A 57671-nucleotide genomic window follows, 5' to 3' on the forward strand; every position below is an offset into this window, starting at 1 on the left:
ACACGGAAGGGCACTGGTGGTCCGACCGCGTCGACCAGCCCAACGAGATCCTCCAGCGCGAGCGCCTGGGCGGCATCGCGCTGCGCCGCAACCAGACCTGGCCCGGCAACACGGTCAGCTGGCGCTTCGACCAGCCCGAGGCCGCAACCCAGGTCGCGATCCTCGTTCCCAACCCAAGGCCCGACGCCTTCCGCGTCATCGCCTACAACACCACCAGCCAGCCCCAGCGCGCGACCATGACCGGGTGGACCGTGACCGGCGGCACCTGGACGATGAAGGCCGCCACCAGCAGCGACGGCGGCACCACCCTCACCCCCATCGACACGCGCCAGCTCACCCTGGAGCGCAGCGCCTCGACGGAAGTGACCTTTGCCCCCGGCACCACCACCGTGCTCGACTTCACCCTCAGCCAGGCGAGCAGCCCGGTCGAGCAGCGCTCCGACCTGGGCATCGGTATCGACGACGTCACCGTGCAGGGCCGCCGCGTATCGGTGACGGTCCACAGCCTCGGTTCGCAACCTGTGGTCGGCGGCGCGGTGACGCTGGTGGACGCCACCGGCCGTGAAGTTGCCCACGCGGCGGTACCGGCACTCGCCGCCCCCACCGACCTGAGCCCCAAGACCGCGACCGTGCGCCTGAGCATCCCCGGCGGGGTCGATCCCGCCACCCTTTCGGTCCGCGTCGCGCTCCCGGGCGACGCGCCGGAGGTGACGCGCCAGAACAACCAGGTCCCCCTCGCCGAGCTCGTTCGGCGATGAAGGCGACGCGGCGCGCTGTCCTGGCTGGCCTCGGCATCCTCGCCACCCCGGCGTTCGCGCTGGGGGGCCGCAACGACCTGCGCGCCGCGCTGGATGCGGCCGAGAAGGACGGCGACCCCGCGCACCTCGCGAGCTTCGATGCCAGGGCGCTCCCGCCGGGCCAGCGCCTCGACCTGCTCACCGCCCGCGCGGGGCTCGCGATCGACGCGAAACTCGCCACTGCCACCGGCGCCGAGCGCTACACCCTCCTCCTCCAGCAACGCAGCGGCACCAACGTCACCCCCGCCCGCACCCGCCGTCGCCTGACGCTCGAGCTCGACCGCCTCACCGCCCGCGCCGACCGCTTGTTCCGCGGCCTCGGCCGCACCCAGGGGTCGGTCGGCGAACGCTACCGCGCCCTCTTCGCCGACCCGCAATGGCACTATCCCGACAGCGACGCCGGCCGTGACCAGGCCGTCGCCGACATGAACCGCGTGCTCGACGCCGCCCGCGCGCGCGTGCCCGCCTTGCTCGGCCCCGTCCCGCCCTTCTGCCTCGACGTCACCGCCCGCCGCCTCTCAGCGGCCGAGCTCGCCGCCGGCCGCGGCGGCTATCGCGAACTGCCGACCCCGCAGAAGCCCGGCGCCTATGTCGTCGACCTCAAGGACATCGCCCGCCGCCCCAGCTGGAGCCTGAGGGGCGCCGTCCACCACGAGCTGCTCCCCGGCCACATGACGCAGATGCCGATGGAGGTGCTTGCCGACCCGCACCCGCTGCGCCGGCGCTACGCCCCCTCCTATGCCGAAGCCTGGGGGATGTATGCCGAACAGCTCGCCGCCGCCGATGGCGTCTACAAGGGCGACCCGCTCGGCGAACTCGGCCACAGCCACTGGCTGCTGTTCCGCGTCACCCGCGGCCTCGCGGATCTGGGCATCCACCTCGACGGATGGAGCATCGACCAGGCCCGTGCACAACTGATCGCCTGGCAGGGCGAGCCCGGCTATTTCGCCCCGTTCGAGATCGACCTGCCCCGCATCGCCAAGGAACCCGCTACCCGGGCCTCGGAGGCCATGGCCTGGCTGGATCTCGCCGACACCGCCGCTCGCGTACCGGCGGCGCGGCGGGTGATGTTCCACCAGGCCATGCTCCGCCACGGCCGCATGCGCACCGAAGTGTATGGTGACTGGAAGCGCCTGGCCTGAACCACTCCGTGCCCCGGCGAAGGTCGGGGCCCAGTAGGGAAGGCCCCGGAAGAACGCGCACCTATCGCCTCGGCACCGCAACTGGACCCCGGCCTCCGCCAGGGTACAAGAAGAAGAGTCGCCCGCTTCTAGCCCTCACCGAGCTCCCGCGCCCGCCGGAACCCGGTTCCGTCCCCTACAACGCCCGGTACCGGAAGTCCCGGAACCGAGCCTCGCCCGCCCCGGCCGAATACAAGCCCGGCCGCAGCATCAGGAACCCGCCCCGCACATTATGGTGGTACCCAGAGACCTCCATTCCGCGGTCGAAGCGCTTCCACGTCCGCCCGTTATCGCCGCTCAGGTGGATGGCCACGATGTGCTCCTTGTTCGCCACCCGCATCCGCAGGCGCCGGCCATAGGGGTTCGCCGGCCGCCCGCGCTCGATGCCGTACTGGTGCGTCACGAACCGGGTCTCGTCGAAGCCCAGCCCGCAATAGAGCTTGTCGTCATAGAACAGCACCAGGCCCGCGGTCCCGCCGGCTGCGATCTCGATCGTGCATTCGAACTGATACGCCCGGTCCCCCGCGATCAGCATCAGCGGCGAGGAATCGCTCGGTGCCTTGCCGGTTGCCTTCAACACCAGCGTGCCATTCTCCACGCGCGCCCGAGCGGCCTCGTTCGGTCCGGGCTGAAAGAAGTTCCACTTCGCCCCCAGCTGCAGGGTCCGGAAGTCATCCGACAGCGGCTGCCCATGCGGCAGCGCCGCGCCGCCCCTGGGCTTGGCGATGGGCTGCGACAGGTCGCCGCCCTTCATCCGGAACCAGCCATCGGCGGTCCATTCGATCGGGTCCAGCAGCGCCTGCCGCCCCAGCGTCCAGAACCCGTTCTCGAACCCGTGGTACACCGACCACCAGCTCCCGTCCGGCGCCTCGACCAGGCTCGCATGGCCGCGCGACCACCAGCGTTCCGACACATCCTCGGTTCGCACCACTGGATTGGCCGGATCATTCTCCCATGGCCCGTGGAGTGAGCGTGATCGTGCCACGATCACCATGTGCCCGGTGGGCGGTCCCGCCGTCCCGCCCACCGCGGTGATCTGGTAATACCAGCCGCCGTGCCGCACGATCTTGGGCCCCTCGGGCGAGAAGCTCTCGACGTCCCACTCGTCCGGATAGCGCCAGGGGTCATAGACATGCTCGACCTTGCCTATGGTCGACAGCCCGTCGTCCGACAGCCGGATGCGGTCGCCGCCCGACAGGAACAGCCAGCGTGACCCATCCTCGGCCACCGCATGGCACGGGTCGATATGCTCGTGCAGCCCCAGCGACTTCGGGTCGGACCACGGCCCGTCGATATGATCGGCCCAGCTGACATAGATGTCGTTCGGCGTGGCCTTCACCGGGATGTAGAGGAAATACCGCCCCTTGTGCCTTTCCAGGCTCACCGCCCACACCGATCCGATGTTGCGGTTGAGCGCGGCCTTGCGCGGCTGCCAGTTCACCAGGTCGCGGCTGTGCCAGATCGTCAGCCCCGGATAGCTGTCGAAGCTGGAGAACGTCATGTAATAGTCCCCTCCATCCTTCAGGATGGCCGGATCGGGGTGGTCGCCGGCCAGCAGTGGGTTCAGGAACCGCCCGTCGCCCAGGTCCGCGATCCGCTGGTTGTCGAAGCCGCGCTTCCAGTCCCTCGCTGTGCCCGCCTTGCAAGCCTCAGGCGCCGCCGGCGTCCCCGCCGCCCGTGCGGGCGTTCCGCCCAGCATCGCCGCTGCACCCCCGGCAAACGCCGTCCCCAGCGCGTCGCGCCTGCTCAATCCCATCGCACTTCTCCAGCTTGGGGGTGCAGCAGCGGGCGGCGTGCGTGCGCCGCCCGCGCCTGCCTTCAGACTTCCTGCGCGCGCACCAGCTTGGGCGACAGCAGGTGGACGCACAGCAGCGCCAGGAAATAGGCCGAGCCCGCCACCGCGAACAGCGGCACATAGCTGCCGATGCTGTCGAGGACATAGCCTGCGTACTTGGCCATCAGCATGCCGCCGATTGCGCCCACAGTGCCGCCGATGCCGACGACCGAACCCACCGCCGCACGCGGGAACAGGTCGGACGGGAGGGTGTAGAGGTTGGCCGAGAACGCCTGGTGCGCCGCGGTCGCAACGCCGATCACCAGCACCGCCAGCCACAGGTTGTCGATCGACTGGGCAAAGAACACCGGCACCACCGCGCAGGCGCAGATGAACATCGTCATCTTGCGCGCGTAGTTGACGCTCTTGCCCGCGTTGATGAACCGCCCCGACAACCAGCCGCCCGCGACGCTGCCCAGATCGGACAGCAGATAGATGGCGACCAGCGGCGGCCCGAAGCTCAGCAGGTCCAGGTCATAGCGTTCGCCCAGATAGCCCGGCAGCCAGAACAGGAAGAACCACCAGATCGGGTCGATGAAGAACTTGCCCAGCGCATAGGCCCAGGTTTCGCGCACGCGGATCAGCCGCTTCCACGGGATCGCCGTCACCGGATCGGCGGGATCCTGCTCGATCCAGGCGCGCTCCTCGTTGGTTACCTTGGGATGCTCGCTGGGGCGTCGATACATCATCAGCCAGGCGACCAGCCACAGCAGGCTGACCAAGCCGGTGATGATGAACGCCGCACGCCAGCCATAGGTGACGGTGATGATCGGAACCACCAGCGGCGTGATGATCGCGCCGACGTTGGCGCCGGCGTTGAACACGCCGATCGCCAGTGCCCGTTCGCGCGCCGGGAACCACTCGGTGACCGCCTTGATGCTCGCGGGGAAATTGCCAGATTCGCCTAAACCCAGGCCGAAGCGTGCCATGGCGAACTGGGTGACGCTGTACGCGCCGCCATGGGCGATGTGTGCGATCTGCCAGATGACGAAGGCGATGGCATAGCCGAAGCGCGCGCCGATCACGTCCATGATCCGGCCGAAGCCGAGGTAGCCGATCGCATAGGCGAACTGGAAAAAGAAGATGACGTCGGCGAAGTCGGTCTCGCTCCAGCCGAGGTCCGCCGACAGCGTCGGCTTGAGCACGCCGATCATCTGCCGATCGACGTAGTTGATCACCGTCGCCGTAAACAGGAGCGCGACGATCCCCCAACGATAGCGACCCGCCCGCGCTACCGCGCCTGCAATCGGATCAGCCCGTCCGTTCTCCATGCTTCGTCTCCGACATACTCTCCTGCCGGGCGGCGGCCTCTATCGTGCCGCTCACCCGAAGTGTTCCAAACCGCGCCTCGACCCGCGCCCCGACCGCCACCTGGTGGACGCCGGTCACCGCGCCTGATGAGACCCATTGCCCCGGCTCCAGCGTCCGGCCGCGCGCAGCCAGACTCTCGACCAGGAACGCGACGGCGCCGAACGGGCCATCGAGCATGGTGCGCGCGCTCGCCTCACCGACGCAGGTGCCGTCGACGAAGGTCGCAACCTGCCAGTCCTCAAAGGCCCGGCTCGACCAGTCCGCCACCGGCGCGCCGATCAGCAATGCGTTATGATTGCCGAAGTCGCTGATCGTGACCAGCGGTCCGTCCGCATTAATCCCCGCATAGGGCGAACTCGCGATCTCGAACCCGACATGCACCGCGTCGACCAGCTCGACGACTTCCTCCAGTGAGATCCGCTGCGTACCCGGGCGTGGCGAACGGCCGATGCGCAGCAGATATTCGGCTTCCACCGCGGCAAAGCCGCCCGCGATCACCGGCAGCGCCACCGGATCGTCGCCGGCGTTCTGGATCTGGTCGGCAAAGATCGGCCCAGCGAGCCGCGGCACGCCCAACGTGTCGCTGTGGGGCGCCGGCACGCGGCCCACCTTCCACCCGGCGACGGCACCGCCACGCAAGGAGATCGCATGGTCCTGCACGCCATAGGCCGTGGTTAGCGAGGTCGGACGCGCGCCCGGATAGGTGGGAAGCGCCGCACCCACACGCCGAGCCTCCACAAAGGCCCGTGCGATCGCCTCTTCCCCGCTCATCGACAGAACATCCTCAGCATTTCGCAGGCATGGCTATTGGAAACCGGTGTCAGGAGCAAGGTAGTTTATGCGCTTGCGGCTCAAGGCGGACTCAGAATCTCTTCAGAGACAGCCGGCCGCGTTGCGTTCGGAAGCGCAGAGGCAGGCCAAGATAGCGTTACCAATTTCGTTGACCGCCTCCCGTCGATGTGCACAGTTTGATCCAAACAGAAAAACTGGGGAGGTGTCGCGTGGCTCGCACGTTGCTGATGGGACTTCTATTGCTGTCGTCGGTTGCGCCAATCAGCGTGGCCACCGCGCAGTCCGCGCCTTCGGAGCTCCGCTATCGGAATCCGCAGCTGCCCCCTGCCGAACGCGCCCGCGATCTCGTCTCCAGGATGAGCCTTGAGGAAAAGGCGCTCCAACTCGGCCACGACGCGCCTGCTTTGCCCCGACTGGGCATCCCCAAGTACAACTGGTGGAACGAGGGGCTGCATGGCGTGGCGCGCGCCGGCATCGCAACGGTGTTTCCGCAAGCCATCGGCATGGCGGCGACATGGGACGTCGATCGGATGCGGGATACCGCCGACGTGATCTCTACCGAGTTCCGCGCCAAATATCTCGAGCGGCGCCATCCCGATGGCGGGAGCGACTTCTATCGCGGGCTTACCGTGTGGTCCCCCAACCTCAACATCTTCCGTGATCCGCGCTGGGGACGCGGGCAGGAGACCTACGGCGAGGATCCCTATCTGACGGGCCAGATCGGCACCGCCTTCATCCGAGGCCTGCAGGGGGACGATCTGAAGTACTTCAAGACGATCGCTACCTCGAAGCATTTCGCGGTCCATTCCGGCCCGGAAAGCAACCGCCACCGCGAAGACGTGTACCCGAGCCTCCACGATCTGGAGGACACCTATCTGCCGGCGTTTCGCACCACGGTGACGGAGGGCAAGGTCGCTTCCATCATGTGCGTGTACAATGCGGTCTGGGGCGTGCCGGGCTGTGCCAACGCGGTGCTGCAGCAACAGTATCTGCGTCGCGACTGGGGCTTTCAGGGCTATGTGGTCTCCGACTGCGGGGCAGCGGCGAACATCTATCGCAAGGACGCGCTGCACTACACCAACACCGCTCCGGAAGGTGTCGCAGCCGGCTTCGAGAACGGCATGGACCTGATCTGCGGCGACTATCGCAACGGCATGACGACCGATCCGGAGAACATCGTCGCGGCCGTCAGGGCGGGGCATATGAGCGAGGCGACCGTGGATCGGTCGCTCCAGCGCCTGTTCGAGGCGCGCATCCGGCTCGGCCTGTTCGACCCGCAGCTGCCGTTCCCGGCCATCACGGCGAAGGACTACGACACGCCCGCGCATCGCGCCAAGTCGCGCGAGATGGCCGAGGCGTCGATGGTGCTGCTGAAGAACCAGGGCAACCTGCTGCCGTTCAAGAGCGCGCCGCGCACGATCGCCGTCATCGGGCCCAACGCCGACAGCTTCGATACGCTGGTGGGCAATTACTACGGCACGCCGTCCCGGCCGGTGACGGTGCTCGACGGCATCCGCGCGCGCTATCCCAACGCGCGGATCCTCCATGCGCAGGGCGTCGGCCTCATTGGGCCGGCAGAAGCGCCGGTGCCGGACACGGCTTTCCGGGGGCTCCGAGTCCAGCATTACGCCAACCGCGACTTGCAGGGGGCGCCGAACGCCACGGAAGCCGCGACCAACGCACGGGTGGAGTGGAGCGGCGACCGCGAAAGCTCCGCACGCTGGACGGGCACGCTGGTGGCCCCGGAAACCGGCGAGTATCGCTTCCGCTTCTCCAGCGAGAACGGCTACCGCGTCTGGATCGACAACAAGCTGGTCGTGGACGAGTGGGGCGTGGGCGACGCGCCCTCGATCCTCTCGGGATCCATCCGCCTGAAGCGGGGCAAGAGCTACGCCGTCCGTATCGAGGGTTTCCAGCGCGGCGCGCGCGGCCAGCAGCAGCTTCTCTGGAGCCTGCCGAGCGCCAATGGCGACGATGCGGTCGCAGCCGCAAGCCAAGCTGACGTCGTCATCTTCGCAGGCGGCCTTTCCGCCCGCATCGAGGGCGAGGAGATGAAGGTTCAGGCGAAAGGCTTCGCCGGCGGTGATCGCACCAGCCTCGACCTGCCCGAGCCCCAGCAAAAGCTGCTCGAACGGGTCCATGCCACCGGCAAGCCCGTCGTCCTGGTGCTGATGAACGGATCGGCGCTGAGCGTGAACTGGGCCGACAAGAACATCCCGGCAATCGTCGAGGCCTGGTATCCAGGTGGCGAGGGCGGCCATGCCCTCGCCGGCCTTCTCGCCGGAGACTATAGCCCGGCCGGACGCCTCCCGGTCACCTTCTACAAGTCCGCCGACGATCTGCCCGCGTTTGACGATTACGCGATGAAGGGGCGGACCTACCGCTATTTCGACGGGGAGGTTCTCTACCCCTTCGGCCACGGCCTTTCCTACACCGACTTCGCCTATCGGAATGCGCGCGTCAGCGACAAGACGATCCAGGCGGATGGCTCGGTGACGGTGTCGGTGGATGTCACCAACGCGGGCGGCATGGACGGCGACGAGGTCGTCCAACTGTACGTCGCGCATCCCGGCAAGGACGGCGCTGCCATCCGCACGTTGCAGGGCTTCGAAAGGGTGCACCTGAAGAAGGGCGAGACGCGCACGGTTCGCTTCGCGCTGAAGGACCGACAGCTCAGCTACGTGGACCCGCAGGGCCGCCGTCGCATTTCCACCGGCCAGGTCGACCTCTGGGTTGGTGGCGGCCAGCCGGCATCGTGGCCGGGGCACACCCCGGCGGCCGGAGCAGCCGCTTCATTCGCGATCTCTGGCGAGAAGCTGCTGCCGCGCTGAAACATTGCCAGTGGCTCCGATCACGCCGCTGCCGGTTCGGATCATCGGACGCGCCCCTGCCGCAGGGGTGCGTCCAAATGCCGCTGGCAAACAACTTCGCTCGGTCGCTATGGATGCGCCATGACCAAGGCCTCCCAGCCCACCATCAACGACGTCGCGCGTCTCGCCGGCGTTTCGAAGAAGACGGTCAGCCGCGTCATCAACAACAGCGACCTTCTGAACGAGGACACGCGCAAGCGCGTCGAGCAGGTGATCGCCGAGCTGGGTTATACGCCCAATCCGCAGGCGCGTGCGCTGGCGCTGCGCCGCAATTTCGTGATCGCGCTGATCCACGACAATCCCAATGCGCAGATGGTGCTGGGCGTGCAGCACGGACTTCTGGAGGTGCTGCGCGACACCGAATTCGAGCTGCTGGTCCACCCCGTCGATCGCGGTGACCCGGAGATGCTGGGTGAAATCCGCCGCTTCCTTGAACGCCAGCGCCCCTATGGCGTGATGCTGTTGCCGCCGATTTCCGAGAACGACCAGCTCGCCGGTCTCTGCGCGTCCATCGGCTGCCGCTATGTCCGCATGGGATCGGCCCCATTCGATGTGCCGGAGCGCATGGTCGCCTCCAACGACCGCGAAACGGTCCGCCACGCGATCGGCCATCTGATCGAGGCGGGTCACCGCCACATCTGCGTCATCGCGGGTCCCCGCGGCTTCCGCTCCGCGCTCGAACGCCAATCTGGCTACGAGGAAGCGATGAAGGCTGCCGGACTGCCGTTCGACCGCACCTGGATCGCACCCGGCGACTATACCTTCGATTCCGGCATGCGCGCGACTGAGCGGCTGCTCGACCTCTCGCCCCGCCCCACCGCGATCTTTTCCTCCAACGACGAGATGGCGGCGGGCGCCATCCATGTTGCCCGGCAGCGCGGGCTGGAGATTCCGGCCGACCTGTCGATCATCGGCTTCGACGACACCACCATCGCGTCGCACCTCTGGCCCCCGCTCACCACCGTGCGCTGGCCGATCGAGACCATGGCGCGGGCGGCCGCGCTCAAGCTCATCGGCAACAGTGTCGGTGACGAGGACGGCGAGCACGCGCTGTTCCTGTCGACGCTGATCCGGCGCGCCTCGGTCGCGGCACCGTCCACCTAAAGATATCTGACAAATTGGCTGGACAGTCTCCAGCCGCTTTTGCATCCTTCCGCCTACTGCCGGCGGGCCGCCCGCCTCCCTTTCTGCCCGAGGCCGTTCGATGACCAAGCTTTCGCTTCACCCTGATCGGCTGCTGCCGGCCGATCCGACCACCCGGTCGATCGCGCGGCGACTGTACGAGCGCATCGCGGGCCTTCCGATCCTCTCGCCCCATGGGCACACCGATCCGGCTTGGTTCGATCGCAACGAGCTGTTCGGCAATCCGGCCAGCCTCCTGATCATCCCGGACCATTATGTCTTTCGCATGCTCTACAGCCAGGGCGTGCCGCTGGAGGAACTGGGCGTACCCCGCGTCGACGGCGGGCCCACCGAGGCCAATCCGCGCGCGATCTGGCGCCGCTTCGCCAGCCACTATTACCTGTTCCGCGGCACCCCATCGCGCATGTGGCTCGACTGGGTGTTCGCCGAAATCTTCGGGCTCGACGAGGTGCTGTCCGCCGCCAACGCCGAAACCTATTACGACACCATCGACGCCGCGCTGAAGCAGGAGGCGTTCCGCCCCCGCGCGCTGTTCGAGCGCTTCAACATCGAGGCAATCGCCACCACCGAGGGTCCGCTGGACCCGCTCGACCACCATCGCGCGATCCGCGCGAGCGGATGGCAGGGCAAGGTCATCACAACCTATCGCCCCGACCCCGCGCTCGACCCCGAGTTCGAAGGCTTCCGGCAGAACGTCGAGCGATTGGGGGAACTGGCCCGCGAGGACGTGTCGAGCTGGAAGGGGTACCTGCGGGCGCACGAAAACCGCCGCGCCTATTTCCGCGAGGTCGGCGGCGCGACCGCGACCGACCACGGCCACCCCAGCGCCGCGACCGCGGACCTTTCCGAGGCAGAAGCCGAGCGCCTCTATGCCCGCGTCCGCTCCGGCAGCTGCACGGCCGCCGAGGCCGAGCTGTTCCGCGCCCAGATGCTCACCGAAATGGCCCGGATGAGCATCGACGACGGCATGACGCTCCAGATCCACCCCGGCGTCCACCGCAACCACAATGCGACCCTCATGGCGCAGTTCGGCCGCGACAAGGGCGCCGACATCCCGATGGCGACGGACTTCGTCGGCGCGCTCCATCCGCTGCTCAGCCGCTATGGCTCGGACCCGCGGCTCAACATCATCCTCTTCACCCTGGACGAGGACAGCTATGCGCGGGAGCTCGCGCCGCTCGCCGGCCACTATCCCTCGCTGCGCCTCGGCCCGCCCTGGTGGTTCAACGATAGCCCTGAGGGCATGCGCCGCTTCCGCGAGCGGGTGACCGAGACGGCCGGCTTCTACAACACGGTCGGCTTCAACGACGACACCCGCGCCTTCCTGTCGATCCCGGCGCGCCACGACGTCGCCCGGCGAATGGACTGCGCCTTCCTCGCACGCCTCGTCGCCGAGCATCGGTTGCCCGAGGACGAGGCGCACGAAGTCGCGCAGGCGCTGACCTATGACCTCGTCAAGCAGGCCTACAAGCTGTGAGCGCACGCCTTTCGAACGCGACCCTGGCAACGCTGCCCGCCGAAGTCGCCCGCCCGTCCTATGACCGCGCCGCGGTGAAGGCGGGCGTCGTCCACCTGGGCATCGGCGCCTTTCATCGCGCACATCAGGCCGCGGTATTCGACGCCGCGCTCACCGCAGGAGACCTGCGCTGGGGCATCATCGGCGTATCGCTGCGTTCTCCGGGCGTGCGCGACCAGCTGGTACCACAGGACGGGCTCTATACGCTGGTCGAGCGCGAGGGCGACGCCCGGCGCCTGCAGCTGATCGGGGCGGTCCAGACCGTGCTGGTGGCGCCCGAGCATCCGGCGGCGGTCGTCGCCGCGCTCGCCAGCCCCGACACGCATCTCGTCACGCTGACGATCACCGAGAAGGGCTACAAGCTCGACCCCGCCACCGGCGCGTTGATCGAGGCGGATGCGGATGTCGCCGCCGACCTCGCCAGCCTTGAAGCGCCTCGTACCGCCCCGGGCTTCTTGGTCGCGGCCCTCGCCCGCCGCCGCGCTGCGGGCCTTCCCCCCTTCACCGCGATTAGTTGCGACAACCTGCCGCACAATGGTGCGCGACTGCGCCAGGCGGTGCTGCGCATGGCCGCCGCGCACGACGCGGAGCTCGCCGCCTGGATCGAGGCGGAGGGCGCCTTCCCGCAGACCATGGTCGACAGGATCGTCCCCGCCACCACCGACGCCGATATCGCCGAACTCGCGCGGACCTTGGGCGTGGAGGACCAGGCGATGGTCAAGACCGAGCCCTTCTCCCAATGGGTGATCGAAGATCGCTTCGCGGGTCCGCGGCCGGACTTCGCGGCGCTTGGCGTCCAGCTCACCGACGACGTCGCGCCCTGGGAAGAGGCCAAGCTCCGACTGCTCAACGGGGCGCATTCAGGCATCGCCTATCTCGGCGGTCTCGCAGGCATCGACTTCGTGCACGAGGTAGTGGCGCTGCCCGAAGGCCGCCGCTTCGTCGAGCGGTTGTGGGAGGAGGCGGAGTCGACGCTGTCGCCGCCGCCCGGCCTCGACGTCGCAGCCTATCGGGCACAGCTGATGGCGCGCTTCGCCAACGCCGCGCTCCAGCACCGTACCCGGCAGATCGCGATGGACGGATCGCAAAAGCTGCCGCAGCGGCTGCTTGCAAGCATCGCCGCGTGTCGCGCGACGGATACCCGCTGCCCCGCCCTGAAGCTTGCCGTTGCCGCGTGGATGCGCTGGCAGGAGGGCATCGACGACCAGGGCAGAGCCTTTACCGTCGATGATCCACTCGCTGCGCGCACCGCCGCGGCATTGGAGGGCACCATCACGGCCGAGGAGAAGGTGGCAGCGCTGCTCGCGCTCGACGCGATCTTCCCCCCTGCTCTGGCCGAAGACGCCGCGCTGGCACAGCTTCTCGCGGCTTGGCTGCACCGCCTGGAGACGGAGGGCGCCCGCGCGACCCTCGCCCGGCTGTAGGATCAGCGGATCGCGGAAAAACGGTTTGCGCGATCCCGCAACTGGGCCGCCTCGGCGCGGGCTCGTTCGAGGGCATCGTTCTGCGTCGCCTCGAGCAAGTGCTCGATCACGCGGCCCAGGTGGCGGCGCATGGCTTGGCGCGCCCCGTCCGGATCGCCCGCGGCGATCGCATCGAGGATGGCCCGATGGTCCTCGATGCGCGGTTTCTCCCCTGCCCGCCGCGCGCGGTCGAGCACGGCCATGCAGAGGGGCGAGCGATGCCGCACGTCCCACAGCGTCTCGATCGTCAGCACCATCGCGTCGTTGGCGGTCGCCCGCGCGATCTGGCGATGGAACTCGCGATCGGCATATTCGTCCGGGCTGTCGATCGCGTTCTCGGCGATCATCCGCTCCAGAATGTCGCGCAACGCTGCCACGTCCGCCTCGTTTCGGGTGAGCGCAGCCAGCGCAGCGCACTCCCCCTCCACCAGCCGGCGCGCCTCGATCAGTTCGAACGCCCCGATGTCCAGATCGGACGGCTGCAGCAGTCCCGGCGCGTGGGCGGTCACATAGACGCCCGATCCACGCCGTGCCTCGACCAGTCCGAGGATCTCCATGCCGATCACCGCCTCCCGCACCGTCAGGCGGCTGACGCAGAAACGATCGACGAGTTCGCGTTCGGTGGGGAGCCGGTCGCCCGGTGCGAAGCGCCCGCTGACGATGTCGGCCTGAAGGGCGTCGATGATCGCTTGGTAGAGCTTGCGTCCGGCGGGTCGGGTCATGCTGGGTTCCTGCACCCCGTCAGCCTAGGCGGCACGACTGGCCCTGTCATCCATCGACTTAGACGGTCACACCCTGCTTCCACAGCGCGATTTCCCGCTCGCCGTTGCGCTCGGCGCGTGTCTCTGCACCGGAAGCCGTGGCGATCACCAGGTCGAGCAGCCGTTCGGTCACCGCCTCCGGTGCCTCCCCTTCCAGCAGCGGCCCCGCGTCGAAGTCGATCCATCCCGGCTTACGCTCGGCAAGCCCGGTGTTGGAGGCGATCTTGAGCGTCGGCGCCGGAAACCCCATCGGCGTCCCGCGCCCGGTGGTGAACAGGATCACGGTAGCGCCCGCGGCCGTCAGCGCCGTTGAGGATACCGCGTCGTTGCCCGGCGCTTCCAGCAGCACCAACCCCTTCTGCCGCACACGTTCGCCATAGCGCAGCACGTCGACCACGGGCGCTCGACCCGCCTTCTGCACCGCACCCAGGGACTTTTCGTCCAGCGTCGTGATGCCGCCCGCCTTGTTCCCCGGCGACGGGTTCTCATAGACGGGCTGACCATGGGCAATGAAATAGCCCTTGAAGTCCTCGACCAGCGTGCAGATCTCGCCGAACACCCCCTCGTCCTTGGCGCGCGCCATCAGGATACGCTCGGCGCCGAAGATCTCGGGGATTTCGGTCAGCACCGGGGTTCCTCCTGCGTTCGCCACCGCGTCTGCGACGCGCCCGACCAGCGGGTTGGCCGAAACACCCGAGAACCCGTCGGAGCCGCCGCACTTCAGCCCCAGCACCAGTTCCGACAGCGGCACCGGCTCGCGTCGGTCCTGCTCGGCCAACGCGACCAGTTCCTCGATCATCGCGAGGCCCGTCTCATATTCGTCGCTAACCATCTGGGTGGTGAAGGAGCGCAGGCGATTGCGGTCGATGCCGGGCGCGGAGGCGAGCAGCGCGTCCATCTGGTTGTTCTCGCACCCAAGGCCGATCAGCAGCACGCCGCCGGCATTGGGATGCTGCGCCAGGCTCGCCAGCATCGTCCGGGTATGATCGAGGTCGTCGCCCAGCTGGGAACAGCCGTAGGGGTGCGGAAAGGCGTGAATGCCGTCCACGCGACCCGCAAAGCGCCGCTCGGCGAGCTCGGCCAGCCGCCGCGCCGTCGCGCCCACGCAGCCGACCGTGCATAAGATCCAGATCTCGTTGCGCGTACCGACCGCCCCGTTCGCACGGCGGTAGCCATCGAAAGTGCGCGGTTCAGCAGGCACGGCCGACACCGGCGGAGCCGCGGCATAGACATACTGCTGCGCCTCCTCCAGCAGCGTGCGCACATTGTGGGTATGGACGTGCGCCCCGGCCGGGATGTCGATCGTCGCGCGTCCGATCGGCCAGCCGAACTTCACGACTTCGTCGCCGGTCGCAATCGGACGAACGGACAGCTTGTGGCCCTTCGCCACCGGGTCGCAGAGCGTCACGGTCGTATCGCCAACCGTCACCGTCTCCCCTGCCGACAGGTCGCGCAGGGCGGTGGCCACATCGTCGCGGGGATCGACCTGGAGCGCGGAACGGATCAGGTGCATCGGGAAGGTTCGCCTGTTGGAGACATTACTCAGATAACTTTAGCGGGCCTCGTCTGCAAGGCGTGCCATCGTGCCCATCTACTTGTCTGACCGCGGGCTGCGTACTAGCGTCGGATCCTCCCCAATCCGCCGTCTCGGCGGTGCCGTTTCTCCAGAGGTTCGACGCCCATGATGATGACGCAGACCATGCGGTGGTTCGGCCCCGCGGATCCGGTCGCGCTGGCCGACATCCGCCAGGCCGGGGCCAGCGAAGTCGTCACCGCATTGCATGAGGTGCCGAACGGTGCCGTCTGGTCGCGAGAGGCGATCGCCGCTCGCAAGGCGCAGATCGAGGAGGCGAAACTTGGCTGGACGGTGGTCGAGAGCCTGCCGGTGCATGAGGGGATCAAGACCCGCTCGGCCAGCTGGGACCAGTTGATCGACGCGTATCTCCAGAGCCTGCGCAACCTCGCCGCCTGCGGCATCACCGTCGTCACCTATAACTTCATGCCCCTGCTCGATTGGACGCGAACGGACCTTGCGTGGCCGCTACCGACCGGCGCCCGCGCGCTGCGCTTCGATCCGGTCATGGTCGCGGCCTATGACCTGCATATCCTGCGCCGCCCCGATGCCGCCGCGGACTATGATCCCGCGATACGCGATGCCGCAGACCGTGCCCATCACGCCATGGAGGAGGCGGCACGGCTCCGCCTGGAGCGGACCATCATCGCCGGCCTGCCGGGAAGCGAAGAGCATTTCACCTCTGCCGAATTCCTCCGCTGCATCGACACCTACGCGGATGTGGACGCCGGCCGGCTGCGCGCCAACCATTTGGCCTTTCTTGAGGCGGTCTGTCCGGAAGCGGACGCGCTCGGGATCAGGCTCGTCGTTCACCCGGACGACCCCCCCTTCCCCATCTTCGGCCTGCCGCGCGTGGTGAGCACCGAGGCGGACGTTTCGGACCTGTTCGCCCGGGTCCCCAACCCCTCCAACGGGCTCTGCTTCTGCACCGGCTCGTTCGGGGTGCGCGCCGACAACGACCTTCCGGGCATGGTCGAACGGCTGGGCAGTCGCATCGGCTTCCTGCATCTGCGATCCGTGCAGCGCGAGCCGGAGGGCGCCTTTCACGAGGCGGAGCACCTGGAAGGCGATGCCAACATGCCCGCCGTCGTCGCCGCGGTCCACGCGCTTCAGCATCGGGAGCGCCGATCAATCCCGATGCGTCCGGATCATGGGCACCAGATGCTGGACGACCTCAACAAGCACACGAACCCGGGATATTCGCTGCTGGGGCGGATGCGCGGGCTGGCCGAGTTGCGCGGCCTGGAGCGCGGCATTGCGCAGGCGGCACGTACCGTCGCCTGAGGCATTTACCGGGAAGTACGCTGGCCGCTCCAGGAGCGAGGAGTGAGACGGGCGCACAGGCCGGCAGCACCCGGCATCGGAGGGCTGTCATCAGCCTGACTTCGGGATGCAACGCGGATTTCGCCGAGCTTACACCGCCCTGACGCACGGCGCGGGCACAGGCACCCCAGGGTAATAGAACTTCGGGGGCTCTGCATGACTTCGAACACGACGGACATCGGCTATGACGATGGCGATATCGACACCAATCGTACCGCTTCGCGGCACCTGAACGATCTGGTCTCCGAGCGCTATTCGCGGAGGCAGACCCTGATGGGCGGGATTTCGGCCATGGCGACGGCCGTGTTCGGCAGCGCGGTGCTGGCCGGATGCAACGACGACGATGACGACACCGGCTCCACGCCCGGCTTCACCGTGTCCGCGACGTCTTCGGGTGAGGCCAAGGCCGGCCGCGTGGTGACGCTGACCGGCACGGTCTCGGGCGGCAGTGCCAGCAGCGTCGCCTGGGCGCAGACGAGCGGCACGTCGGTCACACTGGTCAATGCCACCTCCAACGTTGCGACCTTCATCGCGCCTGCGGTGGCGACACCGACCAACCTCACCTTCCGCTTCACCGGCGCGGGCGCCAATCTCGCGACCGCATCGGCGACGGTGACGGTCCTGGTGGGCGCGCCCGAACTGGGCTTCGCGGCAGTACCCAAGAGCCTCGCCGACGTCGTGGCCGTCCCGGCCGGCTACACCGTGTCGGTGCTGTACCGCCTGGGTGATCCGATCGCATCCTCCCTCGCGCCCTATGGCAACAACGGCACCGACGGCGACTTCGCCCGGCGCGCCGGCGACCACCATGACGGCATGAGCTACTTCGGGCTTCAGGCGAGCGGCAGCGCGCCCGATGCTGCGAACAGCACACGCGGGTTGCTGGTGCTGAACCATGAAAACATCACCCAGGCGTATCTCCACGCCAACGGGCCCACGTCGGTCGCCGGTGTGCGCCCCGAAGCCGAGGCGCTGAAGGAGATCGAGGCGCATGGCGTTTCGGTGATCGAGGTGACCCGCGGCAGCAACGGCGGGTGGAGCTATGCACAGGGGTCGGCCTTCAACCGCCGCATCACCCCCAATACGTTGATGGCGTTCCACGGCCCCGCACGCGGCGACGCCAGCCTGCGCACCGCCTATTCGGCGGACGGCACCGCCGGACGCGGCACGATCAACAACTGCGCCAACGGCTCCACGCCCTGGCACAGCTATCTCACCAATGAAGAGAATTGGGCCGGCTATTTCCGGCGCAACGCGGGCGATGCAGCGATCCGCGCGGCCGCCGGTCGAGCGGCGCAGAATGCATCGCTCGCCCGCTACGGTATCGCCGAGGGCCGCACCGGCAATTACGGTTGGACCACGGTCACGCCCGCTGCGGCGGACAGCACGATCTTCCGGCGCTGGAACGCGACCGCATCCGCAGGCCTGCCGGCGGACGGTACCGGCGACTTCCGCAACGAGCCGTTCCAGTTCGGTTGGGTCGTCGAGATCGATCCCTTCGACCCCGCCTCCACGCCGCGCAAGCGCACGGCGCTCGGCCGCATGAACCACGAGGGCTGCCAGATCGGCCGCACGGTGGCCGGCGTCCGTCCGGCCTTCTACATGGGCGACGACGCGCAGAACGAGTATATCTACAAGTTCGTGTCGCAGCAGCCCTGGGCAGCCGCAGACGCAAACCGCCCCGACCGTCTTGCGGTAGGCGACAAGTATCTCGACACCGGCACCCTGTACGTCGCCCGCTTCGACGCTAGCGGCGAAGGCCAGTGGCTGCCGCTCGTCTTCGGCCAGGGTCCCCTCACCCCCGCCAATGGCTTCACCAGCCAGGCCGATGTGCTCATCCATACCCGGCTCGCGGCCGATGCGCTGGGTGCGACGCCGATGGACCGGCCCGAGTGGACGGCGGTGAACCCGGTCACGGGCGAGATGTACTGCACGCTCACCAACAACAGCAATCGCGCCGTCACGCCGGCGAGCGGGAGCCAGCGCCGGGTCGATGCGGCCAATCCGCGCGCGTATCTGGACCCCCGCAGCGACGGCCGCTCGCCCACCCGCGGCAATGCCAACGGGCATGTCGTGCGGCTGCGCGAAGCGGGTGACACGTCGGAGGCAACCAGCTTCACCTGGGACATCTATGCCTTTGGTGCCGGGTCGGATCTCGACCCGGCCGGCATCAACCTGTCGGGGCTCGACGCGACCAACGACTTCTCGTCGCCCGACGGCCTTTGGTTCGGCCTGCCGAGCAATCCGTCGGGACAGGTCACGCCGCTGATGTGGATGCAGACCGACGACGGCGCATTCACGGACCAAACCAACTGCATGATGCTGGCGGCGATCCCCGGCATCGTCGGCGACGGCAAGGCGCAGACGGTGACCAGCACGCTGGACGGCCAGACGGCCACCGTCACGACGCGGGCGGGCCGGGCGCCCGGCGCGACCCTGCGCCGGTTCCTGGTAGGACCCAAGGAGTGCGAGATCACCGGCATCCACTCCACGCCGGATGGCCGCTCGCTGTTCGTCAACATCCAGCATCCTGGCGAGAACGGAAATCCTGCCAACATCACCAGCAACTGGCCCGCGAACCAGACGGCCGCGGCGCCGGGCCAGCGTCCGCGCTCGTCCACGATCGTGATCACGCGCGACGACGGCGGCGTCGTCGGCCTCTGATCGGGTGCGTCCTGTTCGGCCAGTGAGGCTGGACAGGACGCGCTCCCCCCGACCGGCGAGAGGAACGGCGCCTCCCAGGAGCAGGAACGGCTTTAATGCCCCCCTGCCCGCTCCTATCTACGCGCGGCAAAGGGGGCCTCATGCCAGAACCGATCCTCGCCGTGAGCGGCGTGTCCAAGACCTACAAGGGCGGCTTCACCGCACTCCACGACGTCGACCTCGCCATCAACAAGGGCGAGATTTTTGCGCTGCTGGGCCCGAACGGCGCCGGCAAGACCACGTTGATCAGCATCATCTGCGGCATCGTGACGCCGTCGACCGGGACGATCCGGGTTGCCGGTCACGACGCAATTAGCGACTACAAGGCCGCCCGGCGCCTGATCGGCCTCGTTCCCCAGGAGCTTTCGGTCGACATGTTCGAAACCGTGCTCGCCACCGTCACCTTCTCGCGGCGGCTGTTCGGGCGATCGGGCCACAGCGCCTACATCGAGCAGGTGCTGCGCGACCTGTCCTTGTGGGACAAGCGCAACGCCCGGATCATGGAGCTGTCCGGCGGCATGAAGCGCCGCGTCCTGATCGCAAAGGCGCTCGCCCATGAGCCGGAGGTGCTGTTCCTCGACGAACCCACCGCCGGCGTCGACGTGGCGCTTCGCCGCGACATGTGGAAGCTGGTCCACCGCCTGCGCGAGCGCGGCACGACGATCATTCTGACGACCCATTACATCGAGGAAGCCGAAGAGATGGCCGACCGCGTCGGCGTCATCAACAAGGGCAGGCTGCTGCTGGTCGACGAAAAGACCGCGCTGATGCAGAAGCTGGGCAAGCGCGAGTTCGACCTGACGCTGGTCGAGCCGCTCGACGCGGTGCCTGCCGGCCTGGAAGCGTGGCAGCTCAGCCTGGCGAACGACGGCACCACGTTGCGCTACGTATTCGATTCGACTCGGGAGGACACCGGCATCCCCTCGCTGCTACGCGCGCTTGCGGACCGGCATATCGCGTTCAAGGACCTGGAGACCTCCAAATCGAGCCTTGAGGACATCTTCGTCGATCTGGTGGGGGAACGGGCATGAACCTGCACGGAATCTGGGCGATCTATCGCTTCGAAATGGCCCGGTCGCTCCGCACCCTGTGGCAGAGCCTCGTCGGCCCGGTGCTGACCACCAGCCTCTACTTCATCGTCTTCGGCGGCGCGATCGGCAGCCGGATGCAGAGCGTGGAGGGCGTCGGCTATGGCAGCTTCATCGTGCCCGGCCTCATCATGCTCTCGCTGCTGACGCAGAGCGTGGGGAATGCGTCGATCGGCATCTATTTCCCAAAGTTCACCGGTACGATCTTCGAGCTCTTGTCCGCCCCCATCTCGGCTATGGAGATGGTGCTGGGCTATGTCGGCGCGGCCGCGACCAAGTCGATCGTGATCGGCGCCATCATCCTTGCCACCTCGGCCTTCTTCGTGCCGCTTACGGTGATGCATCCGGCGGCGATGATCGCCTTCCTGCTGCTCACGTCGGTCGCGTTCAGCCTGTTCGGCTTCATCCTCGGCATCTGGGCCAAGAGCTTCGAGCAGCTGAACTTCGTGCCCATGCTGCTGATCACGCCGCTCACCTTCCTGGGCGGCAGCTTTTATTCGATCGACATGCTGCCGCAGCCGTGGCGGACGATCAGCCTGTTCAACCCGGTCGTCTACCTGGTGAGCGGCTTTCGCTGGAGCTTCTTCGGCAAGGGCGACGTGGACATCGCCGTCAGCCTGGCTGTGACGCTGGGGTTCCTGGTGGCGTGCCTCGCCGTCGTCGCGTGGATCTTCAAGAGCGGCTGGCGGCTGAAGAACTGACTGCTCCAGTCGCGGCCCCTTCCCTGCTCTCTCACCCGGGTAAACGATCGCCGTATGGTGCGCGCTGAAGCTCGACGAGCGTAGGCGTTCACCAGGAGCTGCGGAGAAGATGAAGGGTCGTGACTTGCCGTCGGATCCGCCTTGGATGCCCCCGTGGCGAGCCATCAAAGGCGCACGAGACAGGGTTGATGGGCGCGCGAAAACGACGAGCCGTTCGGGGAAAACGGCTCGTACATCATCGGTCAATCGTCGGGTCGCAGCGCCCGACGCTCGGCGTACCGGATCACGAACGCTTCCCAGACGCGAAGCCATTCGGCTTCCGTCCTTAGCCTCTTGATATCGGGAAACCCCTTCCGGAAGGCTGCCGCCATGTCATCGACCGACCAGGGATGCCCCTTGCTGAGCCCGATGGCGCGGAACGCCTTTTCGCGGTCACCATAGGAGAGAGTCCCTTCGGGAAAGGCGACGCGTGGCTCCCCGTCCTTGGCGGGTGCAGCGCCCCTCCCTGCCCTTGCTGCAACCGATGATCTCGGAGCCCTTTCAGGAACCGCTGGGCTCACGAGACGAAGATGGGGGCCGACCAGCTTGCGCTCCATCGGAGCGGGAGACGGATGGAGGATGACCTTGCGACCGGAGAGGTCCACGTTCGCGTTCGGATAAACCGCCGAGACGAGCTGCATCGTCTCACGCACGGTTTGTCGGAAGCGCTTGCTATCGGCGTCGTTGCCGAGGTGCTTCGCCAGCTGATCCCATGAGATCACCTGCCCCTTGTCGGAGCTGATTCGAGGCAGGCGGTAGGCAAGATAGGTATAGAGATCGAGTGCGGTCGGCGTCCCCTTCAGCTCGCGGATCGCCACTTCGTTAAGAGGAACCGCGTGCTCGATGAGGTGACTGTAGAACACCTCCGACATCCGGATTTCGCGTGCGAAAGCACCATTCTTGTCCAGCGAACCTGCATATTCGTTGGAAATCTTCACATCACGAACCGCGAACGCATTGTCCTCCGCGCCCGTGCCGTCCCAGCGGATCTGCCACTCGCAGGCGAGCAGCCGATCCACCTGCTCCCGCATGAGGTTCGCCGTACCTCGTGGGCCGTAAGAGACGGTCTGGTATCCCAGGCGACGCATCCATTCGGTGAAGTTGCGTCCCAGATAGACGTCACGCGACCGCTTCATCACGGCCTGGGAAAGCAGGTAGATCAACGCGACCCGGGGATAGGCCCCATATGGCACGCCGAGGCTTCGCAGCACGGACTTGCCGTCCACGTTCTGCAGCACGGGCCGCGGGTTGATCGCAAGCGCGTACTTGCCGTCTTCCCGGACGATCGGCTGGGTATCGTCCTTGGGCCTCTTGGTCGGCAGCGACATCGCGCAAAGCGCCGAGTGCAGGAAGGCGGGCACTGGCTCTTCGTCATGGACCCGAAGGAACGCGTCCAACGTACCCTGCGTGCCGGATGCAGTCGCCACTTCGCGAACGCGCGCCGCTCCCCCGTCGAGCATTGCTAGCGCGTACTGATGCCCGATCGGCCTGTGCTCTTCCCCGCTCATCGTCTCTGCCCTTCCCCGAATCTCGCGGGCCTCGGATGAGTCGTGTTCAACAGCTTCGGACGCCGAAATCAAGATGGTTGGCAGTTTGCGAGCCGATCTCGCGGCAAAACCTGCAATTCCACCGATGATCTCGGTGCTAAACGGGTGGGACGGCCCTCCCCTGCCCCTTGCTCCGGAAAATCATCAAAGCCGATTCGCGTATCGGTTTTGATACAGGGTTTCTTATTATAGGTTGGCGCTCCGAGATCATCGGTGGAATCGCACCGAGATCATCGCCCCTTCGCACCGACATCATCGTCTAGCACCGAGATCATCGGTGCGCCCTGAGCTAGTGATCTCACCTCGCCGTTTGGCTTGACCGCCCTCTGCCAGCGGCCAACTTGCCGAGGTTGCTAGCCCCCGAGGAGCCCGCCTCCGACCCGGTATTGGGACCGCTCTGTCGAATGTGCTCGAAGATCATCGGTCAAATTGTAACTTTGGTGGCCGATCGTTGCTCGAAACTGCCAGGAAAGCTACGGACGGGGTCGCACTCTTCAAAAGCGGATTGAAATGGCCACTGAACCTGCACACGTCCGGGACGAGGACTTGATCGAGGGCGGACTGGAGGTCCTCCATCGTAAGGCGCTCACGATCCTGAAGCGGATCCGCGACAGTGCCATAGACCCCGAAACCGGGCAGAAGCGCGGCCCGACCTTCCCTATTTCCAAGGCTGCCAAGCTGGTGGGAAGAACCGCATCCGCGATCCGCGAAGCCGAACGGGACGGGCGTCTTCCGGAGCGTGGCCGGACCGCCTCCGGGCACCGCGTGCAGTATACGCTCGAAGAGCTGGACCACATGCGCGAGGTGTTCGGCACCCGCCCCTGGCGGGATCCTGGCGACGTGCCGGCGATCATCTCGGTCTGCAACTTCAAGGGCGGTGTAGGCAAGTCGACGATCGCGCTGCATCTCGCCCAGCATTTCGCGATCGGGGGCTACCGGGTTCTCTTCATCGACTGCGACAGCCAGGCGTCCTCCACCATGATGTTCGGATACCGCCCGGACGTGGATCTGGGTGAGGACGACACGCTCTATGGCCATTTCCACAATCCGGAGTTGCTGGGGATCCGGAAAATCATCCGCAAGACCCACTTCCATGGCCTTGATCTCATCCCGGCCAACCTGCGCCTCTACAACCTTGAGTATGAGATTGCGGGGTATCTGGCGCGAAACCAGAATCTGGCGATCATCGACCTGATTGCCGAGGCGATCGACACGGTCGTGGACCACTATGACGTGGTCATCATGGACCCGCCCCCTGCCTTGGGCATGGTCTCGATGGCGGTGCTCCAGGCGGCGAACGCCATGGTCATTCCCGTGCCGCCGAGCTTGGTCGACTTCGCATCGACCGTCTCGTTCATCGACATGGCCAAGACCACCATGAAGCAGCTCGAAGAGCTCGCGGGTAGGGGGCGGCCGGCTTATAACTTCATCCGTCTCGTCGGCAGCCGCGTGGATGACAGCAAGTCGATGCATCGGGAGGTGCTGTCGATGATGCGCCAGGTGTTCGGCGGATCGATGTCGTCGTCGGTCATGGTGACGAGTGCCGAGATCGACAACGCGAGCTCCCGGATGAAGACGGTGTTCGAACTGGAGAAGCCGGTCACCTCTCATGAGGTGTATAACCGCTGCATGAAGCACCTGAACGAGGTGTGCCGGGACATCGAGCAGGATGTCTTGCGGACATGGGCGAGCAGGGCGGGGGATCAGCTTTGAGGCGGGTTGCCACGTGGCAACGGTGGCCAATAGCGGTCGCGCATCTCGGACTTTCGCAACAGCCGGGAGAGCGATTGCCACGTGGCAACAAGCAGCAAATTATGCGCGTAAACAATAACTTATGGGCTGCCTGTCGCTCGACTGCGCGTGCGGCGCTCGGTCGTCGAAAGGCTCATGGTGAGGATGTTGCCACGTGGCAACCGGGGTCTGGAGCGCGCGGCGTCCCGGCCGCGCAAGGTGAAAGGAGCGAGCCGAATGGCTAAGGGAAATAGAGGGTTCGGCTCGATGTTCACCGAGAACCTCGACGATGAAAGCCAGCTGGACAAGTCGAGCCCTTCGGAAGGCATCATCGCCAGTCGCAGCCAGACGCTCGCGCGCATCGCGACGGGAAAGACCGTCGCCGATCGCACGGAGTGGGTCGACCCGGCGCGGTGCCGGCCCTGGAGGCTGCACAACCGCGATCTGGATCATCTGAGCGAAGAGACGTGTCGCGATCTGATCGACTCGTTCCTGGCCGCCAAGAAACAGCGCATTCCTGCAATCGTCCGCCGCTTGAAGGATGATCCGGATCACGACTTCGAGATCATCGCGGGCGTTCGGCGCTGGTGGACGGTGCAATGGCTTCGGGCGCATCACCACCCCGAATTCGACTATCTCGTCACGATCCAGAGCGTCAGCGATGAAGAGGCGTTCCGGATCTCGGACGTCGAGAACCGTTCGCGCAAGGACATCTCCGACTGGGAGCGGGCGAAGGAATATACGCTCGCGCTTGCCGAATTCTACGATGGCTCCCAGGCGCAAATGGCGGAGCATCTGAAGCTCTCGCGGTCATGGCTTAGCCGCCTCCTCGACGTGGCGCGCCTTCCGGACGAGATCGTCACCGCCTTCGCCGACACCCACGACATCACCGTCAGGATCGCGCGCGACATCAAGCCGCTGTCGAACGATCCGAGGGCCCTCACGCTGATGCGCGAGGAGGCGAAACGGGTTGCGGAAGAACGTGCCGACGGCTTGCGGCTCAGCGGCCCGGAAGTGGCTAAACGGCTCGTTCGTGCGACTGTGAAGCCGACGCCGAAGGCGGCAGGCGAGAAGGAGGTTTGCGGGCCGACCGGAAAGGCGATCCTGCGCTATGCCAAGGGCCGGGGCGGGGGGGTGACGATCAAGATCCCCGCCAAGCCTGCGGCAAGCAGGGCAGAGTTGCTGAAGGCGATCGAGGACTTGCTGCCGATCTGATCGGCAGCGTGGAGGCGGGCGCCGCGTCCTAGACGGCTCCGCGCGCAGGATGGGGTGCCAGGGCCGGGACTCGTCCCTCGTGCCCTGGCGCCACCTCTGTGACCGGAGCGGCTCAGCCGCCGCCACGGTGCACACTTCTGGCAGGTATGAAGGTTGCGCCTTCCTGCTTGCCGCTACGGCGCTAGTGAACATCCTTCCGGCACGCGCACCGGGCTGCACCGCGCCATCGCCCCTTGCGGCAACGTAACCGTGAAGTCCGTGCGCAGCGGGTTCGGCGCTCCACGATAATAATCGGTGCTCACGGCTTGGGCGCCGCTTGCCATGGCCGCGTCGGCCTTGCTGTAGTCCCGCCTGCGCGCTTCGACGGTGTTGGCATCGGTGCGGGTACGGACGACGACGCCCTCGGCGACCCAGTTGCGGATCCGGTCGCCGTCGACCAGCGGGTCCTGGACGATCTGGATCGCGGATTCGGGCTGACCGTCCGGATACCAGCCGAACATCGCCCGGCCGGCGAGGGAGGAGTGGCCGGAGCGGTACAGCTCGGACACGGCGGCACGGACATCGAGCAGCACGTAGATCCTGCCCCGCGCCGCCGACAGCGCTGGCCAGCCGCGGCTGCGCACTGCCTGGCGCAGGGTCGCGCTACCCCCGCGCACCTCGTCCGGTGTGATCAGCCGCCTGCCCGGCAGCACCGACCTTATTTCGGCATCGAGCGCGTCGAGCAGCTCCGGATTATCGAGGGGCAGGGGGGTGGTGATCCCCGGCCTGTCCGAAGGTGTGTCCGCAGCGTTGATCGTGATCATGATCGGCAGGTGATCGGGATGGGCGCGCGACCAGCGATCGACCTCACCCAGGCAGCGCACCAGCGTCGGGCAGGTGCTCAGATAATCCACATCCGGGATATGGAAGACCTTGAAACCCGGCTTCAGCATTGCGCCGCGATCGAAACCGGTACGCTCACCCGCCGCACGCGCCCAGGCTTCGCCCTTCGGGTCTGCATACCGCCCGCCCTTCGGGTCGGCGAAGATGTCGAGCTCGAGCTGGCGGATCCCTGCGTCGAGCTGCTGCGCAAGCGGCAGGTGATAATAATCGAGCCCGTCCGCCAGCTTCGGCTCGAGTGCCCGGATCTTCGCCATCACTGCGGCAGGGATGCGCGCCTTGAAGCTGTTGTGCGACCCCACGGTCTGAACGTCGTTCATCGCGCGGGGTGCCGCGCTGCCGCCGACAATCAGTGCCGCGGCTGCAAGAAGGAGTGCCTTCACCCTCAGAACTCCGTCCGCACGCCGAACAAGATGGTGCGGCCCCAATAGTTGATCTCACCATAACGAAGTTCATCGTCGTTGTAGCTATACTGCTTTGCGCCAGCGATGTTGATCGCTTCCAGGCTCAGCATCGTCTTTTCGCTCAGTCGGTACGAAAGGTTTCCGTCCAACGATCCAAATGCATCGACATAAGTCGGAACCTGGGTCGTGCTGCCGGTGCCCGCGAGATACTTGTCCCGCCACACGTAAGAAAGTCGCGCGGAGAAGGGACCGTAGTCATAGAAGCCGACGATGTTGAAGCTGTTCTTCGAAAGACCGATCAGCTGATCCTCGATGGGCCGGGCGCCGGCGGTGTAGTTCGCCTCGACGGAAGTGTGGGTGTACGAGGCCTGTACCCCCAGGCCGTCGAACGGCGCGGGCAAGAAGTCGAACACCTGGTTGTAGGCCGCTTCCAGTCCATAGACCTTGGCATCGCCTCCGTTGACCTGGGTGCTCAGCAGCACCGTGCCGCGTCCCGGGATCTCGACGTTGATGTTCTGGGCGGTGATGTAATCGTCCATCGCCTTGTAGAACAGCGCGCCGGTGAGCGAGCCCTTGCGGCTGAAATACCATTCCAGCGACCCGTCGAACTGGGTCGCAAGGAACGGCTGCAGTTCCGGGTTGCCGCCGCTCGCAGTCGGCGCGTCGGTGGAGACGCTGATCTGCGGGGCGCTTTGGGTGACGTTCGGCCGGGTCAGCACGCGACTGGCCGCAAGGCGTCCCACCAGGGTCGGGCTGAGTTCCGCGCGCAGGTTGAAGCTCGGCAGCCAGTTGTTGAAGGTCTGCGGGAAGCTTGCCGGCGTCGGAGCGGTGCCGATGGTGAGCGTGCCGCTCGCCACCTGGTCGGTATGCACGTATCGCACGCCCAGGTTGCCGGTGATGTCGATGGCGCCCAGCACAAAGCCGTAATCGGCGCGGACATAGCCGCTCGCCGTCTCTTCCGTGACGACATAGGAGGCGCGCTGGTCGGCGGGGGTGAGGGGCGCGTTCGCCACCGCATCGGTGAAGAAGGCGTCATAGAAGGCGCTGGTGATCGGCACGACCCAATGGCGTGGGGCGTTGCCCGACACGCCGCTCAGGAAGTTGTCGACCGGCATCGCCTCATAGCCGTTCGCAAGGCTCGTCAGCGGGGTTCCGGCTGCCGGCGTCACGTTGAAGTCGCGGCGTCGATAGTCGCGCTTGCGCCAGTGGTATTCACCACCGGCCGCAATCTTGGTCAGGAAGCCGTTCATCTCGCGACCCACGTCCAGGCGGGCGTAGGTGTCCCAATCCTTGCTGTTCTTGGGCGCGATGTTGAACGGGTAGAGGACGTAGTTCGCAGGGTCGGTGACATCGACCGGCGTGGTGAAGGTCGGGATCACCTTGTATCCGCCCGACGCATCATAGGTGAGCGGGGCGAGGAACATCGCGCGGCTGCGCACCGTGCCTTCGGCATAGCTCGGGTGGAAGCTGTGCGCGTACGACCAGTTGACGTTGCCGGAAATGTCCCAGCCCTCGGGCCGCCAGTTCTGCTTGAGGCCGACGGTGATCAGGTCGTGACGGTTGAGGCTGTACTCGCGCGAGGCCATGAAGCGTACGTTGTTGATCGTCGCCCCGACCACGGTGTTGCCATCGAGCTTGACCGAACCCGGCACGATCGAGGTGCCCGGATCGTCCGGGTAGATGTCGAGGCCATATTCGTCATAGGCGACGTCGAGCCGGGTCGCGAGCACGTCAAGCGTCGTCTCCAGTTCGGCTGTGGGCCGCCACTGAGCCGAGACGATGCCGGAGAGGCGCTTGCGCTCTTCGGTCTCGACGGTCGGACGGGTGCGCGTCGGGGTGTAATAGCCCCTGCCAAGGTCTGCGACGAACTTGTCGAGGTTCCAACCGGCCTGGTACCAGCGGTCGTTGCGGACCTCCTTGCCCCAATATTGCCCGCCGATCAGGACACCGAACGTCTCGTGGGCGGTGGTGAAGCTGGTGAGGCCGGTGGCGTTCGGCTTCACCTTCTCCGCCAGCGTCGTGTAGGTGCCCCGCAGGTTGAGCGTAGTCTTGGTCCCGATATCCAGCGGGTGGAAGGTCTTCACGTCGATGTTTCCGCCCAGCGCGCCTTCCGTCATGTCGGCGGTCGGGGTCTTCACCACGTCGATCTGAGCGACGAGTTCGGCCGGCAGCATCTCGAACCGGAACTGGCGGCCGTTGGCGCCGCCATTCTCGATCAAGTCGTTGATAGCGATCGAGCGGCCGTTCAGCAGCGTGTTCTGGAATTGCGGTCCCAAGCCACGCACCGTGACGTACAGCCCTTCTCCGCGCGGGCGGGTGATGGCGACGCCGGAGACCAGTTGCAGTGCCTCCGCGACGTTCTGAGCAGGGAATTTGCCGATCTCGGTCGAGTTGATCGAGTCCACGCCATAGGGTGCCTGTCGCTTCGTTTCCGTGGCTGCGGCCAGACTGCGCGCATAGGAGCCGGTCACGACGATTTCCTCCGGCTCCGCTTCGGTCGCGGCCGGCTCGGTCTCTCCGACGGTGGTCTGCGCAAGGGCGGGCTCGATCAACCCGAGCGCGAGCAGGGTAAAGGGCAGCGTGGCCCGAAGCGGGCGTTGGCGTAGCGACATCTCGTAGATCTCCCCCTCCGGCGCGGCAGCGTCGGCGAGGTGCCTGTGGGAGCGAATTGTTGCGCGGGGAGGGCGTGGTTGTTACGCCAAAGTTACGTTCCTGCGGCGTTGAAGAGGCACCTGAACGCGCAAAGTCGCTGTGACGGCCGAGAAAGGCCTCCGGCTGCGATGTGCCGGCGGCCGTGCAATGCCGAGGACCTTCTCAGGTCACGCAAGCAACGCTCGGCTTTCCTTGCCTATAGCCAGAAGCGTTTCGCATCCACGAGCGCATCATATGCCTCTGCGGCGGCCCCGATCAGCGCCTTTCTCTTCCCCTTTCCCAGGAGGGCGTCGGCTTCGGGATCGTCCCCGATCCCCAGCCTTGAGATCACCTCCGGAGCGGTAGCGAGGTCATTCAGGGCGCCAAGCTGGTCCTGCAGCTCCTCCAGCGCCCCGACGAAGTTCTGATAGCGGCGGCGCCTCGCTTCGAACAGGGACGAGAAGAACTCGCTCGCATACCGCAGCTTTTTGGCACTCTTGCGGAGTTCATGCCGGGTTTCATCGTCCATCTTCGCGAGATGGCGGCCCTGCTTCTTCACCGCTTTCCGGAAGCGCTCCAGCGCCGTGGCCGCGAAGTCCCGTACCGGTTCGTTGCGACGGTCCTGCGTGGTGGCGGCCAGCAGCCAGGGTCCATCGGTGAGCCACTGCGTCAGATCCAGCATGAGCCGGCGCACGCGCCCTGAGCGGAGCGCAGCATCCACATGCGCATACGCCTCTTCGCGCGCCGTTCGAATCCGCTCGTGCAACGCTCCCCCAGGGGCGCGGCCGAGGAGCACGTCCAGATCCCGTGCATGTCCCAGTTCGCCCGCCAGCCAACGCAGGTCCTCACGGAGTGGGTCGGCGCTGGGTTCGACGGAAAACAGCGGCTTGAAGATCGAGAAGGCAGATCGAAGGCGGCGCAGCGCGACACGCGCCTGGTGCAGCGCTTCAGGAGTGGGATCGGTAAGGAGGACGGCCTCGTTCAGCCGGAACTGCCGCAGGCATGCCTGGGCAATATGCTGAAAACCCCGAGCGGCGGTCATCCCGGCATCCAAGGCGACCGGCTCGGCCTTGAAGACCGAGCGTACGGGCTCCGCCAGACGGTAGCCGCGCTCCGCCTTGGTGAGGACGCCAAGCCGGACGGGAACGATGTCGTCGATCTTCCTGGCGAGGGCGAACAGCGCGGCGGGCGCGCCCTCCTTCAGCTCCAGTTCCAGTTCGCAGATCGCATCCCGGCGATCCCCCCCGAGAACCTCACCGCGATCGAGCACGACCTCGATCTCGGCGTCGTCTTGGGTGACGACCCAGGCGCGGCGTTCGACATGGACCTCGAACTGCGGCGTAATCGCCTGGATTCGGTCTCCGAGCAACGCCTTCACCGCCGAGGTGTCGTCCAGGATTGGCGCGTCCCCGTTGACCGGCGTCTCCCATTCGGATCGTGCGAACAGACCCGTGTTTCCCGCACCGTCCGCTTTGACGGTCTGGATGCGCTCGTCCCCTGCCGCGCGGATTCGCAAGGAGACTCCGGCTTGCGCAAGGTCCTGCTCGGGCGTGTCGTGGTAGACCGCCCGCATCTGGCGGATCTTGGGGGTCTGGGGCAGGATACCGGCTGCTTCCAGAGCATCTGCGGCGGCCCCGGTCAGGTCGAGCTTCAATTCAACTTCACGCACCCGGAACTGCCCTTTTCGTTGAAGTCGGTTCTGCGACGTAGCGAGGCGCGTGCGATTGCGGCCCGGTCTGCTGCTGAAGCGACAACGACGCGCGTGCGGAATTGTGCCCAGCACAGGAGGGCAGGGGGGCAAAGGACCGTTCGGTCTGGGTGAACCCGCGTGTCGCCGCCCGGGGGGGGCAGCGTCGTCCGCTGCCGACCGGCGACACGCCGGCCGGCAGAGAAGACTTACCGCAAGCCTAGCGCGTCGCGGATGATGTAGTGGAGGTCGGTCTGATCGAGCAGGCCGCTCACGTTCACCGCGCGCGGGCCATAGGCGGCGATACGCAGCTGGGTGCCGGTATGCCCCTGGGAGCCTTCCTCGGCAGTGCCGTAGTTGACCGTCATCACGCCGCCTTCACGCGTGTTGAGCGCGGCGGTCAGGCCGGGTGCGCGCGTGCCGTTGCCGACGATCTGGCTGGTGTGGGCATGGTCGGCGGTAACGATCACCAGCGTGTGGCCGTCGGCCTTGGCGAACTCCAGCGCGACCTGCACCGCCTCGTCCAAGTCGACGGTCTCGCCGATCTGACCGCAGGGGTTGGCGGCATGATCTTCCTTGTCGATCGAGGCACCCTCGACCTGCAGGAAGAAGCCCTTGGGCTTGTTCTTGAGCAGCGCGATCGCCTTTTGCGTCATCGCCGCTAGCGTCGGCGTGGTTGCGGTGCGCGCGGCATTCGGCTGGCAGGTGACCGCCGGCTTGTCGAGGTTGCCGTGGAAGCTGGCCTTGGGTCCGGTCCAGCGCACCGGCATGTTGCCCGGCGCGAACAGGCCGATCAGCGGCTGCTTGTCGTCGGCGCGGGTGACCGCGTCCAGCTCGGCGGCGGTGCGCACCACGCGGAATCCACGGGCCTGCGCCTGCTGGAACAGCGTCTTGCCCTTCCACTTGCCGGCTTTTGCCGCCTCCTCGAAGCTTTCGGCGCCGCCGCCCAGCACCAGGTCGGCGCGCGTGTCGAGCAGCTGCTCGGTGATCGAGCCCGCGCCGCCCTTCTCCAGTGCGTTCTGCGGGCAGCTCTTGCTGGTTTCCGCCGGGGCGAAGCAGTTGCGCTGGAGGACGTGCGCGATTTGTGCGCCCGGCGTGGCGTCCTGGATCGCTGCGGTGGAAACGTCGCCGGTGGCATAGCCTGCCGCCTTGGCGCGCTCGATCAGCGTCTGGTGGGGCTTGCCGTGGATGTCGACCCCGATCGCGCCATTGTAGCTCTTCACGCCCGATGCCCAGGCGGTGGCGGACGCGGCGCTATCGGTGACGTAGTTCGGTTTTCCCGTCTGCCGGTCGAGCGAATAATGCGTGTATTGGCCGGTGAAGGGCAGCGCATCGATGCCCTTGAAATAGCCGCCTGCACCTTCTGCATAGTTGCGCGCGACCGTGATCTCGGAATCGCCCATGCCGTCGCCAATCAGCAGGATGACGTTGCGCACCACGCCATCGGCGGCCAGCTTCGCATAGGTCTCGCGCATGTCGCCCGGCAGCCGCCGGGCACCCCCGGGCTCACGCACGTCCCCGCGCGCTGCCCGCGACAGATCGGGTACGGCGTCCTGGGCGACGGCGGATTGGCTGGCGAGGGCAGCGAGCGCTGCGGCGACGATGCGCGTTTTCATGATGGGGGTACTCCGGGGAAGAAACTCTGCAGGCATGGCCGCTCCCCCGCCGCGCCGCGACGAGGGAGCGTAGCGATCAGAACTGCGCGCGCACGCCCAGGCTGATGCGGCTTCCCGAGAACTCGTAGGTGGTCGGGAAGGACGGATCCATGGTGTAGCCGGTGGTCTTGGCGTTGCCGATGTTGATGCCCTGCAACTCCAGACGGAAGTTCGGGGTCAGCTGGTAGCTGGCTGACGCATCGAACTGGCCATAGGCGTCGCGGTACACCGGATACATGTTGCGCTCGATGCGCTCCACATAGGCGCCCTTGTGATTGTACGAGACGCGCAGCGACACCGGCCCGCGCTCATAGAACACGGTGGCATTGTACGTGTTATCGGCAAGGCCGATCGGCGAGGTCGCGATATCGAGATCCGACTGGCCGGTCAGCGAGCTGTCCAGGAAGGTGACGTTGGCGTTGATGCCGAACCCCTCTGCCCAACCGACGAACATGCCGAACGGGATCACCGCGTTCAGCTCCACGCCGCTCACCTTGTACGAACCCTCGGCGTTGACCGGCTGATAGACGTCGAAGTCGTACACGCCGTCGATCGTGCCGTTGGCGTTGTACTTGGTGACGCCCTCGACCACGCCGGTCAGCTCGCTCTGGACGACGCCCTTGATCTTCTTCCAGAAATAGGACGCCGCCAGGATGCCGCCGCTGCCGAGATACTTCTCGATGCCGACTTCCCACTGGTCGGCATAGGTCGGCTGCAGATCCGGGTTGCCGTCGGTGAAGCGGAAGCTGTTCCAGCTTGCGGTCCGCTTGTACGCGAGATCGGTCAGCGCCGGGCGGATCAGCGTCTGCGACGCGGCCGCGCGCAGGATCAGGCTGTCGGTCAGCTCTGCGTGCGCGTTGATCGCGGGCAGGAATTTCTCATAGCTGCCCTCGCTCGACACCGGCGCGTCGGTGTAGCCGGTCGAACCGTCCGCGTTCTGCACCTGGTGGAAGCCTTCCGACTTCACCGTGGTCTTCAGGTAGCGGCCACCCAGGTTGACGAACACCGGCACCGCCAGTTCGAACTCAAAATCGGCCATCGCATAGCCGGCGATCGTCTCTTCGCGGACCTTGTAATACTGGCCGTCGTCGAACGGCGTGACGAAGCCGTCCGGCCGGAAGAACGCGCGGGCATATTCGTTGGAGACCTGCGCCCAGTCCAGGTCGCGCGCCTGATATCCCTTGCCCCCGACGATCTCCGTCACCGACTCCAGCGGGCTGTCGGCCAGCGTGCGCTTGTTCACATAGGCCGTGCTGCCGCGCGTCGGCCCCTGGATCTTCTCCTCGCCATAGTCGCGCTCGTTCGTCTTGTTGGTGTAGCGGGCGCCGACGTTGAAGCGCTTCAGGAACGGGGTCTGGAACTCGCGGCTGATGTCGAGCTGGGCCGCATATTTGTCGTCCTTGATCCGCTCGCGCGTCGTCTCATACGCCTCGAACAGATAGCTCTCCGGTGCGTTGTACATGTCGATCGTGTCGGGATCGGCGCTCGGGATCGTCTCGCCGCCGGTCTCGGTATAGCGGGTGCGCGACGGCGCATAGGCGACATGCTTGAGGTTGGCATAATCGAGCGTCTTCTTGGCGCCCGAATAGCCGCCCAGCGCATTGATCTTCCAGTCGCCGGCCTGCCAGTTCATCTCGCCGCCGAACTGACGATAGTCGGTGCTGTTTCGGTATTCCTTGCTCAGGAACTCGTGCTGGGTGTTGGTGTAGGACACGTCGCGCAGCACGATGATGCCGTCGTCGGCGAGCGTGGTCGCGTCGAACTCGTGGATCGTGTCCAGCGTCGAATTGCTGGATGCCGAATAGCCGGCGGCGTCATATTCGTCCTCGACCGTGTCGTACGAGCCCGCAAAGGCGTCGAAGACGAGGTTGAACTGGTCGCTGGGCTGATACTGGATCGAACCCGATAGCCCCAGCCGGTCCTGGTCGTTCTGATAGACGCGGTCTCCGACCTTATCCAGGAACACGATCCGGTTCTTCATGTCGTCGGTGAAGGTCACGCCGGCGTCGCGCGCCAGCACGGCGATCGCCTGATCGCGATTGGCGCCGGCCTTGTCGGTCCAGCGCGAGATCGGGCGGAAGTTGATGCCGGAGTTGGAATCGGTGCGGTTGCTGCGCTGCTGCTTGGCGACCGACACCAGCACGCCGAAATCGCCAAAGGTGTTGCTCGCCAGGAACGAGAAGTTCGGATCGATCTTCTCGGAGATCGAGTTGTACGCGCCCTCGGCGCTGCCGACGAGGCGAAGGCCGGGATTGTCGAACGGCCGGGCGGTGCGGATGTAGACGGATCCGGCGATGCCGCCTTCCTCATCGGCTGCGGTCGGCGACTTCTGCACCGTCACCGACTGAATCAGTTCGGAGGCGAAAATGTCGAACTCGACGTCGCGCCCGCCGGAGCCCGACGCCGTCGCCAGCTTGTTGATCGACACGAAGGTGAACTCGGTCGGCAGGCCGCGGACGTTCACGCGAGTGCCCAGGCCCCGTTCGCGTTCGATCGTGACGCCAGGAACGCGCTGCAGCGCTTCGGACAGGTTCTGCTCCGGGAAATCGGCGATGTCGGTCGCGACGATCGAATCCGAAAAGCCGATCGTGTTGCGCTTGATGTCGATCGCTTCCTCAAGGCTGCGGCTGTAGCCAGTGACGGTGATTTCCTGACCAGCTTCCTCGTCGCCTGCATCCGCACCCGGAGCCGTCTGGGCAGAAGCTGGGACGGACAACAAGGCAGCGGCCGCTGACCCGACCAGAAGACGTGCAGTCCTTTCAAAGCGAACGTATTTCTGAAGCACCTTGCCCCCCTTTTTCATAGTTGTCCGGGTGGAGGGCTGCCGCTGGTCCGCAGCAAGCGCCTGCGTTCCCCGAAGTCCGGAGAAATCGCAGGTAATTCATGTCGATCGTCATGGTGCTCGGCGATGTTTCACCTGCCGATGCGCCGCCTCTCCCAAAATGCGGCACCAATCTCTTTCTGCTTCGTACCAGTGCGTCGGCAGCGATCGATGAACCACCGCTGCCGGCCGCAAAGCTTCCTCCACCCGTCTCGGGAGCCCCGTTGGAGAGAAGTTGTTACGGTGCCATGACGCACGTGCTTGATCGGCCGATCAGGGGGCGGATCGGCGGCGCTGGACTACGCCGTCCTTTCCTGCGGCAGTTTGCGTGCGCTTCCGTGGCTGCGGCCGTTGATCAGCAGCGCGATCAGCCCGATTGCGGAGGTTGCCGCTCCTGCGAGCGACACCAGCGGGTAGCCCAGCCCGGCCGCGATGACGCCGCCGCCCAGTGCTGCCCCGAATGCGTTGCCAAGGTTGAACGCGCCGATGTTGACTGCGGAGGCAAGGTTCGGCGCGTCGGCAGCGGCGCGCATCACCCGCACCTGTAGCGGCGGCACCAGCGCGAAGCTCGCCACGCCCCAAAGGAAGATGAGCACCGCGGTCGGACCGGCATGGGACATCAAGGCAGCGAAGGCGACGAGTATCGCCGACAGCGCGGCGAGGGTGATGACCAGCGTCCGATCGACCGACCGGTCCGCAAAGCGGCCGCCGAGCCAGTTCCCAACCGTCAGGCCCAAGCCATAGGTCACCAGCATCGCAGTGACGAAACCGACCGACACCTGCGTCGCCTCGCGCAGGATCGGCGCGATATAGGTGAAGACGGTGAACATGGCGCTCGACCCAATCACCGTCAACGCTAGCGCGCCCAGCACGGGCCCTCGCGTCAGCACGCGCAGTTCGGCCATCGCGCTGCCGGCATGCGGGGCGGGGAGGGGCGGCAGGGTCAGCCGCAGCGCCACCATGGTCGCAACGCCCAGCGCGGCAATGCCCCAGAAGGAGGTGCGCCAGCCCAGGTGCTCGCCCGCCCAGGTCGCAAGCGGTACGCCCACGACGTTCGCGATGGTCAATCCCATGAACATTGCCGCCACCGCACTTGCGCGGCGCTCGGGTGCCACAAGGCTTGCTGCCACGACCGACCCGACACCAAAGAACGCGCCGTGGTTGAACGAGGTGAGCACGCGGGCGGCCAGCAGCATCCAATAGGTATCGGATACCGCGGCCAGCAGATTGCCGACGGTGAAAATGCCGGCCAGCCCGATCAGCAGCGCGCGTCGGGGGACCCGTCCTGTTGTCAGCGTCATCAGCGGTGCGCCGAGCACCACGCCCAGGGCATAGGCGCTGATGAGCAGCCCGGCGGCCGGAATGGAGGCGTTGAGGTCTTCGGCGATGACCGGGAGTAGCCCCATGGGTGCGAACTCGGTCACGCCGATGCCGAACGCCCCGATCGCCAGCGACAGGAGGCCAAGGTTGAGCTTCATGATTGCCTCCCTCAGACCAGTGCCGGGGCAAGGCGGGCAAAACCCTCCTGCTGACGATAGGGGGCATGAGGGTAGGGCGGCAGTAGGTCGCTCGCGGCATCGAGGGCGGCGACCTGCTCGAGCGTCAACGTCCAGCCGACCGCGCCGAGATTCTGGCGCAGTTGCTCCTCGTTGCGCGCGCCGATGATCACGGAGGAGACGGTGGGACGTCGCAGCAGCCAATTGATCGCGATCTGCGGCACGGTTTTGCCGGTTTCGGCTGCGATTGCCTCGAGGGCATCGATGACCCGGTACAGATGCTCGGTCTCGACCGGCGGCGCGAACTGCTCGGTTTCGTGGAGGCGGCTGCTCGCCGGTGCCGGGCGGTTGCGGCCGACCTTTCCGGTCAGCCGGCCCCAGCCGAGGGGACTCCACACCAGTGCGCCCACACCTTGATCCGCCGCAAGCGGCATCAGGTCCGCCTCATAGGCGCGGCCGATGAGCGAGTAATAGACCTGATGGGCAACAAGGCGTGGCAAGCCGTGGCGATCGGCCAGCCCCTGCGCCTTCATCAGCTGCCAGCCCGGATAGTTGGAGACGCCCGCATAGCGTACCTTGCCCGCAGCGATCAGCGTCGCAAGGGTACCCATGACTTCTTCGGTGGGGGTCGATGCGTCGAAGGCGTGAAGTTGCAGGAGGTCGATGTGGTCGGTGCCGAGGCGGCGCAGCGACTCCTCGACCGCCCGCACCAGCCTGGTCCGCGATGCGCCCCAGTCCTGCGGTCCGTCGCCCATCGGCAGGCCAGTCTTGGTAGAGATCAGCACCGCGTCGCGTTTTCCCTGGATCGCCTGCCCCAATATCTTCTCGGACGCGCCGCTCGAATACACGTCGGCGGTGTCGAACAGCGTCACACCGGCCTCCAGGCACAGGTCGATCAGCCGGCGCGCTTCGGTGGCGTCGCTTTGTCCCCAGGCACTGAAGAGCGGGCCCTTGCCGCCGAAGGTGCCGGTGCCGAAGCTGAGCGCAGGCACGCGAAGCCCGGAAGTGCCGAGTTGCCGATATTCCATCATCAATCCTTGTATTGCTAGTTGAACGCATAAATGGACGGCGTGGGGGTGCTGGAGTAGCGCCTCCGGACGCGGAGGATCTTTGCATTGGACGCAAAGCTGGCGGGGACGGACAGGGCGCGCGCGCTGGCGCTGTTCGCGACGGTGGTGGAGGCAGGGAGCTTCTCCTCCGCCGCGCGGACGCTGGACATGAGCCCGTCCGCCGTGGCGCGAGCCGTCGACCGGATCGAGCAGCGGCTGGGCGTGCGACTGCTGCTACGGTCGACCCGCGCCTTGTCGCTAACGGCGGAGGGGCAGGCCTATCTGCTGGCGGCCCGCCGCATCCTCGCCGACCTCGACGATGCCGAGCAGCAGATCGCCGACCAGGGGAGTCCGCGCGGGCGTCTGCGGGTCAGCGCTGCGCTCTCGCACGGGCGGCTCTGCGTGGTGCCGCTGCTCGGGAGGTTCAGCGTCCGGTATCCCGACATCCTCGTCGACATCGCGCTGACGGACACGCTGGTCGACATCGCCGGCGGTCAAGCGGATGTCGCCGTCCGCTTCGGACCTTTGCCCGACAGCACGCTCACGGCTCGCAAGCTTGGCGAGACCGGGCGGGTGATCGTCGCATCGCCGGAGTATCTGGAGAGGTGCGGCACACCTGAGGTGCCGGAGGATCTTCACCGGCACAACTGCCTCAACTTCAACTTCCGGCGTGCCGAGCCGGTTTGGCCGTTCCGTCGTGCCGACCAGGATTTTACCCTCGCCGTGAAGGGAAGGATCGAAGCAAACAACGGCGAGACGCTGGGGCAACTGGCGGCGCTTGGCGTCGGCATTGCCCGTGTGGGTTCGTTCAGCGTGGCCGAGGAGATCGCGAGGGGCCAGCTCGTCCCGCTGCTGGAGGCGTTCAACCCTGGCGACGTCGAGCAGATTCATGCCGTCTTCGTCGGCGGCGCGAGCACGCCGGCGCGGATTCGCGCGTTCGTCGAATTCCTCGCGCTCCACCTGCGCGGCGGGAGCTAGGTGGCCCAAGTGCTCGAGCCGGTCGAGGGGAATTGGACGTCACGTTCAGCGCGAGCGCCGGCAGGCACGTGAACCCGGCGGACGTGCGGCCGCGCTCAACGCTCGGAGACGGACACTCCTGCTCTGGCAGGCTTTCCCAGACTGCCGACGGGCTTCCGCGCACGACAACCTGTTGGTCCGCGCCCTTTTTGCTTCGGCAGCCGGGGAAGCACCGCACCCTAGTCAGGGGTATCCTCAACGAGCAACACGTGAAGGAAGCGCGGGCCATGGGCGCCGCGCACATATTGTCCTTCGATGTCGGTGGTGCCGGACACGCCGGTTACCCAATAGTGGGCGCGCACATCCCGCAGATGCGCAGGGATGTCTTCGAGCTGGGCCACGATCGTTCGCGCCTCGACCACCACCAGATGATGGAGCGTCAGGAAGTTCGGCAGCATGGGCGCCGCAGGCCCGGTCTCGAAGATCAGTGAGCCCGTCTCGGCAACCGCGGACACCGCGCGCGCGATGGCCGCCGGTTCGTCCGGTGCGCATGCCTCCCTGAGCGAAAAGCCGTTCCAGTCGCAGGTGCGCAGGCGCGGATCCTGGGGCAGGTAGAGCGAGCGGGGAAGGGCGCTTGCGTCCAAATAGGCCGCCGCGGTGGCAGGAATCGCTGACCAGTCGCGCACCCGTTCGAAGGTTGCCGCCACGCTCGCAAGCCCCAGTTGCGCCAGGAACTGTGGGATAAGTGCCTCAGGGGCCACCAACGGGCGTTCCGGGCCCTTTGCCAGGATCGCCGCCTCCCGAGCGATCGCACCGCTGGGCCGCGAACGTCCCAAGCGCCCGAGGATGGCATCTCGTGCGCTCACCGGCGCCTTCCTCGTGCATATTGTTCGATGAAGGTCGTGCCCTCGGGTGCGGGAAGATCACGATGCCGGGTCCACCCTCCCGCGAGCGGAAGTCGCGAGATCCAGCCCGCCCGCGCCGCCATGCGCATGGCGCGTACCGCGAGTGCGCTGCCGAGGCGGTAGAGCCGCGGGTGGCGCACGCCCCACGCCCAGAGCCCCAGCGCCCGGCGGACCGCCTGCGGCTCCAGCCCCTCGCGCCAACTCTTCTCGCGCCATCCGCGCAACAGCGTGGGGAGGGGGATGTTTACCGGGCAGACCTCCTGGCACTTGCCGTTCATCGTGCAGGCGTGAACCAGATCCCGGTTCGCCGACAGTCCGTCGAGGGCGGGCGTCAGCACCGCACCCATGGGCCCGGGATAGGTGCCGCCATAGGCATGGCCACCGATCTGCCGAAACACCACGCAATGGTTCATGCAGGCGCCGCAGCGGATGCAGCGCAGCATCTCCGCGAGGCCGCTCTCGCGCATGTCCGTGCGGCCGTTGTCGACCAGCACGATGTGCATTTCTTCCGGGCCGTCGCGATCGCCGGCGCGCTTCGGCCCGGTGTAGAAGGTGGTGTACTGGGTAAGCGCCGCGCCGGTGGCCGAGCGGGCCAGCATCCGCAGCATGTGGATGGCGTGCGGCAGGGAGGGGACGACCTTCTCGATGCCGGCCGTCACGATATTGATGCGCGGCGGTACGATCGAGAGCTCCGCATTGCCCTCGTTCGTCACGGTGCAGACGCTGCCGGTGTCCGCAATCAGGAAGTTCGCGCCGGAGATGCCCACGTCCGCTTCCAGCATCGCCGAGCGAAGGTGACGCCGGGCGCTTTCGGCCATCGCCGCAATCGTTTCTTCCAGATGCGGCTCGTGGTGCCGGGCACGAAAGAGCGCAGATACCTGCTCGCGCGTCTTGTGCATCGCCGGCCAGACGATGTGCGAGGGACGCTCGCCGGACAGCTGGATGATGTGCTCGGCAAGATCCGTCTCGATCCGCTCGATCCCGGCTTGGGCGAGTGCATGGGGAAGGCCGATCTCCTCCCCCAGCATCGACTTCGATCGCGCGACGGAGCGCGCGCCGGCACGCTTGCAGATGCCGACGACGGTCTCGCAGGCTTCCTCGGCGGTGCGCGCCCAGTGGACGGTGGCGCCGGCCGCCTGCGCATTCGCCTCGAATTCCTGAAGATAGTGGCCGAGGTTCGCGACGACATGGTCCTTGATCGCCGCCGCACGGGCCCGTGCCGCCTCGAAATCCGGGAAGGCGGCGACGGCCGTCGCGCGCTTGGCCTCGGCGGTACCAGCGGTAAGTTCGACCGCGATCTTCAGGACGGGGTCGGCGAGTGCGTGCTCGACCCGCCGGGTGAAGCCGCTCACGGCGCCTCGCCGATGGCAGGCCCGTCGGCCACGCCTGCCAGCACCTCGAGGGTGTGAAACGCGCGGGTAGATGCACCGCGTCGGTGAAGCTTTCCCGCCATGTTCATCAGGCAGCCGAGGTCGCCCGACAGCAGCAGGTCCGCGCCGCTGGCCTCGATCGCCGCAGCTTTCTCCTCGACGATCGCGTTGGAGATGCTGGGGTATTTGACACAAAAGGTGCCGCCGAATCCGCAGCAGGTCTCCGCGCCGGCAAGCGGCACCTGCCGCAGCCCCTTCACGTGGGAGAGCAGCCGCCGTGGCTGCTGCTTGATCCCCAGTTCGCGCAAGCCCGAGCAACTGTCGTGATAGGCGACGCTCGCATCCAGTGCAGCACTTGGCCGCCAATCGCAGACCTGGTCGAGATAGGTGAGGATCTCGTACGTCCGCGACGCCAGGGCTTGCGCGCGGGGTAGCCAGGCCGGATCGTTCGCGAGCAACTCGGGATAGTGGCAGGCGATCGTCGCGGCGCAGGACCCGCTCGGCACCACCACCGCTTCATACGGCTCGAGCAGCGCGATCGTTTGCCGCGCGATGGCGGCCGCCGCTGCAGCATCCCCGGAGTTCAGCGCCGGCTGTCCGCAACAGGTCTGTTCCGCCGGCACCACTACCTCGCATCCCGCATCCTCCAGCGCGGCGAGTGCCGCAAAGCCGATGCGCGGTCGCATGGCATCCACCAGGCAGGTGACGAAGAGCGCAACGCTGGGGCGGGGGGAAGGGGGCATGTCAGGCCGCGGTGGCAACCGACGCCGCGGATCGGGCGGGGAAGGGAATGCCCGTCCTCATTGCAGGTTCACGTACATGCCGCCGTCCACCAGCAGCGCGGCGCCCGTTACATAGGCCGCCATGTCGGAGGCCAGGAACACGATCGGGCCGACCATGTCCTCCGGCTGTCCCAGACGCCCCAAGGGCGTGCGTGCCTCCATGTACCGGCGCTTCTCCTCGTCCGCGAGATCGTCCTTGTTGATCTCGGTGAGGATGGTGCCCGGAAGCACCGAGTTGCAGCGGATGCCGTGTTTGCCGAGCGCGATCGCGGTCGACTGCATCAGCGAATGCACGCCAGCCTTGGTGGGGGTGTAGTGGGTCTGGAACTCGCCGCCGACGAGCGCCGAGATCGAGGACACTGCCACCATCGAGCCACCGCGGCCCTGCTCCACCATCTGCCGCGCGGCTGCCTGCACCATGTAATAGGCGCCGTGCAGGTTTACGCGGAAGGTGCGCTCCACCGTCTCCGCCGGCATGTCGAGAAACGCGTGAAAGGGGCAGATGCCCGCGTTGCTCACCATCACGTCGACCCCGCCGAAGCGGTCGACCGCCCGTGCCACGAAGTCGGTCGCCGTCGCCGCGTCGGCCACATCGCCCTTCACTGCCAAGCCGCGCCGACCGGCCGCCTCGATCGCGGCGATGCAGCTTTCCGCGTCCTCGTCGCGGCTGTGATAGTTGATGGCTACATTGGCACCATGTTGTGCGGCGCCGATCGCGGCCGCACGGCCGATGCCCGTCGAGGCGCCGGTGACAAGGACGGTCTTTCCTTCGAGCAGCTTCACGGGTCGGCAATCCTCTCGTTATCGGCGTTTCGGCGGACGGGCGGTGGGGGTCCAGCCAAGATCGCGGCTGACCTGTTCGGCGGTGCCACGGACTTCGTGGCTCAGCGCCGCCATCCGGCCGTCATCCATATATTGCGCCGCGCTCGACAGGCTGATGGCGGCAACGATCTTGCCGGACGCATCGCGCACGGGCGCTGCCACGCAGCGGATCAGATCCTCGTTCTCCTCAAGGTCGAACGCATGGCCGGCGGCCACATAGCCCCGCATCCGTTGCAGCCAGGTGGCATAGTCGATCGAGGGCGCACCGCCCGCCTGTTCGCGCTCAAACGCGCGCTGCCACTCGGCCTCCGGTGCATCGAGCAGCAGGGCCTTGCCCAGCCCGGTCGAGGTGAGGGGCTGGCGGTCCCCCACGCGGCTGGAGATGTCGACCCGCCGCCGCCCCGGGATCTTGTCCAGGTAGAGCGCGAGCTCGCCGTCCAACCGGCCGAAATGCACCGTGTCCTCGCTCTGCGCGGCCAGCGCCTCCATACGAGGGCGGGCGATCTGCACCACATCGGCCTGGCTCTGCGCCAGGAACCCGAGCTGCAGCAGCTTGGGTCCGAGCTGATAGCCCTCACGCGGAAGGTAGGTGACGAAGCCGCGGTCGATCAGCGCATTGGCGAGACGATGGGTGGTCGAGCGCGTCAGCCCCATGCGCGCGGAAAGCTCGGCAAGCCGCACCGGCCCGTCGACCACTTGGTCCAGCAGGTCGAGTCCACGCAGCAGCGTCTGACTGCCCTGGACCTTCGAAGCGGGCTTCGCCTCCGGTAATTCTTCGTTTGACGCGGTATTTTCCATCTCGTAACATCCTATCCCACAAGTTGAGATTGTAAATGGGCATCGCCGGGAGTGCGAGGCGAGGGCAGACGATCCCCTCATATCATCGAAATCCGTATCACCAGATGGTATCGGTAACAGGCAGTGAGCATGATCGCCGGCAAGGCGGCGTCGAACAAGGGGATGGTGCGAATGGCATACACCGGGCTTCCCAGGATCAAGCACGTTCGAGCATTCACCGTCCGTGGCGGCGGGGCCGACTATCACGACCAGGGGGCAGGCCACTGGATCGACGATCATATCGCGACGCCGATGGCGCGCTACCCCGAGTACCGCCAGTCCCGGCAGAGCTTCGGCATCAACGTGCTGGGCACGCTGGTGGTGGAGATCGAGGCCGAGGACGGCACGATCGGCTTTGCGGTGACGACCGGCGGCGAGCCCGCCTGCTTCATCGTCGAGCGGCACCTCGCCCGCTTCCTCGAAGGTCGCAACCCGGCCGAGTACGAGAAGATCTGGGACCAGATGTACTTCTCCACCCAATATTACGGCCGCAAGGGGTTGGTGGTGAATGCCATCTCCGGCGTCGACCTCGCGCTCTGGGACCTGCTCGGCAAGCTTCGCGGGGAGCCGGTGCATGCGCTGCTCGGCGGGGCGGTGCGCGACGAACTGCAATTCTACGCGACCGGCTCGCGGCCGGACCTCGCGAAGGACATGGGGTTCATCGGCGGCAAGATGCCGCTTCACCACGGCCCTGCGGAGGGCATCGAAGGCCTTCGCAAGAACATCGCCGAACTGGCGACGATGCGGGAGCGGGTCGGCCCCGACTTCTGGCTGATGCTGGATTGCTGGATGGCGCTCGACGTCGACTATGCGACGCGTCTGGCGCTTGCGGCGCACGAGCATGGCCTCAAGTGGATCGAGGAGGCGATCAGTCCCGACGACTACTGGGGCTATGCCGAATTGAAGCGCAACGTGCCCCGGGGCATGCTGGTCACCACCGGCGAGCATGAGGCGACCCGCTGGGGCTTCCGCATGCTGCTGGAGATGGACTGCTGCGACATCCTCCAGCCGGATGTGGGCTGGTGCGGCGGCGTGACCGAATTGCTCAAGATCTCGGCGCTCGCCGACGCGCATGGCAAGCTGGTCGTGCCGCACGGCTCGTCGGTCTACAGTTACCACTTCGTCATCACGCGCCATAACTCGCCCTTCGCCGAGTTCCTGATGATGCATCCCGGCCCAAGCGAAGTGTTGCCGATGTTCCACCCGCAACTGATCGGCGAGCCCGTGCCGGTGAACGGCCGCCTGCGTGCGAGTGCACTCGACAAGCCCGGGTTCGGCGTGGAGCTCAACCGCGACCTGCCGATGCATCGCCCCTACGCGCGCTGATCTCCTCCCTTTCCCAAGCTCCAACGAAAGAAGCCTCTCCCATGAAATTCTGCCGCTTTGGTGCCCGCGGATCCGAAAAGCCCGGCGTGGTCGACGCCCAGGGCGTGCTGCGCGACCTGTCAGGCAAGGTCGACCGGCTGACCGTCGCCGCGATCGCCTCGCTTGGTGATTTCGACGTCGAGAGCCTGCCCGTGGTCGAGGGGGCGCCGCGCTACGGCGTGCCCGTGGAAGGGATCGGCAAGATCGTCGCGATCGGCCTCAACTATGAGGACCATGCGATCGAATCCAACCTGCCGATCCCGACCGAGCCGGTCATGTTCATGAAGGCGCTGTCCAGCCTCACCGGACCCGACGACGAAGTGATGATCCCGAAGGATTCCACCCACACCGACTGGGAAGTCGAGTTGGGCGTCGTGATCGGCAGGACCTGCCGCTACGTCGAGGAGCACGACGCGCTGGCACATGTCGCGGGCTTCACCGTCGCCAACGACGTGTCCGAACGCTTCAACCAGAAGGAGCGCGGCAGCCAGTGGTCCAAGGGCAAGGGCCATGACACCTTCTGTCCCGTAGGCCCCTGGCTCGTGACTCCGGACGAGGTCGCCGACTGCCAGGACCTGGACATGTTCCTCGACGTGAACGGCGAGCGGATGCAGACCGGCAACACCCGCACCATGATTTTCGACGTCAAGCAGATCATCAGCTATGTCAGCCGCTACATCACTCTCTATCCCGGCGACCTGCTGATCACCGGTACCCCGCCAGGCGTGGGCGAGGGCAAGAAGCCCGACAAGATCTTCCTCAAGGCGGGAGACACGATGCGCCTGGGGATCGCCGGCCTCGGCGAGCAGCAGCAGAACGTCGTCGCGTGGCGCCACCTGGGTGACGAGGTGCTGGGGTGAGTGTCTTCCCCGACCGGTTCGCCGGGCAGGTTGCCGTCGTCACCGGCGGCGCCTCGGGTCTTGGGCTCGCTTCCGCCAAGCGGATCATCGCCGAGGGCGGGAAGGTCGCGCTTTGGGACGTCAATCCGGAAGCCCTTGCAGCCGCGAAGGACGGCATTGGGGCGGCGCATGTCGTCGCTCTTGACGTGTCGGATCAACAGGCGGTCGAGGCGGCTGCGGCGGCTACCTTCGAGGCGCTCGGGCGGATCGATGTGCTCGTCGCTTCCGCCGGCATCACCGGCGCGACCAAGCCGGCGCACGAGTTCCCGATCGACAGCTGGCTCCGGGTGATCGACATCAACCTGAACGGCATCTTCTACTGCGTACGCGCGGTGGTGCCGTACATGCTGCGCCACGGCTATGGCCGGATCGTCAACGTCGCCTCCGTCGCGGGCAAGGAAGGCAATCCCAATGCCTCTGCCTATTCGGCATCCAAGGCAGGGGTCATCGGCTTCACCAAGTCGCTTGGAAAGGAGCTTGCCGGTAGCGGCATCATCGCCAACGCGCTGACCCCCGCCACGTTCGAAAGCCCGATCCTGGCGCAATTGCCGCAGAGCCAGGTGGACTACATGCGATCCAAGATCCCGATGGGGCGCCTGGGCGAGGTCGAGGAAAGTGCCGCGATGGTGTGCTTCATGGCGAGCGAGGAATGCAGTTTCACCACCGCCGCCACCTTCGACACCTCCGGGGGGCGCACAACCTTCTGATCCCGCTGCGCGACCGCCCGAAAGAGGCGGCGCGTCACACGAGAGGAGACCCATGGAAGCCATTCCGTTCGTCGACGCCCATGTCCATCTTTGGGACCTCGACCTCATCCGCTATCCGTGGCTGACCCCGCCCTTCACCGAGGGACCCGCAGGTGTCACCGAGCCGATCGCGCGCGATTATCGGATCGACGACTATTGCGCCGATGCCAGGCGCTGGAACGTCAAGGGCATTGTCCACATCGATGCCGGTGCCGACCCTTCGCAGGCCCTCGACGAAACCGAATGGCTGGAGGCGATTGCCGCCGACCGCGGCATGCCCAATGCCATCGTTGCCTTTGCGCCGCTCCATGATCCCGGCGTCGAGCCGCTGCTGGAGGCGCAGGCCGCCAACCCGCGCGTCCGCGGCATTCGCCAGATCGTCAACTGGCATACCAATCCCCTGCGCACCTACACGCCGCACGACGTCACCCAGGACGACCAATGGTGGGCGGGGTTCGGGCTGCTCGCGCGCCATGGTCTGTCGTTCGACCTGCAATGCTATGCCGGGCAGATGGCGGGATTGGCGCCGCTGATCGAGCGCCACCCGGACATCCCGGTCATCATCAACCATGTCGGCATGCCGATCCCGACCGAGCGAGAGGGACTTACCCGCTGGCGCCACGGCCTGCGTGCGCTCGCGCGATCCCCGCACGTAGCGATCAAGCTTTCCGGCGTCGGCTTCATCGACCGAGCCTGGACGATTGAAAGCATTCGGCCGATCCTGCTGGAGGCGATCGATCTGTTCGGGACGGACCGCTGCCTGTTCGCGAGCGACAGTCCCACCGACAAGCTGTTCGCTCCCTTCGATCAGCATCTTGAAGCCTATCACGCGATCGTCGCCCATTTCTCGGAAGACGAGCGGCGCGACCTGTTCGGGCGCAATGCCAACCGCGTCTATCGACTGGAGCTCGACCTGTGATGGGCGCAAATCCGCTGCTGGGCGTGCTGTTCCACTGGATCGGCGGCCTCGCCTCCGCCAGTTTCTACGTTCCCTACAAGGGCGTGAAGCGCTGGAGCTGGGAGATTTACTGGCTGACCGGCGGCCTTTTCTCCTGGCTGCTCGCGCCATGGTTCTTCGCCGCGATCCAGACCGAGGACCTGCTCGGCGTCCTTTCCCGCACGCCTACCCCCACGCTGTTGTGGCCGGTGTTCTTCGGCATGCTGTGGGGCTTCGGCGGCCTCGGCTACGGCCTGGTGATGCGCTACCTCGGGCTGTCGCTCGGCATGGCGGTGGTCCTGGGGCTGTGCACCGTATTCGGCACGCTGATCCCGCCGATCTTCCAGGGCGACTTCCAGGAGAAGCTGCTCGACACGCCATCGGGCAACATCATCCTGTTGGGTCTGGTGATGACGCTTGCCGGGATCGTCGTCGTCGCGATGGCGGGTGCGCGCAAGGACGCCGCGCTCTCGCCAGAGCAAAAAGCAGTTGCCGTCGCCGAGTTCGATTTCCGCAAGGGTATCGTCGTCGCGATCTTCGCGGGGATCATGTCGGCCTGCTTCGCCTTCGGTCTTGCCGCCGGCGAACCGATCAAGCCGCTGTCCGCGGCGGCCGGAACGGGCCCGCTGTGGACCGGCCTGCCGGTGCTGTGCCTTGTCATGTTCGGCGGGCTCGTCACCAACGCTCTCTGGTGCGCGTTCCTGATCCTGCGCAACCGCAGCGCAGGCGAGTGGCGCGGGGGCGGGAAGGGCGCCGGGGCGCCGTTGCTGCGCAACTATCTCCTGTGCGCGGTCGCGGGCACTGCCTGGTATTTCCAGTTCTTCTTCTACACCATGGGCGAAAGCCAGATGGGCCGCTTCGGCTTCTCGTCCTGGACGCTGCACATGGCGAGCATCATCATCTTCGGGACTCTGTGGGGCTTTGCGTTCCGCGAGTGGAAGGACGCACACCCGCGCGTTCGCGCGATGGTGTGGGGTGGCGTCGCCCTGCTGGTACTGGCGACCGTGGTGATCGGCTACGGCAACCTCCTGGGCGCATGAAGTGAGGCTGAGGGTGCCGGGTACACCCGCACGTTCGGTGGAAGACTATCGAGGTTGATCGCCCTGGGCGGGGTCAGGCGGAGCGCAGCACGTTGTCGGAAAAGGAGCGCGCTTCGACCTCAGACCAGTCGAGTTCCTCCAGCAGGCGACGGTAGATATCCTCTGCGATGTCCCCGTTCTGCCGCATCTCGTTGAGCGCGGTGCGCTGATGCTCGACGACCTTGAGGTGCAGCGTGTCGAAGTCGGAGGGCGCTTGCGGATCCTCGGCATGCGCGGCGACTGCCCCCGCGGCGCCGTAGCGGACGCGAAGCGCCCTGGCAGCATCGCTCTCGTCGCCGGCGAGCACCGCGACGCCAGCGTCGATGATCCGCCGTCGTGCGGTACCGAGCTTCGTCGCCAATCCGGCGTCCTCGCCGATGTCGAGCCATCGGATCAGCGGCCCCAGCGTCAGCCCCTGGACGACGAGGGTGCCGATGACGACGGTGAATGCCGCGAGCACGATCAGGTCGCGTCCCGGCATGGCTGCCGGGAGCGCAAAGGCGGTGGCAAGGGTCACCAGCCCGCGCATTCCTGACCAGCCGAGGATCAGCGCGGCACGCCAGGGCGGCGGCTTGGGAAGCCAGGCGGGTGCATGATGGCGCGAGATCAAGCCTTCGAACGCGCGCACCAGCAACACCCAGGCGAGCCGCGCACCCAGCACGGTCGCCAGCACGATCAGGGAAAACACGATCGCGGGAAGCCGCTCGGCGCTGTCCAGCCGCAGGAGCACGTCGCGGGACTGCAGCCCCATGATCATGAAGGCGACCACGTTGAGGACCAGCACGCCCGCAGACCAGACCGCCCGGCTCTGGATCCGATCGCGGGCAGACTGGCCGAGGGGACGCCGCTGCGCCACCAGCAGGCCGAATGCGACCACCGCCAGCACGGCGGAAAGATGGAGCCGCTCCGCGAGCAACCAGATCGCGAAGGTGACGGCGAAATCGGCGAGGCTCGAGCCGAGCGTCCCGGAAAAGAGCGGGACGATCCGCAGGTACAGCCAGGCCGCCGCCAAGCCGAACAGGATGCCGCCGGGCGCTGCTGCGGCGAGGACAAGCGGAGTCGTCGCCGTGTCGGTGTTCGTTGCGAGTGCAACCGCCAGCCCGAACAAGAGAAGGGCGGTCGCGTCGTTGAGCAGGCTTTCTCCTTGCAGCAGCAGCAGGCCGCGGTGCGGGATGCCCACTTCGGACAGCACGGCCTCTGCCGCCGCGGCATCGGGCGGTGCGACGATCGCGCCGAGCGCGAATGCTGCGGCAAGCGGAAGCCCGGCCACGGCGACGCCGACGAACGTGACGGCGGCCGTGGTCACCAGCACGGCGAACACCGCCAGCGACAGAAGCGGAAACCAGAAGCGGCGCAGGCCCCGCAAACTCGTGTGATAGGCTGCGTGAAGCAGTGCGGGTGCGATGAACAGCGCCATCGCGAGGGCCGGATCGAGGTCGATGTCGGGTGCAAAGGGAAGCAGCGCGAAGCCGATGCCGGCCGCCGCCAGCAACGTCGGATAGGGGACGTTGAGCTTGCGTGCGACGACCAGCAGCAGAAGTGCCGCCAGGAGGATTGCGTCCAGGCCTTCGAATAAATGCACCCGGATCAACGGTGCGCGCGGCGATTGGCTCCCCGCCTTGCTGCACGGGGATCGCTGGCGTCAGCGTGCCTCCGGCCGCGGCAGCTTTGTGCCCAGCAGCACCAGCCGATCGCCGGTAATCCCGAACCAGTGCGGAACGCCGGCCGGGATCAGGATGACGTCGCCCGGCACCAGATTGCGTGTCGTGCCGCCGATGATGCGACTTCCTTCGGTCAGCCCGGGTTGGGTGACCTTTGCCTCCTCGAGCGTTCCCCCGGAGATCATCGTGCCGGCGCCGGCCACGACCAGCGCGTATTCGGCGTCCTCCGGATGGACGGCGGGACGGCCCGGCGCCTTCCAATATTCGAGCGCCGCTATCGTCTTGTCGTCACGCACCAGCGGCCGGCTGGAGAAGCCTTGCCCCGGCTTCATCGCGCGGCCCATGTCCTCCACCTGCGCCGCTACGTCCGCCGCGCTCGCAAAGCTGGTGGGATCACCGCTCTGCGCCGCGGCCGGTGTCGCTGTGATGAGCAGCAGTGCTGCGTAGGCGCTCCGCCGCAGCAGAGAGCGCACGGACGCGTGGTGCGCTTGCGACGACGACGTTTTGAAAAGCTGCATTACGGCCCCTCCTGTTCGACTTCTTTCGTCGAAGCCTAAGCTGCTGCCGCAAGGATAGGAAGCGGCGAGAGAAACTACCCTGACATCGGCGATCCGGCGAAATTCTAGACGGCTTTGCTTTCCGGAGGTGGCAGGGACGTGTTTCCCTTGTTAGCCTGCTCCTCGTGCCCACCGGCCTGACGGCCGGGAAAGAAAAAAGGGGGAGAGGATGATCGTGGCGGAACAGGGAAATGGCCTGACGCGGCGGGACTGGCTCGGCGGCGCTGCCGCGACAGCAGGCTTGCTTGCGATACCGGGACAGGCGGCGGCGCGTCGTCTCCGGCCGAGCGACCGGGTGAATGTCGCGGTGATCGGCGCCGGCGGCATGGGCGCGCAGAACATGGCCAAGCTCACCAGCCAGAACATCGTGGCGCTGGCCGACGTGGACTTCGATCACGTTGCCAAAAGCTTCGTCGACAACAAGGGTGTTGCCCGGCCCGAGATGCAGCCCCTGAAGGCGGCCTATGACCGCGCCGCCCGGTTCGCCGACTACCGGCGCATGTTCGACGCCCGCAAGGACATCGACGCGGTGGTGATCGCGACGCCGGACCACCACCATGCCATCGCCGCGAAGCAAGCGATGGAGCGCGGCCTTCATGTCTATGTGCAAAAGCCGCTGACCTATACGGTGCGAGAGGGGCGCACGCTGCTGGAGGTCGCCCGGCGCAATCCCAAGCTCGTGACCCAGATGGGCAACCAGGGCCATTCCGGCGACGACGGCCGTCGTGTGGTCGAGTGGATCCGTGCGGGTGTGATCGGCCGAGTGCGCGAGGTGCATGTCTGGACCAATCGCCCGCTGTGGCCGCAGGGAGAGGCCCGTCCCGCCGCCGTCACCGCGCCCTCCAGCCTGGATTGGAACCTCTGGCTCGGGCCGGCGCCGGTGGATTGGGGCTATCACCCCGATTACGCGCATTTCAACTGGCGCGGCTGGGTACCGTTCGGCGTCGGCTCACTCGGCGACATGGGCGCGCACCTCGTCGACTTCCCGGTCTGGGCGCTGGAGCCGGGGCTTCCTACCCGCATCGAGACGCGCCACAGCCGGTGGGGAGGCGACACCGATATCTGGGACGGCAAACCACCCGCCGATCTCGGCAGCTATCCGCTCGCCAACATCACGACCTACCAGTTCGGGCGGGCGAAGGGCGGGCCGCTCACGATGACGTGGTACGACGGCGGGCTGATGCCGCCGACGCCCACGGCCATGCCGCTTACTGCCCGCATGAACCCGGACGGCGGCGTGCTCTATGTCGGGGACCGCGGCATGCTGATGCACGAGACCTACGGGGAGAAGCCCGTGCTGATCGGCGATGGCGTGGCCGAGCGCGCGGCCGCGGTGCCGATGTCGCTGCCCCGGATCCTGGGTGGGCGCGACGGGCACGAGATGAACTGGATCCGGGCGATCCGGGGCGAAGAGGCGATCTCCTCGCCCTTCTCGGTGGCCGTGCCGCTCACGGAAACGATGCTGCTCGGCATGGTGGCGCTGCGCGCCGACCAGCCGATCGAATATGATGGCGACCGCATCACCAACGTCGCCGAGGCCAACCAATTTCTGGATCGGGAGTATCGCAAGGGATGGGCACTATGATCGCAGCAATCGCCGCCAGTGTAACCCTGCTGGGGGCCGCGATGGGCACGGCCGCCGTGACGGGCCAGTCCGGGCCGCGCCCGGAGGATACCGAGGTCTGGCAACCCGTCCCTCCGGTCGTCACGCCCGAACCCGCGACGCAGACGCCGGCTCCCTCCGACGCATTGGTGCTGTTCGACGGGAAGAACCTCAGGCAGTGGGTCTCCACCAAGGACAAGTCCCCCGCGCGCTGGACAGTGGCCGATGGCGTGCTGACGGTGCGCAAGGGGACCGGCAACATCGAGACGAAGCAGCGTTTCCGCAATTACCAACTCCACCTCGAATGGCGCATCCCGGCCAACATCACGGGAGAGGGGCAGGCGCGGGGCAACAGTGGCCTGTTCCTGGCGTCGACCGGCGACGGCGACGCCGGATACGAGCTTCAGATCATGGATAGCTTCCGCAACAAGACCTATGTCAACGGTCAGGCCGGCAGCATCTACAAGCAGTTCGCGCCGCTCGCGAATCCGGTGCGCGCGCCGGGCGAATGGCAGAGCTACGACGTGATCTGGACCGCCCCGGTGTTCGCTGCGGACGGCTCGGTGTCGAGCCCGGCTTATGTGACCGCCTTCCTGAACGGGGTTCTGGTCCAGGACCATGTCGCGCTGAAGGGGGAGACGGCCTATATCGGCGCGCCGGCGTACAAGGCGCATGGACCCGCGCCGATCAAGCTGCAGGATCATGGCGATCCGAGCCCGCCGATCAGCTTTCGTTCGATCTGGATCCGCGAATTGAAGTGACGACGCCGCTGGCGTCGTCGACGCGCCGCCAGCTTCTTTCCCTGGGGCTGCTTGCGGGGGTGGCTGGAGGGCGCCCCCTTCCCACATCCACTCCCCCCGCGGTGCCGGACGCCGCCTGGTGCTTCTCGCCTGCCGCCCTTGGGGAGAAGTGTTGCCGCGGAGACGCACTCCGGCCGTATACTTTCTAGGTAACGGCAAGTTCTTGACACCCTCTCTACTAGATTGAACAAGTAATTTACTTATTCGAAGCCGAGGAACACATCGGTCGACTAGGGAGGGTGGCATGGTTGCAGGAAGCGTTTCCGCACGTCGTTTCGTGTTGTTGGCTACGTCCGCACTTGCGTTCGGCACGTTCGGTGCCTGGGCCGCCCAGGCGCAGGATGTCGCCCAGACCGATCCGGAGGCGATCGAGCGCCCGCAGGACTCGGTCGCGGCACCCACGCAGTCGGACGATGATGGTTCGGAGATCGTCGTCACCGGCATCCGCGCTGCGCAGGCGCGCGCGATTGAGGTGAAGCGTGAGGCGGATAGCGTCGTGGACGCGATCAGTGCCCAGGACATCGGCAAGCTTCCCGACGTCACCATCGCGGACTCGCTGCAGCGAATCCCCGGCGTCCAGATTCGGCGTGAGGCGGGTGAGGGCGGCGCCATCAACATCCGCGGCCTGCCGCAGGTGACGACCCTGATGAACGGCGAGCAGTTCCTGGGTGCCAACTCGGTCACCACGGTGCAGCCGAACTTCACCGACATTCCCTCGCAGCTCTTCTCGGGCGCGACCGTTTTCAAGTCGCCGACCGCCTCGCTCCAGCAGGCGGGCCTTTCGGGCACGGTGGACCTCCTCACCCGGCGTCCGTTCGACCTCAAGAGCGGCCTGACCATCGCCGGCGCGGCGGAGGCGCAGTACGGCGACAAGACGGAGAAGTGGAACCCGTCCGCGAACGGCCTGATCTCCTATAACTCCGGCCGCTTCGGCATCCTGGTATCGGCCGCTTATAGCGACCTGGACCTCGCCAATAGCTTCCGCGGTATCCAAGACTATGGTGTCACGCTGCGCAACGAAGGCGGCAGTGCAACCAACCCGGGCGACTTCGCAGTCGGCAACTATCGGCGCGATGCGGCGGGGCGGATCCTCTACAACACCACCCCGAACACGGACACGAACCCTGCGACCTCCTGCGTCGTGCCGGACCCCGTCGGCACGCCACCCGCCGTCGGCGGCACGCGCTGTTCACCGTTGTTGGTCAGCCGCGGGACGCCGGTGCGCAACGGCGCGGGTGAGATCGTCGGCTTCGACGTGAACGGCGATGGCGACGCGAACGACGCGTTCATCACGCCGCAGGCGCACACCGCCTGGAACCGCATCACCAGCCGCGAGCGCTTCGGCGCGAATGGCTCGCTGCAGTTCGAATTCTCGGACGCGTTGCGGCTGACCGCCGACGGCTTCTACACGAAGCAGACGCAGTACGACCGTACCGCTGGCTTCCAGTTCCAGATGGTCGATTGGCAGTCGTCGCCCTTCCTTCCCACGGCGTCTCGGGACACGGGCGCGGTGGTCGGCGGGTATAACCTGAACACCGTTCAGAGCTATGCCTATGACCTGCCGAACTTCGACAGCTATGCGGAGACGTTCCGTATTCGTTCGGAGTCGCAGAACTACAATGTCCAGCTCGACTGGAAGCCGAGCGAGCAGTTCAGCGCCACGGTCCGCGGCATCTACGGCAAGGCCAGCCGCAAGCTCGACCAGTCCTACGCTCAGTTCAACCTGACGGACGGGTATCAATGGGCATATGACGGCGTCGGTAACTATCCGGGCGGGGACATCCGCTTCAACCCCACCGGCTATCGAGCCTACAGCCAGGATGCGACCGTCGATTATACCAGCGGCAAGCCGGTGTTCGGCTTCTCGCCGGCGTTCTTGGACCAGGTGGGGGATGTCTCGCGCTACGGGCTCAAGACCATCTCCTCGGAAAACAACGTCTACCAGGATGGCGACCTGTGGGCCCTGCGCGGTGATGCCGAGTGGAAGGCGAGCGACACCTTTCGCCTGAAATTCGGTGCGCGCTACGGCGAGCGCAGCGTCGACCAGTTCACCTTCGAGCGCATCTCGCCCTTCTATGCGGGCAACACCGACAACCCCGCGAACCCGGCGGGTGGCTGCTACGTCAAGTGGAAGGCGTTCGACGTCAACTTGGGCGACAATGCTTGTGCGGTCCGCGATGCGGCAGGCACTCCCTATACGGCCGGCTTCACCCGGCAGGGCGACGACCCGGTCTTCGCCGGGTTGATGAAGCAGTATCAACTGCCGGCCGCCGGCGCGCCGACACTGTGGGTGCTGGATCCGAAGGCGATGGACGACTCCGAGGCGTTCCAGAACAGCTTCTATCCCGGCAGCGTCAACAACGTGAATCCGGCGGATTCCTTCGGCATCAAGCTCAGCCAGATCTCCGGCTATGCGGAGGTCGCGGGCGAGGGCGAGGTATTCGGCCTCCCGTTCAAGGCGAACGGCGGCGTCCGCATCGTCAACACCCGCTTCACCGTGCGCCAGAACATCGTCGGCGTGCCCCAGCCCTATGGGGTTTCCGGGGTCGACGCCGGAGATCTGCTCACGAAGCGCGAGTTCACGGATTTCCTGCCGGCCTTCAACGTCGCGGTGGACTTGACCGAGGGACTTCGGCTGCGTGCAGCCTTCGCCAAGACGATGACGCTGCTCGACTTCCTGCAATGGGGCGGCGGCCTCAACGTCAACTATGCCATCAACACCGCCACAGGGCTGTTCGAGGCTCGCGGTGCGAATGCGCGCGGCAACCCGCAGCTGGAGCCGTGGCGCGCCGACAATGCCGAGGCGAGCCTGGAATATTACACCGGGCAGTCGAGCCTGGTCGCCCTCGGCGCCTTCTACATCAACGTCGATAGCTTCATCGAGAATACGACGGTCATCCGGAACGACATCCCCGACAACGACGGCGTGATCCGCCGGCCGGTTCCGGTCAGCACGACGCAGCAGGGCGAAGGCGGCACGCTGAAGGGCATCGAAGCGTCCGCGCGCCAGGCGCTTGCCGACTATGGCGTGGACGGATTCCTCAGCGGCTTCGGCGTGGATGCAAACTACACCCTTTCGCTTGGCGACACGGGGCGCGTGGACCTGGCGGGCCACGACCAGCCGTTCCAGGACAACTCCAAGCATCAGATCAACGCCGCCCTCTGGTACGAGAAATACGGCTTCCAGGCCCGCATCGCGTACAATTACCGCTCCAAGCGGCTGGTCTCGTCCGACTATGGCGGCATCCCGGGACTCGCGCAGTACCAGCGGCCGACCAACTATCTGGACGCGTCGATCTCCTACGACGTGCTGCCGTACCTCACGCTCTACGGTCAGGCGGCCAACCTCACTGCAGAGACGGAGCGTTACTACCTGACCTTCAGCGACCAGGTGCTGTTCGAGAACATCTACGAACGGCGCTTCATCGCCGGGGTGCGTGCGCGCTTCTAAGGGCGCGCGGATGGTTCACCTTGCCGCCGCACCATCAAGTGCGGCGGCCTTCGTTTGCGGGCGTACCCTTCGCGCGGGAGAAACAGGATGAACCCGATCCGCAGCATCGTGATCGTGGGCGGCGGCACGGCCGGCTGGATGGCGGCTGCCTTTCTCGCGCGCCAACTCGATCACCTGCGGGTCTCGATCACGGTGGTCGAAAGCTCTGCGATCGGTACGGTGGGCGTCGGCGAGGCGACGGTGCCCGCGATCGGCGACTTCTTCGCGGCTGTGGGTCTCAGCGATGCCGAGGTGCTGCGCGAGACCGAAGGCACGATCAAATACGGCATCCGCTTCGACGGGTGGAAGGCGCCCGGCCACCGCTTCTTTCATCCCTTCGGCCTCTACGGCACGCCTGCGCGCGGCGTCGCCTTCCACCATTACTGGCTGAAATTGCGGCAGGCGGGTGACCCGACCCCGCTTGGCGCCTATTCGCTCGCGACCCAGCTGGCTGAACAGGGCCGCTTCCTGGCACCTGCGCAAAAGCCTGCGAACGACCTCGGCGTCTTCGACTTCGCGGTGCACTTCGATGCAAGCAAGTTCGCCACGTTGCTGCGCCACCGTGCGGTCGCGGCCGGTGTCGTTCACCTCGATGGACGCATCGACCGCGTCGAGCGGGATGGCGAAACCGGCCATGTCGCCGCGGTCCTGCTG

The 57671-nt window shown here is 66.5% G+C and carries 41 protein-coding genes and 1 pseudogene (1 of these 42 running past the window's edge); 22 read left to right on the forward strand and 20 right to left on the reverse strand.

Annotated elements, in window-relative coordinates:
• Together EDF69_RS18330 and EDF69_RS18335 are read left to right on the forward strand one after the other, a co-directional pair.
• Positions 1–758 (forward strand): annotated as a pseudogene (locus EDF69_RS18330) (LamG-like jellyroll fold domain-containing protein); the annotation flags it as partial.
• Positions 755–1939: a DUF885 family protein gene (locus EDF69_RS18335; RefSeq protein ID WP_132883687.1), complete on the forward strand. Its 1185-nt coding sequence runs from the start codon at positions 755–757 to the stop codon at positions 1937–1939. The pseudogene EDF69_RS18330 and the gene EDF69_RS18335, both read left to right, overlap by 4 nt.
• Before the next feature lie 175 nt (positions 1940–2114).
• Here the strand turns inward: EDF69_RS18335 and EDF69_RS18340 are convergent, their stop codons facing one another.
• The 3 genes from EDF69_RS18340 to EDF69_RS18350 all read right to left on the reverse strand — a co-directional run bounded on the left by EDF69_RS18340 (position 2115) and on the right by EDF69_RS18350 (position 5894).
• Entirely contained in the window at positions 2115–3734 is a 1620-nt protein-coding gene (locus EDF69_RS18340) for a family 43 glycosylhydrolase (RefSeq protein WP_132883686.1), read from the reverse strand.
• A 62-nt stretch (positions 3735–3796) separates the two neighbouring features.
• Positions 3797–5083 (reverse strand): MFS transporter, encoded by a 1287-nt coding sequence (locus tag EDF69_RS18345; RefSeq protein ID WP_132883685.1) that lies wholly within the window; start codon positions 5081–5083, stop codon positions 3797–3799.
• Positions 5064–5894 (reverse strand): 2-keto-4-pentenoate hydratase, encoded by an 831-nt coding sequence (locus EDF69_RS18350; protein ID WP_132883684.1) that lies wholly within the window; start codon positions 5892–5894, stop codon positions 5064–5066. Before EDF69_RS18350 ends, EDF69_RS18345 begins: the two co-directional genes overlap by 20 nt.
• A 287-nt stretch (positions 5895–6181) precedes the next feature.
• On the opposite strand from EDF69_RS18350, the gene EDF69_RS18355 reads away from it, so the two are divergent.
• The 4 genes from EDF69_RS18355 (at position 6182) to EDF69_RS18370 (ending at position 12868) form a co-directional block, all read left to right on the forward strand.
• Positions 6182–8746, forward strand: a complete 2565-nt coding sequence (locus EDF69_RS18355) for a glycoside hydrolase family 3 C-terminal domain-containing protein (RefSeq protein WP_339538986.1) — start codon at positions 6182–6184, stop codon at positions 8744–8746.
• A gap of 120 nt (positions 8747–8866) precedes the next feature.
• On the forward strand, positions 8867–9889 hold the full coding sequence (locus EDF69_RS18360) for a LacI family DNA-binding transcriptional regulator (protein WP_132883683.1): 1023 nt from the start codon (positions 8867–8869) through the stop codon (positions 9887–9889).
• A 100-nt stretch (positions 9890–9989) separates the two neighbouring features.
• Entirely contained in the window at positions 9990–11405 is a 1416-nt protein-coding gene (gene uxaC, locus EDF69_RS18365) for a glucuronate isomerase (RefSeq protein ID WP_132883682.1), read from the forward strand.
• Positions 11402–12868 (forward strand): mannitol dehydrogenase family protein, encoded by a 1467-nt coding sequence (locus EDF69_RS18370; protein ID WP_132883681.1) that lies wholly within the window; start codon positions 11402–11404, stop codon positions 12866–12868. Before uxaC ends, EDF69_RS18370 begins: the two co-directional genes overlap by 4 nt.
• 2 nt (positions 12869–12870) lie before the next feature.
• Here the strand turns inward: EDF69_RS18370 and EDF69_RS18375 are convergent, their stop codons facing one another.
• Both EDF69_RS18375 and EDF69_RS18380 read right to left on the reverse strand, forming a co-directional pair.
• A complete protein-coding gene (locus EDF69_RS18375; protein WP_132883680.1) occupies positions 12871–13629 on the reverse strand; it encodes a FadR/GntR family transcriptional regulator in 759 nt (252 codons plus the stop codon).
• 58 nt (positions 13630–13687) lie between these two features.
• Positions 13688–15181: a UxaA family hydrolase gene (locus tag EDF69_RS18380; protein ID WP_132883679.1), complete on the reverse strand. Its 1494-nt coding sequence runs from the start codon at positions 15179–15181 to the stop codon at positions 13688–13690.
• Between the two features lie 168 nt (positions 15182–15349).
• Between EDF69_RS18380 and uxuA the strand changes: the two genes are divergently transcribed.
• The 4 genes from uxuA to EDF69_RS18400 all read left to right on the forward strand — a co-directional run bounded on the left by uxuA (position 15350) and on the right by EDF69_RS18400 (position 21053).
• On the forward strand, positions 15350–16525 hold the full coding sequence (uxuA, locus tag EDF69_RS18385; protein WP_132883678.1) for a mannonate dehydratase: 1176 nt from the start codon (positions 15350–15352) through the stop codon (positions 16523–16525).
• A gap of 195 nt (positions 16526–16720) precedes the next feature.
• A complete protein-coding gene (locus tag EDF69_RS18390) occupies positions 16721–19225 on the forward strand; it encodes a PhoX family protein (RefSeq protein ID WP_132883677.1) in 2505 nt (834 codons plus the stop codon).
• Positions 19226–19365: 140 nt separating this feature from the next.
• The gene (locus EDF69_RS18395; protein WP_132883676.1) at positions 19366–20295 is read left to right on the forward strand and encodes an ABC transporter ATP-binding protein; all 930 of its coding nucleotides are present in this window, start codon (positions 19366–19368) and stop codon (positions 20293–20295) included.
• Entirely contained in the window at positions 20292–21053 is a 762-nt protein-coding gene (locus EDF69_RS18400) for an ABC transporter permease (RefSeq protein ID WP_132883675.1), read from the forward strand. The genes EDF69_RS18395 and EDF69_RS18400 overlap by 4 nt, the downstream gene beginning before the upstream one ends.
• Before the next feature lie 242 nt (positions 21054–21295).
• Here EDF69_RS18400 and EDF69_RS18405 read toward each other — a convergent pair whose 3' ends face one another.
• Complete coding sequence (locus EDF69_RS18405; RefSeq protein WP_132883713.1) at positions 21296–22600, reverse strand: replication protein RepA; 1305 nt, start codon at positions 22598–22600, stop codon at positions 21296–21298.
• Positions 22601–23149: 549 nt separating this feature from the next.
• On the opposite strand from EDF69_RS18405, the gene EDF69_RS18410 reads away from it, so the two are divergent.
• Both EDF69_RS18410 and EDF69_RS18415 read left to right on the forward strand, forming a co-directional pair.
• Positions 23150–24352: an AAA family ATPase gene (locus tag EDF69_RS18410; RefSeq protein ID WP_132883674.1), complete on the forward strand. Its 1203-nt coding sequence runs from the start codon at positions 23150–23152 to the stop codon at positions 24350–24352.
• Positions 24353–24607: 255 nt separating this feature from the next.
• The gene (locus EDF69_RS18415; protein WP_132883712.1) at positions 24608–25585 is read left to right on the forward strand and encodes a ParB/RepB/Spo0J family partition protein; all 978 of its coding nucleotides are present in this window, start codon (positions 24608–24610) and stop codon (positions 25583–25585) included.
• A gap of 173 nt (positions 25586–25758) precedes the next feature.
• Here the strand turns inward: EDF69_RS18415 and EDF69_RS18420 are convergent, their stop codons facing one another.
• From EDF69_RS18420 to EDF69_RS18450, 7 genes are all read right to left on the reverse strand, one after another.
• On the reverse strand, positions 25759–26847 hold the full coding sequence (locus EDF69_RS18420; protein WP_339538993.1) for a Ca2+-dependent phosphoinositide-specific phospholipase C: 1089 nt from the start codon (positions 26845–26847) through the stop codon (positions 25759–25761).
• A 2-nt stretch (positions 26848–26849) separates the two neighbouring features.
• Complete coding sequence (locus tag EDF69_RS18425) at positions 26850–29480, reverse strand: TonB-dependent receptor (RefSeq protein ID WP_132883673.1); 2631 nt, start codon at positions 29478–29480, stop codon at positions 26850–26852.
• A 236-nt stretch (positions 29481–29716) separates the two neighbouring features.
• Positions 29717–31153 (reverse strand): CYTH and CHAD domain-containing protein, encoded by a 1437-nt coding sequence (locus EDF69_RS18430; RefSeq protein ID WP_239556262.1) that lies wholly within the window; start codon positions 31151–31153, stop codon positions 29717–29719.
• A 242-nt stretch (positions 31154–31395) separates the two neighbouring features.
• The gene (phoA, locus tag EDF69_RS18435) at positions 31396–32802 is read right to left on the reverse strand and encodes an alkaline phosphatase (RefSeq protein ID WP_132883672.1); all 1407 of its coding nucleotides are present in this window, start codon (positions 32800–32802) and stop codon (positions 31396–31398) included.
• A gap of 76 nt (positions 32803–32878) precedes the next feature.
• A complete protein-coding gene (locus tag EDF69_RS18440; protein WP_239556264.1) occupies positions 32879–35560 on the reverse strand; it encodes a TonB-dependent receptor in 2682 nt (893 codons plus the stop codon).
• Positions 35561–35961: 401 nt separating this feature from the next.
• Positions 35962–37140 carry an MFS transporter gene (locus tag EDF69_RS18445; RefSeq protein WP_132883670.1) on the reverse strand — a complete coding sequence of 393 codons (1179 nt, stop codon included), beginning with the start codon at positions 37138–37140 and terminating at the stop codon, positions 35962–35964.
• An 11-nt stretch (positions 37141–37151) separates the two neighbouring features.
• Entirely contained in the window at positions 37152–38186 is a 1035-nt protein-coding gene (locus EDF69_RS18450; RefSeq protein ID WP_132883669.1) for an aldo/keto reductase, read from the reverse strand.
• 87 nt (positions 38187–38273) lie between these two features.
• Here EDF69_RS18450 and EDF69_RS18455 point away from each other — a divergent pair, with 87 nt between their 5' ends.
• The gene (locus tag EDF69_RS18455) at positions 38274–39185 is read left to right on the forward strand and encodes a LysR family transcriptional regulator (protein WP_132883668.1); all 912 of its coding nucleotides are present in this window, start codon (positions 38274–38276) and stop codon (positions 39183–39185) included.
• A 218-nt stretch (positions 39186–39403) separates the two neighbouring features.
• Here EDF69_RS18455 and EDF69_RS18460 read toward each other — a convergent pair whose 3' ends face one another.
• The 5 genes from EDF69_RS18460 to EDF69_RS18480 are packed head-to-tail and all read right to left on the reverse strand — an operon-like array spanning position 39404 to position 43841.
• Positions 39404–40030, reverse strand: coding sequence for an LUD domain-containing protein (locus EDF69_RS18460; RefSeq protein WP_132883667.1), 627 nt, complete (start codon positions 40028–40030; stop codon positions 39404–39406).
• Positions 40027–41421, reverse strand: coding sequence for an LUD domain-containing protein (locus tag EDF69_RS18465; RefSeq protein ID WP_132883666.1), 1395 nt, complete (start codon positions 41419–41421; stop codon positions 40027–40029). Before EDF69_RS18465 ends, EDF69_RS18460 begins: the two co-directional genes overlap by 4 nt.
• Entirely contained in the window at positions 41418–42182 is a 765-nt protein-coding gene (locus EDF69_RS18470) for a (Fe-S)-binding protein (protein WP_132883665.1), read from the reverse strand. Before EDF69_RS18470 ends, EDF69_RS18465 begins: the two co-directional genes overlap by 4 nt.
• Positions 42183–42239: 57 nt before the next feature.
• Positions 42240–43004, reverse strand: a complete 765-nt coding sequence (locus tag EDF69_RS18475; RefSeq protein WP_132883664.1) for a glucose 1-dehydrogenase — start codon at positions 43002–43004, stop codon at positions 42240–42242.
• A gap of 18 nt (positions 43005–43022) precedes the next feature.
• The gene (locus EDF69_RS18480; RefSeq protein ID WP_132883663.1) at positions 43023–43841 is read right to left on the reverse strand and encodes an IclR family transcriptional regulator; all 819 of its coding nucleotides are present in this window, start codon (positions 43839–43841) and stop codon (positions 43023–43025) included.
• Between the two features lie 129 nt (positions 43842–43970).
• On the opposite strand from EDF69_RS18480, the gene rhmD reads away from it, so the two are divergent.
• The 5 genes from rhmD to rhaT are packed head-to-tail and all read left to right on the forward strand — an operon-like array spanning position 43971 to position 48867.
• Positions 43971–45206 carry an L-rhamnonate dehydratase gene (gene rhmD / locus EDF69_RS18485; protein ID WP_425336696.1) on the forward strand — a complete coding sequence of 412 codons (1236 nt, stop codon included), beginning with the start codon at positions 43971–43973 and terminating at the stop codon, positions 45204–45206.
• A gap of 41 nt (positions 45207–45247) precedes the next feature.
• Complete coding sequence (locus EDF69_RS18490; protein WP_132883662.1) at positions 45248–46105, forward strand: fumarylacetoacetate hydrolase family protein; 858 nt, start codon at positions 45248–45250, stop codon at positions 46103–46105.
• Positions 46102–46851, forward strand: a complete 750-nt coding sequence (locus EDF69_RS18495; protein ID WP_132883661.1) for an SDR family NAD(P)-dependent oxidoreductase — start codon at positions 46102–46104, stop codon at positions 46849–46851. The genes EDF69_RS18490 and EDF69_RS18495 overlap by 4 nt, the downstream gene beginning before the upstream one ends.
• Positions 46852–46903: 52 nt before the next feature.
• On the forward strand, positions 46904–47809 hold the full coding sequence (locus EDF69_RS18500; protein WP_132883660.1) for an amidohydrolase family protein: 906 nt from the start codon (positions 46904–46906) through the stop codon (positions 47807–47809).
• On the forward strand, positions 47809–48867 hold the full coding sequence (rhaT, locus tag EDF69_RS18505) for an L-rhamnose/proton symporter RhaT (RefSeq protein ID WP_132883659.1): 1059 nt from the start codon (positions 47809–47811) through the stop codon (positions 48865–48867). The genes EDF69_RS18500 and rhaT overlap by 1 nt, the downstream gene beginning before the upstream one ends.
• 73 nt (positions 48868–48940) lie before the next feature.
• Here the strand turns inward: rhaT and EDF69_RS18510 are convergent, their stop codons facing one another.
• On the reverse strand, positions 48941–50488 hold the full coding sequence (locus EDF69_RS18510) for a cation:proton antiporter domain-containing protein (RefSeq protein ID WP_132883658.1): 1548 nt from the start codon (positions 50486–50488) through the stop codon (positions 48941–48943).
• A 60-nt stretch (positions 50489–50548) separates the two neighbouring features.
• Positions 50549–51085: a cupin domain-containing protein gene (locus tag EDF69_RS18515; RefSeq protein ID WP_132883657.1), complete on the reverse strand. Its 537-nt coding sequence runs from the start codon at positions 51083–51085 to the stop codon at positions 50549–50551.
• A gap of 208 nt (positions 51086–51293) precedes the next feature.
• On the opposite strand from EDF69_RS18515, the gene EDF69_RS18520 reads away from it, so the two are divergent.
• From EDF69_RS18520 to EDF69_RS18535, 4 genes are all read left to right on the forward strand, one after another.
• Positions 51294–52709 (forward strand): Gfo/Idh/MocA family protein, encoded by a 1416-nt coding sequence (locus tag EDF69_RS18520; protein ID WP_132883656.1) that lies wholly within the window; start codon positions 51294–51296, stop codon positions 52707–52709.
• Positions 52706–53488 (forward strand): 3-keto-disaccharide hydrolase, encoded by a 783-nt coding sequence (locus EDF69_RS18525; RefSeq protein ID WP_239556267.1) that lies wholly within the window; start codon positions 52706–52708, stop codon positions 53486–53488. The genes EDF69_RS18520 and EDF69_RS18525 overlap by 4 nt, the downstream gene beginning before the upstream one ends.
• Positions 53489–53804: 316 nt before the next feature.
• Entirely contained in the window at positions 53805–56978 is a 3174-nt protein-coding gene (locus EDF69_RS18530) for a TonB-dependent receptor (RefSeq protein WP_339539045.1), read from the forward strand.
• Positions 56979–57065: 87 nt separating this feature from the next.
• Positions 57066–57671, forward strand: partial view of a tryptophan halogenase family protein gene (locus EDF69_RS18535; RefSeq protein WP_132883653.1) — the beginning only. 921 nt of this gene lie beyond the right edge of the window; the window shows 606 of its 1527 coding nt (coding positions 1–606); the start codon lies at positions 57066–57068; its stop codon lies beyond the right edge, outside the window.

Source organism: Sphingomonas sp. JUb134 (assembly GCF_004341505.2).
Taxonomy (GTDB): Bacteria; Pseudomonadota; Alphaproteobacteria; order Sphingomonadales; family Sphingomonadaceae; genus Sphingomonas.

Excerpts from the sequence above, each read along its gene's own strand:
- EDF69_RS18335 (WP_132883687.1), top strand. The coding sequence starts at position 755 with ATGAAGGCGACGCGGCGCGCTGTCCTGGCTGGCCTCGGCATCCTCGCC.
- EDF69_RS18340 (WP_132883686.1), bottom strand. The coding sequence starts at position 3,734 with ATGGGATTGAGCAGGCGCGACGCGCTGGGGACGGCGTTTGCCGGGGGT.
- EDF69_RS18345 (WP_132883685.1), bottom strand. The coding sequence starts at position 5,083 with ATGGAGAACGGACGGGCTGATCCGATTGCAGGCGCGGTAGCGCGGGCG.
- EDF69_RS18350 (WP_132883684.1), bottom strand. The coding sequence starts at position 5,894 with ATGAGCGGGGAAGAGGCGATCGCACGGGCCTTTGTGGAGGCTCGGCGT.
- EDF69_RS18360 (WP_132883683.1), top strand. The coding sequence starts at position 8,867 with ATGACCAAGGCCTCCCAGCCCACCATCAACGACGTCGCGCGTCTCGCC.
- uxaC (WP_132883682.1), top strand. The coding sequence starts at position 9,990 with ATGACCAAGCTTTCGCTTCACCCTGATCGGCTGCTGCCGGCCGATCCG.
- EDF69_RS18375 (WP_132883680.1), bottom strand. The coding sequence starts at position 13,629 with ATGACCCGACCCGCCGGACGCAAGCTCTACCAAGCGATCATCGACGCC.
- EDF69_RS18380 (WP_132883679.1), bottom strand. The coding sequence starts at position 15,181 with ATGCACCTGATCCGTTCCGCGCTCCAGGTCGATCCCCGCGACGATGTG.
- uxuA (WP_132883678.1), top strand. The coding sequence starts at position 15,350 with ATGATGATGACGCAGACCATGCGGTGGTTCGGCCCCGCGGATCCGGTC.
- EDF69_RS18390 (WP_132883677.1), top strand. The coding sequence starts at position 16,721 with ATGACTTCGAACACGACGGACATCGGCTATGACGATGGCGATATCGAC.
- EDF69_RS18395 (WP_132883676.1), top strand. The coding sequence starts at position 19,366 with ATGCCAGAACCGATCCTCGCCGTGAGCGGCGTGTCCAAGACCTACAAG.
- EDF69_RS18400 (WP_132883675.1), top strand. The coding sequence starts at position 20,292 with ATGAACCTGCACGGAATCTGGGCGATCTATCGCTTCGAAATGGCCCGG.
- EDF69_RS18405 (WP_132883713.1), bottom strand. The coding sequence starts at position 22,600 with ATGAGCGGGGAAGAGCACAGGCCGATCGGGCATCAGTACGCGCTAGCA.
- EDF69_RS18410 (WP_132883674.1), top strand. The coding sequence starts at position 23,150 with ATGGCCACTGAACCTGCACACGTCCGGGACGAGGACTTGATCGAGGGC.
- EDF69_RS18415 (WP_132883712.1), top strand. The coding sequence starts at position 24,608 with ATGGCTAAGGGAAATAGAGGGTTCGGCTCGATGTTCACCGAGAACCTC.
- EDF69_RS18425 (WP_132883673.1), bottom strand. The coding sequence starts at position 29,480 with ATGTCGCTACGCCAACGCCCGCTTCGGGCCACGCTGCCCTTTACCCTG.
- phoA (WP_132883672.1), bottom strand. The coding sequence starts at position 32,802 with ATGAAAACGCGCATCGTCGCCGCAGCGCTCGCTGCCCTCGCCAGCCAA.
- EDF69_RS18445 (WP_132883670.1), bottom strand. The coding sequence starts at position 37,140 with ATGAAGCTCAACCTTGGCCTCCTGTCGCTGGCGATCGGGGCGTTCGGC.
- EDF69_RS18450 (WP_132883669.1), bottom strand. The coding sequence starts at position 38,186 with ATGGAATATCGGCAACTCGGCACTTCCGGGCTTCGCGTGCCTGCGCTC.
- EDF69_RS18470 (WP_132883665.1), bottom strand. The coding sequence starts at position 42,182 with ATGCCCCCTTCCCCCCGCCCCAGCGTTGCGCTCTTCGTCACCTGCCTG.
- EDF69_RS18480 (WP_132883663.1), bottom strand. The coding sequence starts at position 43,841 with ATGGAAAATACCGCGTCAAACGAAGAATTACCGGAGGCGAAGCCCGCT.
- rhmD (WP_425336696.1), top strand. The coding sequence starts at position 43,971 with ATGATCGCCGGCAAGGCGGCGTCGAACAAGGGGATGGTGCGAATGGCA.
- EDF69_RS18490 (WP_132883662.1), top strand. The coding sequence starts at position 45,248 with ATGAAATTCTGCCGCTTTGGTGCCCGCGGATCCGAAAAGCCCGGCGTG.
- EDF69_RS18500 (WP_132883660.1), top strand. The coding sequence starts at position 46,904 with ATGGAAGCCATTCCGTTCGTCGACGCCCATGTCCATCTTTGGGACCTC.
- rhaT (WP_132883659.1), top strand. The coding sequence starts at position 47,809 with ATGGGCGCAAATCCGCTGCTGGGCGTGCTGTTCCACTGGATCGGCGGC.
- EDF69_RS18515 (WP_132883657.1), bottom strand. The coding sequence starts at position 51,085 with ATGCAGCTTTTCAAAACGTCGTCGTCGCAAGCGCACCACGCGTCCGTG.
- EDF69_RS18520 (WP_132883656.1), top strand. The coding sequence starts at position 51,294 with ATGATCGTGGCGGAACAGGGAAATGGCCTGACGCGGCGGGACTGGCTC.
- EDF69_RS18525 (WP_239556267.1), top strand. The coding sequence starts at position 52,706 with ATGATCGCAGCAATCGCCGCCAGTGTAACCCTGCTGGGGGCCGCGATG.